This is a genomic window from Haloarcula montana, from assembly GCF_035666295.1.
Classification (GTDB): Archaea; Halobacteriota; Halobacteria; order Halobacteriales; family Haloarculaceae; genus Haloarcula; species Haloarcula montana.
On record NZ_CP142027.1, the window covers coordinates 1,829,371 to 1,884,847 of the forward strand.

At 66.1% G+C, this 55,477-nt stretch carries 58 protein-coding genes and 1 tRNA gene (2 of these 59 running past the window's edge); 30 read left to right on the forward strand and 29 right to left on the reverse strand.

Translation table 11 applies throughout. The features are described 5' to 3' along the window. Positions 1-718, forward strand: partial view of an MATE family efflux transporter gene (locus tag VJ109_RS09565; RefSeq protein WP_324756302.1) — the 3' portion only. It extends 722 nt beyond the left edge of the window; 718 of the gene's 1,440 nt are visible here — the last part of the coding sequence; its start codon lies off the left edge, out of view; it ends in the stop codon at positions 716-718. A 10-nt stretch (positions 719-728) separates the two neighbouring features. On the opposite strand, the gene VJ109_RS09570 is transcribed toward VJ109_RS09565, so the two are convergent. Beyond that, entirely contained in the window at positions 729-1,130 is a 402-nt protein-coding gene (locus VJ109_RS09570; protein WP_324756304.1) for a hypothetical protein, read from the reverse strand. 235 nt (positions 1,131-1,365) lie between these two features. Between VJ109_RS09570 and VJ109_RS09575 the strand changes: the two genes are divergently transcribed. Beyond that, positions 1,366-2,613 carry a YihY/virulence factor BrkB family protein gene (locus tag VJ109_RS09575; RefSeq protein WP_324756306.1) on the forward strand — a complete coding sequence of 416 codons (1,248 nt, stop codon included), beginning with the start codon at positions 1,366-1,368 and terminating at the stop codon, positions 2,611-2,613. After that, positions 2,610-3,500: a phosphatase PAP2 family protein gene (locus tag VJ109_RS09580; protein ID WP_324756308.1), complete on the forward strand. Its 891-nt coding sequence runs from the start codon at positions 2,610-2,612 to the stop codon at positions 3,498-3,500. The genes VJ109_RS09575 and VJ109_RS09580 overlap by 4 nt, the downstream gene beginning before the upstream one ends. 13 nt (positions 3,501-3,513) lie before the next feature. On the opposite strand, the gene glnA is transcribed toward VJ109_RS09580, so the two are convergent. Beyond that, on the reverse strand, positions 3,514-4,872 hold the full coding sequence (gene glnA / locus VJ109_RS09585; RefSeq protein ID WP_324756311.1) for a type I glutamate--ammonia ligase: 1,359 nt from the start codon (positions 4,870-4,872) through the stop codon (positions 3,514-3,516). Between the two features lie 126 nt (positions 4,873-4,998). On the opposite strand from glnA, the gene lrp reads away from it, so the two are divergent. The 4 genes from lrp (at position 4,999) to VJ109_RS09605 (ending at position 9,135) form a co-directional block, all read left to right on the forward strand. Further along, positions 4,999-5,460: an HTH-type transcriptional regulator Lrp gene (gene lrp / locus VJ109_RS09590; protein ID WP_276178035.1), complete on the forward strand. Its 462-nt coding sequence runs from the start codon at positions 4,999-5,001 to the stop codon at positions 5,458-5,460. A gap of 114 nt (positions 5,461-5,574) precedes the next feature. Beyond that, on the forward strand, positions 5,575-6,171 hold the full coding sequence (locus tag VJ109_RS09595; RefSeq protein ID WP_324756314.1) for a TetR/AcrR family transcriptional regulator: 597 nt from the start codon (positions 5,575-5,577) through the stop codon (positions 6,169-6,171). After that, positions 6,168-7,655 carry an MATE family efflux transporter gene (locus VJ109_RS09600; protein ID WP_324756316.1) on the forward strand — a complete coding sequence of 496 codons (1,488 nt, stop codon included), beginning with the start codon at positions 6,168-6,170 and terminating at the stop codon, positions 7,653-7,655. Before VJ109_RS09595 ends, VJ109_RS09600 begins: the two co-directional genes overlap by 4 nt. Before the next feature lie 88 nt (positions 7,656-7,743). Then, positions 7,744-9,135 (forward strand): protein kinase domain-containing protein, encoded by a 1,392-nt coding sequence (locus VJ109_RS09605; RefSeq protein ID WP_324756318.1) that lies wholly within the window; start codon positions 7,744-7,746, stop codon positions 9,133-9,135. On the opposite strand, the gene VJ109_RS09610 is transcribed toward VJ109_RS09605, so the two are convergent. The 7 genes from VJ109_RS09610 to eif1A form a co-directional block, all read right to left on the reverse strand. After that, entirely contained in the window at positions 9,124-10,086 is a 963-nt protein-coding gene (locus VJ109_RS09610) for an AEC family transporter (protein WP_324756320.1), read from the reverse strand. The genes VJ109_RS09605 and VJ109_RS09610 overlap by 12 nt on opposite strands. Positions 10,087-10,342: 256 nt before the next feature. Next, the gene (gene thsA, locus VJ109_RS09615; protein ID WP_324760325.1) at positions 10,343-12,025 is read right to left on the reverse strand and encodes a thermosome subunit alpha; all 1,683 of its coding nucleotides are present in this window, start codon (positions 12,023-12,025) and stop codon (positions 10,343-10,345) included. A 232-nt stretch (positions 12,026-12,257) separates the two neighbouring features. Then, complete coding sequence (locus tag VJ109_RS09620) at positions 12,258-13,229, reverse strand: ATP-binding protein (RefSeq protein ID WP_324760328.1); 972 nt, start codon at positions 13,227-13,229, stop codon at positions 12,258-12,260. A gap of 166 nt (positions 13,230-13,395) precedes the next feature. Further along, entirely contained in the window at positions 13,396-13,944 is a 549-nt protein-coding gene (locus tag VJ109_RS09625) for a KH domain-containing protein (protein ID WP_324756322.1), read from the reverse strand. 70 nt (positions 13,945-14,014) lie between these two features. Next, entirely contained in the window at positions 14,015-15,517 is a 1,503-nt protein-coding gene (locus tag VJ109_RS09630; RefSeq protein ID WP_324756324.1) for an HTTM domain-containing protein, read from the reverse strand. Between the two features lie 58 nt (positions 15,518-15,575). Next, entirely contained in the window at positions 15,576-16,526 is a 951-nt protein-coding gene (gene rio1 / locus VJ109_RS09635; RefSeq protein WP_324756326.1) for a serine/threonine-protein kinase Rio1, read from the reverse strand. 33 nt (positions 16,527-16,559) lie between these two features. Next, positions 16,560-16,847 carry a translation initiation factor eIF-1A gene (eif1A, locus tag VJ109_RS09640; RefSeq protein ID WP_276178015.1) on the reverse strand — a complete coding sequence of 96 codons (288 nt, stop codon included), beginning with the start codon at positions 16,845-16,847 and terminating at the stop codon, positions 16,560-16,562. A 98-nt stretch (positions 16,848-16,945) separates the two neighbouring features. Between eif1A and VJ109_RS09645 the strand changes: the two genes are divergently transcribed. The 3 genes from VJ109_RS09645 to VJ109_RS09655 are packed head-to-tail and all read left to right on the forward strand — an operon-like array spanning position 16,946 to position 18,101. After that, positions 16,946-17,440, forward strand: a complete 495-nt coding sequence (locus tag VJ109_RS09645; RefSeq protein ID WP_324756329.1) for a twin-arginine translocation signal domain-containing protein — start codon at positions 16,946-16,948, stop codon at positions 17,438-17,440. Positions 17,441-17,455: 15 nt separating this feature from the next. Beyond that, the gene (locus VJ109_RS09650; protein WP_324756331.1) at positions 17,456-17,866 is read left to right on the forward strand and encodes an SCP2 sterol-binding domain-containing protein; all 411 of its coding nucleotides are present in this window, start codon (positions 17,456-17,458) and stop codon (positions 17,864-17,866) included. A gap of 37 nt (positions 17,867-17,903) precedes the next feature. After that, the gene (locus tag VJ109_RS09655) at positions 17,904-18,101 is read left to right on the forward strand and encodes a DUF7470 family protein (protein WP_324756333.1); all 198 of its coding nucleotides are present in this window, start codon (positions 17,904-17,906) and stop codon (positions 18,099-18,101) included. 79 nt (positions 18,102-18,180) lie between these two features. Here VJ109_RS09655 and VJ109_RS09660 read toward each other — a convergent pair whose 3' ends face one another. Next, the gene (locus tag VJ109_RS09660) at positions 18,181-20,154 is read right to left on the reverse strand and encodes a DUF460 domain-containing protein (RefSeq protein ID WP_324756335.1); all 1,974 of its coding nucleotides are present in this window, start codon (positions 20,152-20,154) and stop codon (positions 18,181-18,183) included. A 111-nt stretch (positions 20,155-20,265) separates the two neighbouring features. On the opposite strand from VJ109_RS09660, the gene VJ109_RS09665 reads away from it, so the two are divergent. The 3 genes from VJ109_RS09665 (at position 20,266) to VJ109_RS09675 (ending at position 23,684) form a co-directional block, all read left to right on the forward strand. Continuing rightward, the gene (locus VJ109_RS09665) at positions 20,266-20,655 is read left to right on the forward strand and encodes a DUF7383 domain-containing protein (RefSeq protein ID WP_324756337.1); all 390 of its coding nucleotides are present in this window, start codon (positions 20,266-20,268) and stop codon (positions 20,653-20,655) included. A 173-nt stretch (positions 20,656-20,828) separates the two neighbouring features. Further along, positions 20,829-22,505 carry a thermosome subunit beta gene (thsB, locus tag VJ109_RS09670; RefSeq protein WP_434737253.1) on the forward strand — a complete coding sequence of 559 codons (1,677 nt, stop codon included), beginning with the start codon at positions 20,829-20,831 and terminating at the stop codon, positions 22,503-22,505. A 315-nt stretch (positions 22,506-22,820) separates the two neighbouring features. Further along, on the forward strand, positions 22,821-23,684 hold the full coding sequence (locus tag VJ109_RS09675; RefSeq protein WP_324756338.1) for an ATP-grasp domain-containing protein: 864 nt from the start codon (positions 22,821-22,823) through the stop codon (positions 23,682-23,684). Between the two features lie 160 nt (positions 23,685-23,844). On the opposite strand, the gene VJ109_RS09680 is transcribed toward VJ109_RS09675, so the two are convergent. Then, on the reverse strand, positions 23,845-24,228 hold the full coding sequence (locus VJ109_RS09680; protein WP_324756340.1) for an Hsp20/alpha crystallin family protein: 384 nt from the start codon (positions 24,226-24,228) through the stop codon (positions 23,845-23,847). Between the two features lie 211 nt (positions 24,229-24,439). On the opposite strand from VJ109_RS09680, the gene gap reads away from it, so the two are divergent. After that, positions 24,440-25,447, forward strand: a complete 1,008-nt coding sequence (gene gap / locus VJ109_RS09685) for a type I glyceraldehyde-3-phosphate dehydrogenase (protein ID WP_324756342.1) — start codon at positions 24,440-24,442, stop codon at positions 25,445-25,447. A 247-nt stretch (positions 25,448-25,694) separates the two neighbouring features. Then, positions 25,695-26,897, forward strand: a complete 1,203-nt coding sequence (locus VJ109_RS09690) for a phosphoglycerate kinase (protein WP_324756344.1) — start codon at positions 25,695-25,697, stop codon at positions 26,895-26,897. Between the two features lie 10 nt (positions 26,898-26,907). On the opposite strand, the gene VJ109_RS09695 is transcribed toward VJ109_RS09690, so the two are convergent. Beyond that, on the reverse strand, positions 26,908-27,069 hold the full coding sequence (locus VJ109_RS09695) for a hypothetical protein (RefSeq protein ID WP_276177995.1): 162 nt from the start codon (positions 27,067-27,069) through the stop codon (positions 26,908-26,910). 156 nt (positions 27,070-27,225) lie between these two features. Here VJ109_RS09695 and VJ109_RS09700 point away from each other — a divergent pair, with 156 nt between their 5' ends. Next, complete coding sequence (locus VJ109_RS09700) at positions 27,226-27,801, forward strand: riboflavin synthase (protein ID WP_324756346.1); 576 nt, start codon at positions 27,226-27,228, stop codon at positions 27,799-27,801. On the opposite strand, the gene VJ109_RS09705 is transcribed toward VJ109_RS09700, so the two are convergent. Further along, complete coding sequence (locus VJ109_RS09705) at positions 27,798-28,832, reverse strand: PrsW family intramembrane metalloprotease (RefSeq protein ID WP_324756348.1); 1,035 nt, start codon at positions 28,830-28,832, stop codon at positions 27,798-27,800. The genes VJ109_RS09700 and VJ109_RS09705 overlap by 4 nt on opposite strands. 88 nt (positions 28,833-28,920) lie before the next feature. Here VJ109_RS09705 and pdxT point away from each other — a divergent pair, with 88 nt between their 5' ends. After that, complete coding sequence (gene pdxT / locus VJ109_RS09710; RefSeq protein ID WP_324756349.1) at positions 28,921-29,505, forward strand: pyridoxal 5'-phosphate synthase glutaminase subunit PdxT; 585 nt, start codon at positions 28,921-28,923, stop codon at positions 29,503-29,505. 36 nt (positions 29,506-29,541) lie between these two features. Continuing rightward, positions 29,542-29,838 carry a phosphoribosyl-ATP diphosphatase gene (gene hisE, locus VJ109_RS09715; protein ID WP_276223241.1) on the forward strand — a complete coding sequence of 99 codons (297 nt, stop codon included), beginning with the start codon at positions 29,542-29,544 and terminating at the stop codon, positions 29,836-29,838. Between the two features lie 2 nt (positions 29,839-29,840). On the opposite strand, the gene VJ109_RS09720 is transcribed toward hisE, so the two are convergent. After that, positions 29,841-30,161, reverse strand: a complete 321-nt coding sequence (locus tag VJ109_RS09720; protein WP_324756354.1) for an ASCH domain-containing protein — start codon at positions 30,159-30,161, stop codon at positions 29,841-29,843. Positions 30,162-30,282: 121 nt separating this feature from the next. On the opposite strand from VJ109_RS09720, the gene VJ109_RS09725 reads away from it, so the two are divergent. Then, on the forward strand, positions 30,283-31,284 hold the full coding sequence (locus tag VJ109_RS09725) for an NOG1 family protein (protein ID WP_324756356.1): 1,002 nt from the start codon (positions 30,283-30,285) through the stop codon (positions 31,282-31,284). Here the strand turns inward: VJ109_RS09725 and VJ109_RS09730 are convergent. Continuing rightward, complete coding sequence (locus VJ109_RS09730; RefSeq protein WP_324756358.1) at positions 31,281-31,991, reverse strand: SIMPL domain-containing protein; 711 nt, start codon at positions 31,989-31,991, stop codon at positions 31,281-31,283. The genes VJ109_RS09725 and VJ109_RS09730 overlap by 4 nt on opposite strands. A gap of 61 nt (positions 31,992-32,052) precedes the next feature. Then, the gene (locus VJ109_RS09735; RefSeq protein ID WP_324756361.1) at positions 32,053-33,339 is read right to left on the reverse strand and encodes a TIGR00341 family protein; all 1,287 of its coding nucleotides are present in this window, start codon (positions 33,337-33,339) and stop codon (positions 32,053-32,055) included. 91 nt (positions 33,340-33,430) lie between these two features. On the opposite strand from VJ109_RS09735, the gene engB reads away from it, so the two are divergent. Together engB and VJ109_RS09745 are read left to right on the forward strand one after the other, a co-directional pair. Beyond that, entirely contained in the window at positions 33,431-34,048 is a 618-nt protein-coding gene (gene engB / locus VJ109_RS09740) for a GTP-binding protein EngB (protein WP_324756364.1), read from the forward strand. A gap of 82 nt (positions 34,049-34,130) precedes the next feature. After that, positions 34,131-34,571, forward strand: a complete 441-nt coding sequence (locus tag VJ109_RS09745) for a hypothetical protein (protein ID WP_324756366.1) — start codon at positions 34,131-34,133, stop codon at positions 34,569-34,571. Positions 34,572-34,589: 18 nt separating this feature from the next. Here VJ109_RS09745 and VJ109_RS09750 read toward each other — a convergent pair whose 3' ends face one another. The 6 genes from VJ109_RS09750 to VJ109_RS09775 form a co-directional block, all read right to left on the reverse strand. Next, entirely contained in the window at positions 34,590-35,669 is a 1,080-nt protein-coding gene (locus tag VJ109_RS09750; RefSeq protein ID WP_324756368.1) for an ATP-binding protein, read from the reverse strand. Between the two features lie 93 nt (positions 35,670-35,762). Beyond that, positions 35,763-36,056, reverse strand: a complete 294-nt coding sequence (gene yciH, locus VJ109_RS09755; RefSeq protein WP_004516073.1) for a stress response translation initiation inhibitor YciH — start codon at positions 36,054-36,056, stop codon at positions 35,763-35,765. Positions 36,057-36,110: 54 nt separating this feature from the next. Continuing rightward, entirely contained in the window at positions 36,111-38,309 is a 2,199-nt protein-coding gene (locus VJ109_RS09760; protein WP_324756371.1) for a transglutaminase TgpA family protein, read from the reverse strand. Next, entirely contained in the window at positions 38,306-39,277 is a 972-nt protein-coding gene (locus VJ109_RS09765) for a DUF58 domain-containing protein (protein ID WP_324756373.1), read from the reverse strand. The genes VJ109_RS09760 and VJ109_RS09765 overlap by 4 nt, the downstream gene beginning before the upstream one ends. Continuing rightward, positions 39,274-40,233: an AAA family ATPase gene (locus VJ109_RS09770; protein ID WP_324756375.1), complete on the reverse strand. Its 960-nt coding sequence runs from the start codon at positions 40,231-40,233 to the stop codon at positions 39,274-39,276. The genes VJ109_RS09765 and VJ109_RS09770 overlap by 4 nt, the downstream gene beginning before the upstream one ends. A 153-nt stretch (positions 40,234-40,386) precedes the next feature. After that, positions 40,387-40,647, reverse strand: coding sequence for a DUF7573 domain-containing protein (locus VJ109_RS09775; protein ID WP_324756376.1), 261 nt, complete (start codon positions 40,645-40,647; stop codon positions 40,387-40,389). Positions 40,648-40,730: 83 nt separating this feature from the next. Here VJ109_RS09775 and VJ109_RS09780 point away from each other — a divergent pair, with 83 nt between their 5' ends. After that, positions 40,731-40,949 carry a DUF8024 family protein gene (locus VJ109_RS09780; protein ID WP_324756378.1) on the forward strand — a complete coding sequence of 73 codons (219 nt, stop codon included), beginning with the start codon at positions 40,731-40,733 and terminating at the stop codon, positions 40,947-40,949. Here VJ109_RS09780 and VJ109_RS09785 read toward each other — a convergent pair. Both VJ109_RS09785 and VJ109_RS09790 read right to left on the reverse strand, forming a co-directional pair. Continuing rightward, positions 40,906-41,880 (reverse strand): 5,10-methylenetetrahydromethanopterin reductase, encoded by a 975-nt coding sequence (locus tag VJ109_RS09785; protein WP_324756380.1) that lies wholly within the window; start codon positions 41,878-41,880, stop codon positions 40,906-40,908. The genes VJ109_RS09780 and VJ109_RS09785 overlap by 44 nt on opposite strands. 1 nt (position 41,881) lies before the next feature. After that, a complete protein-coding gene (locus VJ109_RS09790) occupies positions 41,882-42,646 on the reverse strand; it encodes a coenzyme F420-0:L-glutamate ligase (RefSeq protein ID WP_324756382.1) in 765 nt (254 codons plus the stop codon). A 114-nt stretch (positions 42,647-42,760) separates the two neighbouring features. Here VJ109_RS09790 and VJ109_RS09795 point away from each other — a divergent pair, with 114 nt between their 5' ends. Both VJ109_RS09795 and VJ109_RS09800 read left to right on the forward strand, forming a co-directional pair. Next, the gene (locus tag VJ109_RS09795) at positions 42,761-43,084 is read left to right on the forward strand and encodes a hypothetical protein (RefSeq protein WP_324756384.1); all 324 of its coding nucleotides are present in this window, start codon (positions 42,761-42,763) and stop codon (positions 43,082-43,084) included. A 22-nt stretch (positions 43,085-43,106) separates the two neighbouring features. Continuing rightward, complete coding sequence (locus VJ109_RS09800; protein WP_324756386.1) at positions 43,107-43,898, forward strand: inositol monophosphatase family protein; 792 nt, start codon at positions 43,107-43,109, stop codon at positions 43,896-43,898. Here the strand turns inward: VJ109_RS09800 and VJ109_RS09805 are convergent. From VJ109_RS09805 to VJ109_RS09820, 4 genes are all read right to left on the reverse strand, one after another. Next, positions 43,873-44,361 carry a metallophosphoesterase family protein gene (locus VJ109_RS09805; RefSeq protein WP_324756388.1) on the reverse strand — a complete coding sequence of 163 codons (489 nt, stop codon included), beginning with the start codon at positions 44,359-44,361 and terminating at the stop codon, positions 43,873-43,875. The two genes, VJ109_RS09800 and VJ109_RS09805, sit on opposite strands and share 26 nt — an antisense overlap. A 30-nt stretch (positions 44,362-44,391) precedes the next feature. Next, positions 44,392-44,712: a winged helix-turn-helix transcriptional regulator gene (locus tag VJ109_RS09810; protein ID WP_324756390.1), complete on the reverse strand. Its 321-nt coding sequence runs from the start codon at positions 44,710-44,712 to the stop codon at positions 44,392-44,394. Between the two features lie 102 nt (positions 44,713-44,814). Further along, positions 44,815-45,468 (reverse strand): hypothetical protein, encoded by a 654-nt coding sequence (locus tag VJ109_RS09815; protein WP_324756392.1) that lies wholly within the window; start codon positions 45,466-45,468, stop codon positions 44,815-44,817. Between the two features lie 106 nt (positions 45,469-45,574). Continuing rightward, positions 45,575-45,647 (reverse strand) — tRNA-Asp (locus VJ109_RS09820). A gap of 282 nt (positions 45,648-45,929) precedes the next feature. On the opposite strand from VJ109_RS09820, the gene VJ109_RS09825 reads away from it, so the two are divergent. From VJ109_RS09825 to VJ109_RS09850, 6 genes are read left to right on the forward strand one after another with little or no spacing between them, the layout of a single operon-like run. Next, positions 45,930-46,157, forward strand: coding sequence for a DNA-directed RNA polymerase subunit H (locus VJ109_RS09825; protein ID WP_276223166.1), 228 nt, complete (start codon positions 45,930-45,932; stop codon positions 46,155-46,157). After that, positions 46,157-47,722 carry a DNA-directed RNA polymerase subunit B'' gene (locus tag VJ109_RS09830; RefSeq protein WP_324756396.1) on the forward strand — a complete coding sequence of 522 codons (1,566 nt, stop codon included), beginning with the start codon at positions 46,157-46,159 and terminating at the stop codon, positions 47,720-47,722. Before VJ109_RS09825 ends, VJ109_RS09830 begins: the two co-directional genes overlap by 1 nt. Before the next feature lie 3 nt (positions 47,723-47,725). Further along, positions 47,726-49,552, forward strand: a complete 1,827-nt coding sequence (gene rpoB, locus VJ109_RS09835; RefSeq protein WP_324756398.1) for a DNA-directed RNA polymerase subunit B — start codon at positions 47,726-47,728, stop codon at positions 49,550-49,552. 1 nt (position 49,553) lies between these two features. Next, a complete protein-coding gene (locus tag VJ109_RS09840; protein WP_324756400.1) occupies positions 49,554-52,463 on the forward strand; it encodes a DNA-directed RNA polymerase subunit A' in 2,910 nt (969 codons plus the stop codon). A gap of 1 nt (position 52,464) precedes the next feature. Next, entirely contained in the window at positions 52,465-53,640 is a 1,176-nt protein-coding gene (gene rpoA2 / locus VJ109_RS09845; RefSeq protein ID WP_324756401.1) for a DNA-directed RNA polymerase subunit A'', read from the forward strand. Continuing rightward, positions 53,640-54,065 carry a NusA-like transcription termination signal-binding factor gene (locus VJ109_RS09850; RefSeq protein ID WP_324756402.1) on the forward strand — a complete coding sequence of 142 codons (426 nt, stop codon included), beginning with the start codon at positions 53,640-53,642 and terminating at the stop codon, positions 54,063-54,065. Before rpoA2 ends, VJ109_RS09850 begins: the two co-directional genes overlap by 1 nt. Positions 54,066-54,113: 48 nt before the next feature. Here VJ109_RS09850 and VJ109_RS09855 read toward each other — a convergent pair whose 3' ends face one another. Further along, positions 54,114-55,477 carry the 3' portion of a methyl-accepting chemotaxis protein gene (locus tag VJ109_RS09855; protein ID WP_324756403.1) on the reverse strand. Its footprint extends 1,027 nt past the window's final position, so 1,364 of the gene's 2,391 nt are visible here — the last part of the coding sequence; its start codon lies off the right edge, out of view — the gene reads right to left on this strand; it ends in the stop codon at positions 54,114-54,116.

Genomic DNA, 55,477 nt, shown 5'->3' on the forward strand with positions numbered 1-55,477 from the left:
GTTTCCGGTACGGATTCCGGTCGCCCGGCCGTTTCTGGATCGCTCGCTGGCCCGTGACCTCGTCGAGATGGGTGCCCCGCTCGTGGGGACGAACCTCGCGCGGACGGGCGCGCAGTTCCCGCGGCTGTTCATCGTCGGGCTGTTCGGCCCCAACGTCGTCTCGGCGTACGTCGTCGCCCTGCGGGTCCGTGCCCTGCTCGATACGCCCAACTGGGGGCTGAGTCTCGCCTCCAGCAGTCTCGTCGGGCAGGCCCTCGGTGAGGACGACGAACTGGAAGCGACCGCCTGGGCCCGGACGGTCCTCCGGCTCGGGATCGGCGTCTATCTCCTCGTCGCCGTCGCGCTTGCGCCGTTCTCCCGCCAGATCGGCCGCCTGTTCGTCGAGGACACGACGCTGTTGCCGCTGGTGACCGTCTTCGTCGCTGTCGCGTGCGTGAGTGTCGTCTTCCGGGGTATCGACGGCGGTGCAACTGGGCCGCTCCGGGCCAGTGGCGACACCCGCTGGCCGCTGTACTCACAGCTCCTGGGGATGTACGGCTTCGCGCTCCCGGTCGCCTACGTCGGTGTGGTCGTCCCCGCGATCGGCGTCACCGCCCTGTACGCCTCGCTGCTCGTCGAGACGGCGGTGCCGGCGGCGATCACTTACTACCGGTTTCGGTCGGGGACTTGGCGGGTGGTCAGCCGCTCGTATCGCCCGGATGCGGCACTCGACGACTAGAAAAAGCGCGTTACTCCAGTTTCCGCTCTGCGGCCGCGATGGAGGTGGCGGTCTTGCCGTCGTAGCCGGCCTGGCGCGAGCGCCGCTGGAAGGCGTTCTCGGTGACCGTACTCGTCTCCTCGCCGACGACTCGGACGACGTCGCCGACGCCCAGCTCCGTGAGCTTCACCTGTGCCTCCTTGATCGGTTTCGCGGCCTCGGGCGACGGCGGCGTGAACGCCGAAACGTCGTTGATGACCGCAAAGCCCTCGCGGAGCTTCTCGGCGGCGGCAACCGTCTCCTCGGCGGCGACTTCCATCTCCTCGGCGGTGAGCGTCCCGCTGAACTCCAGGTACAGCGTGTTCGCGGCGGCGTCGGCTCGGATCTCGTAGCTCGCGTCCCGGTTCTCGCCGGATTCGGTCGTGGCGGACATTGTAACTATCCCTACAGTACGATGCGAGGTGGAATCATTCCCTTACTTGTTAGGTCAGACAACGGGTCTCGGCATTCGATGCGCGTGACAGCAGCTAGACAGCGAGGCCACCCAGGCGGGGATCCAGCGCCGACAGCGGGAGGAAGGTACTGGAAAAAGGCAGCGGGAACTACAGCAGGGTCGCGCCGATGACCGTCGGGCCAGTATATTTGTGTCCGCCGGCCGACCACTGGACGTGAACCGGAATCGCGCCATCGGTGTCGGCCGGGACCTCGTCGGGACGGTCCGGGGAGAGCAGATCTCGTTTCTGGCGGCGGGGATCGCCTACTACATGTTCGTCTCCGTGCTCCCGCTGTTGTTGCTGGCGCTGGTCATCGGATCGCTGCTCGGTGGCGAGGCCTTCGCCACGCAGGTCGTCGACGCCGTCGGGTCGGCGCTGTCGCCGGCCGCCTCCGAACTGCTAGAGGGCGCACTGACGAGTGCTGCCGGACGGGGCGGGGCGACCGTCCTCGGTCTGGCGGTGATGATCTGGGGCGCGCTGAAGGTGTTCCGCGGGCTCGATCTGGCCTTCTCCCGGGTGTACGGCGCCCACGATCCCAAGCCGATCGGCGAACAACTCGTCGACGCGCTGTCTGCGCTCGCGGGGATCGGGCTGGCGATCGTGGGGCTGGGTGTCGTCGGCGCGCTGGGGGCTGTTCTCGGGGTCCAGGTGGCGCTGGGCGGGCTCGCGCTCGTTCCGATCCTGACGGTCGCCTTTCTGCCGCTGTACTACGTCTTCCCGGACCAGCCGATGGAGATTCGGGAGGCGGTTCCCGGGGCGGCGCTTGCGGCCGTCGGTTGGACGCTGCTGGGAACGGCGTTCAACGTTTACGCCGCTCAGGCGGACGCGTATCAGCTCTACGGTGTCGTCGGGGGCGTCCTGTTGTTGGTGACCTGGTTCTACTTCGCCGGCCAGATCCTGCTGGTCGGGGCGGCGCTGAACGCGGCGCTGGCCGACGACTCGGACCGGCAACTACAACAGGACGCGCTTCGAGGGTCCGGCAAAGCGATGAGTGAGGACGCCGACGAACACACCGGCGAGACGCCGCCGCCCGGCGCCACCGGAGACGGGCGGGACGTCGAGGACCTGACCGACGAGGAACTCGAAGCGCTGCGCGAGGAGTTCGAGGAGTTCCGGGACGATGTCGAGTCCCGGACCCTCCACCGCGAGGACGTGGAGGACGACCTCAAACAGTACGTCCGCCGGCGGATGCGTCGCGGTCACGCCCGCGGGTGGGGACCGTACGTCGTCTTGCTGTACGGGACGGTGATGACCCTGGGCGCGTTCTACTACCTGAAAGGTCCCTGGGCGGTCGCCTCGATGCTCGTCATCTGGCTGTCGACGCTCGGGCTCTACGTCGTGATGCTCGTCGTCGGCGTCACGTTCCGGGTGACCGGTCTCCCGCGCCGGGCGGTCGACCGGGTCCGTGACTGGCGCCAGTGATCCGTAGCGTCGGCGTCACCGACCTCCTGTCGTCGCTGCCGGGGGTCGTCGTGGTCGTCTTCGCCCTGCTGACCCAACTCGGCGACTTCTGGTTTGCGTTCTCGTTGTCGGCGCTGTTGTACTGGTTCGGGGCACAGACGCCACGCGTCGGCGACAGAATCACCCGCGAACGCGCGGCGATGGTCGTCGCATTACTGGCCGCAGCGGTCGCCGTGGCCGTCTCGCTGAAGGGCGTCTTCGGCCTCCCGCGTCCGGCGGGTGCCGGCACCGCGGCACACGCAGACCTCGTCCCGGCGGCGTTCAGCGGTGCCTACAGCTCGATGGCGACCGGCGACGGCTATGGCTTCCCCAGCGGGCACGCGACCACTGCGGTGTTGGTCTGGGGGGGGCTGGCGTGGGCAGTCCGGATCGGGACACGCCGACAGCGGGCAGCGGTCGCCGGCGGTGTGGCGCTGCTGATCGGGCTCTCACGGCTCGTTCTCGGCGTCCATTTTCTCGTCGATATCCTGGTCGGGTTCGCTATCGCAGGCACAACGCTCTGGCTGTCGGTGACGCGACTCGGGACGCCGGATCGCGTGTTCGGGTTGGCCGCCGTCGTCGCGGCCGCCGGTGCCGTCGCCAGCGGACTAACCCAGGACATCGCCGCCGGACTGGGGATTGGTGTCGGCGGAGCGGTCGCGTGGCAACTCGTCGGGCAGCGGGTCCCGGAACCGACACGCCGGGGCGCTACCGCGACGGCGGCGTTGGGCGTCGGTGTCGTCCTCACCGCTGCCGGCGTGACGCTTGCGGTCCGGCCGGGGCCGCTGACGACTGGGCTCGCGGCCGCCGTCGGAACGGCGCTCCTGTTGGCGATGCCACTGGCCGGCGAGCGACTCGCGAAAAAATGAACGGTGTGGGCGCTTAGAAGGTTTCGAGGTACCGGTCGATCTCCCACTGGGAGACGTCGACCAGGTAGTCCTTGAACTCCTCGCGCTTGGCCTCGACGAACTTCTCGGAGACGTGCGGGCCGAGCGCGTCGAGGACGACCTCGTCCTCTTCGAGCGCGTCGACGGCTTCGCCGAGGTTCGTCGGCAGCGTCTCGATGCCGTACTCCTCGCGCTTCTCCTCGTCGAACTCGTAGATGTTCTCGCGGACCGGATCCGGACAGTCGAGGTCCTTCTCGACGCCGTCCAGGCCGGCGTGGATGAGCGCGGCGAAGGCGAGATACGGGTTACACGACGGGTCGGGGAAGCGGGCCTCGATACGCGAGGCGGCCGGGACACGTGCGGCCGGCTTGCGGATCAGTGCCGAGCGGTTGCGGTCCGACCAGGCGACGTAGACGGGTGCCTCGTAGCCGGGGACGAGCCGCTTGTAGCTGTTGACCGTCGGGTTGGTGACGGCGGCCAGGGCCGGGGCGTGTTCGAGGATGCCGGCGATGAAGCTGTGGGCCGTCTCCGAGAGGTCGAACTCGTCGTCACTGTCGTGGAACGCGTTCTCGCCGTCCTCGAACAGCGAGATGTGCGTGTGCATCCCCGAGCCGTTGATGCGCGGGATCGGCTTGGGCATGAACGTCGCGTGCAGGTCGTGTTCGGCCGCGATGGCGCGAACGACCGAGCGGAAGGTACCGACGTTGTCGGCCGTCGACAGGGCGTCGTCGTACTCGAAGTTGATCTCGTGTTGGCCCTGAGCGACCTCGTGGTGGGAAGCTTCGATGTCGAAGCCCATGTCTTCGAGGCCGTAGATGATGTCACGGCGAACGTCGCTGGCGAGGTCCTTCGGCGCGAGGTCGAAGTAGCCACCGGCGTCGTTGGTCTTCGTGGTCGCGCGACCGTCCTCGTCCTCCTCGAAGAGGAAGAACTCCGGTTCGGGGGCCGCGTTGACGGTGTAGCCCATCTCTTCGGCGCGGTCGAGTGCGTCCTGCAGGACGCCACGCGGGTCGCCGACGAACGGCGCGTCCGTCGAGGTGTCGTGGACGTCACAGATCAGACGCGCGCTGTTACCACCCTCGATGTCGTCGCGGTTCCGCCACGGGAGCAGGGCGAACGTCGACGGGTCCGGGACCAGGCGCATGTCCGATTCCTGGATGCGGACGAAGCCGTCGATGGACGACCCGTCGAAGTAGATACCTTCGGTGAACGCCTTCTCGGCCTGGTCGGCCGGGACGGAGACGTTCTTGACTGTGCCGAGGATGTCTGTGAACTGAAGTCGAAGGAAATCGACGTCCTTCTCTTCGATCTCGTCGAGCACTGCCTCTGCCTCGTCGGAGAGTTCGCTTGTCATCTTTGAACACCGGATAGGAACACTGGCACTACTAAAACCCTGCTGATTTGCGCAAAGATTCCGAACTCCGCCCAGCCATCTGGACGTTCGTAAAATTCTAATGCCCACGGGGTGTGATTGGATGGTATGACGTACGAAAATCTCGACCGCAAGCTAGTGAATGCCCTGTTGGGGGACGGACGAGCCAGTCTTCGAAGCCTCGGCGAGGACCTCGACGTTTCTGTAACGACGGTATCGAACCACCTCTCGACACTCGAAGACGAGGGGATCATCAACGGCTACACACCCAAGGTCGACTACGGGGCGCTCGGCTACGACGTCACAGCGATCGTCCAGTTGAAGGTCGAGGGATCGTCCCTGCCCGATGTCACCGAGGACCTCAAACAGCACAAACAGATGATCTCGGTCTACGAGGTCACCGGTGACTACGACATCATCGCCATCGGGAAGTTCACCGATACGGACGGGATGAACGCTCAGATCAAGGAGTTATTGACCGATCCCGACATCAAGGAATCGAACACATCAGTCGTCCTCAACGCCGCCAGCGAAAACGAACAGTTCGACCTCGACCTCGACGAGGAGTGACCGCGCCGTCGTTCTGCCGGCAACTGCCCGACCAGCGGCCGTGCCGTGTCGATACGTACCATCGTGTCGAGGGACCGACGGACTCTTGACTGACCAGTCAGTTAGTTATCGGTGATGAGCAACGGCGACACTGCAGACGACATCATGGGCGCGACCTATCGCGCGCTGTGTGCCCACGGGTACGCGGACCTCACGATGCAGGACATCGCCGACGAGTCCGAGCGGAGCAAAGCGGCCCTCCACTACCACTACGACAGCAAACACGAGTTGCTGTGTGCGTTCCTGGAGTATCTCTACGACGGGTTCGTCGAGCGGACCGGCGTCCCGGACGACGGCACGCCCCGCGAGCGGTTGCTAGATCTGATCGACGATGTCCTGGACAAGCCCGACGGTGACGACCAGGAGTTCGGGACGGCGATCCTGGAGATCCGCGCCCAGGCACCGTACGAACCGGGCTTCCGTGAACGACTGACGCGGTTCGACGACTACCTGATCGACGAACTCACCGCCATCATCGAGGCCGGGATCGAGGACGGAAGCTTCGATCCCGAGCTCGAACCGGACGATACGGCGCAGTTCATCGTGACGGTCCTGACGGGCGCGGCGACCGAACGGGTCACCACCGGACGGCCGGTCGCCTGTACCAAGCAGATGTTGACCGAGTACGTCGAGACACACCTGCTTGCCGACCCACAGGAGGTCGAGGCATGAGTCCCCGGAGCGTCGCCGAGCGGATCGTCGACCGCCTCGATACGCTGTTCAAGGGCCAGGAGCAACTCGATCTCACGAGCGGCGACATCGGAAAGCCGCTGCTGTATCTCTCTTTCCCCATCGTCATCACGAACCTGCTCCAGGTCGCGTACAACCTCGCCGATACGTTCTGGCTGGGCCAGTACTCGACGACGGCGCTCGCGGCGATCTCGTTTGCCTTCCCGATGATCTTCCTGTTGATCTCGCTGGGGATGGGGCTCTCGGTCGCCGGCAGCGTCCTGGTGGCCCAACACACCGGGGCCGACGAGCCGGAAAAAGCCGAATACGCCGCCTCGCAGACGCTGACCTTCGCGGTCGGCGCCTCGTTCGTCCTGGGCGCGATCGGCTACTTCTTCGTCGAGGACTTCCTGGCGCTGCTTGGGGCGTCCCAGCAGGTCCTGCCGGGCGCGACGGGCTACCTCCAGGTCGTCTCGCTTGGCCTGTCGACGATGTTCGGCTTCTTCGTGTTCATCTCGCTGATGCGGGGGGCCGGCGACACGATCACGCCGATGCTCGTGATGTTCGGCACCGTCGTCCTCAATATCGCCCTGGACCCGTTCCTCATCTTCGGGTGGGGACCGTTCCCGGAACTGGGCGTCGTCGGCGCGGCCGTCGCGACCATCTTCTCGCGCGGGCTGGCCTTCGCCGTCGGCGTCGCGATCATGCTCCGGGGGACCCGCGGCATCCAGGTCCACCTCCGCGACATGGTGCCGGACCCCTCGTATCTGGGGAAACTCCTCCGACTGGGCGTTCCGGCCTCCGTCGAGGGGACCGGCCGCGCGCTGTCGGTCAACGCCATGCTGTTCATCGTCGGGACGTTCTCGGTGACCGTCGTGGCCGCCTTCGGCGTCGGCATCCGCGTGTTCTCGCTGGTGTTCATGCCCGCGATCGCGATGGACCGGGGCGTCGAGACGATGACCGGCCAGAACCTCGGTGCGAACCGGCCCGACCGGGCGGCGAAGGCGAATCACTTCGCCGCGAAAGTCTCGTTCGTCATCCTCACTGCTTTGGGCGTGGTCACTATCTTCGCTGCACCGACGGTCGTCAGCGTCTTCAGTGACGACCCAGAGGTGGTCCGTATCGGCGCCGAATTCCTCCAGTGGGTTGCCCCTACCTTCGGATTCATCGGTATCGTCCGGGCGTACTCGGGCGGGTTCCGCGGAGCCGGGAAGACGCTCACCGCGGCCGCGATGGCCGTGACGATGCTGGGGATCATCCGTCTGCCCGTCGCGTGGGTCGCCTCCCGACCGGTGGCGATCCCGGCTTGGCTCGGGCCGACGCTGACGGACCTGTTCGCACAGTCGCTGGGCGAACAGGGGATCTGGCTGGCCTTCGGCGTCTCGAACGTCCTTGGGGCCGGTGTCGCGGTCGCCTGGTTCCTCCGTGGGACCTGGCGGGACGCCGATCCCCGCGCGTCTGGCGGTCCAACGACGGCCGACGACTGACGCGGTGGCCGTTCGGCCGTCGCCGTCGACCGGCCGTGTGACGGCCGTCTGACTGACATTCTTGTGAGCGCGTGCCAACCAGACGGATATGAGTTCGGGCGCCGGCCCCGAGGACAGTGCCGACAGCCTGCTGTCCGTCTTCGGGACGCCGCTGTTGTCGGCCCTGGAGAGCGACGCGGACCGGGCGGCGGCGCGTGCGCTCTGTCTCCTGGCCGACGCCGATCCGTCGGTCGTCCCGGCGCTGACCGAGCGACTCGTCGGTCGACTCCCCGAGGCGGACGACACGCAGGTCCTCGTCAGGACGCTCGCGACGCTTGCGGCCGACCACACCGACGCCGTCCGCCGGGTCGTCGCCGATCATCGTGACCGGAAACGTCTGTCGAGTGCGATCGCGGACGCGACGGTCTGGGAGTTCGACCGCGCCGCCGACGGCGGCAGCGTCGTCGGTGCCGTCAGACAGGCCGTCGACAGTCAACAGGCGGAGTCGGTCCGACCGGGTGTCGTCGAGCGAGAGACCGACACCAGCGGCCGGACCGCCGATCCCGAGCGAGCCGCAGACCGCGAACACCGGGGCGACCCCGCCGCCGTGACACGGCGTGAACGGCTCGCCCGTGCCGAACAGTCCGAGGCGTTCCAGGCGATCAGTCTCCTGGGGAACTTCGAGGAGATCGCCGTCGTCGAACCGGAACAGGCGGTCCGGTACGGCTCGGTGTTGCGGACCCGGGCGACCATTGACGGCGAGGACCACGGCGTTGCACTCCGGCTGTTTGACCCGCCGGACGACGAGGAGATCCGGCGGGCGTTCGGTGCCGGCGTCGCCGAGGCGCTGGCCCAGTGGGACGGGCTGGCCGTCCACGAGGGGATCGCGACCGTCCACGACTGGGGGGATTACCCCCGTCCGTGGGTCGCGACCCCGTACCTCGACGGGACACTTGCCGACCGTGGCCGGGTCGGCGTCGAGCGTGCGCTACGGGAGACCGCTCACCTCGCGGGCGCGCTCGCCCACTGTCACAACAACGGCGTCGTCCACGGCGGACTCGACCCGAAGACGGTCGTCTATCCGTCGAGCGAACTCTCGGGACTGCCGGCCCCCCGACTGGACAACGTCGGGATACTCACGATGGTCCGGGAGCACGTCCAGCCGGCGAACTACCTCGACCCGCGCTACGCCGCCCCGGAGTATTTCGACCGATCGTACGGCACCGTCGACGCGGCGACCGACGTCTACGCGCTCGGGGCCGTCTGCTACCGGCTCCTGACCGGCCGACCGCCGGTCACCGGCCAGTACGACGCTGTCCGGAAGACAATACTGAACGAGGGCGTTCCGGCACCGAGCGAACGAGAACCACAGCTTCCCGGGGGCGTCGACGCCATCGTCAGGAAGGCGACTGCGGGACGGAAGCTGAGTCGCTACGAGACGGCTGCGGAGGTTCGCCGGGACTGCTGGCGGCTGGTTCGCTCGCTCCCCTCAGACGAGTAATCCCGACTGCAATGCGGCGACCAGCAGTGTCACCGTAAGCACGCTCGCGACTGTCGTCACGAACACCGTCGCGCTCACGAACTCGCCGGGTTCGACGCCCGCCTCGTCGACGCTGAACGCGCCGACGAGGATGAGCGTCGTCACGCCGGTCGGGGTCGCAAGCAGGAGCACGACCACGCGAGCCGCGGTCCCGTTCCCGAAACCGACGAGTCCGTCGGTCGCGAGCACCGCCCCGGTGGCGACCAGGGGAGCCAACAGCAGTTTCAACGCGCTCGCGACCCCGACCGGGCGGAGGGTCCCCGCCACGTCGACCGAGGACAGTTGGATCCCGAGGATGAGCAACATCACGGGGATCGAGGCGTTGCCCAGCAACGCCAGCGTCTGCATGAGCGTCGACTCGGTCGGTGGAACGACGCCCAGCCACCGCACCGCCAGCGCGAGGACGACGGCGTACACCAGCGGGACGCCGAACACCCGGCGCATGTCCGCCAGCGGACTGCTCCCGCTGCCACGGGCGGCGACGTAGATACCCACCGTGTACAACAACACGCCCTGGAGGGCCGTCACGAGGACGGCGACGCTCCGTCCGGTCGGGCCGAAAGCGAAGTCGGCCAGGGGGATGCCGTAGTTGCCGGTGTTGGGGAAGACGCTCACGAGGACGAACGCGCCCAGGAGCGGTTCGGTGTGGCCCCAGAGCCGACCGATCCCCTCCGCGACCGCGAGCATCGCGGCCGTAAAGAGACCGACGGCGGCGACGACCGAGAGGATCGTCCCGCCGGCCAACTCCGAGGTCGTCAGGCTGTGGACGACCAGTGCCGGCGCGAGGACGTAGACGGTGATCGTGTTGAGCGGGTCGGCGTCGACGTTCTCGAACCGACCCAGGAGGAACCCCAGCACCGCCACACCGACGACCGGGAGGATAGCCGACGCGAAGATACCGAGCAGCGACACTGGTCGGGACTCACGCGGCGACGGTGAGAACCCTTTCGACTCGGCTCACCGCTCGTCGGGAGAGTCGGGCCTACAGTCCTCATCCACTCGAACGGGGCACGTACTACGAACGCGAAAACGGAGCGAAATCAGTTAGCGAGCAGTGCGGGCTGGGAAGCATCCGGCGCGCAGCGCGCCGCGACAAGCGGCCACCGCGCGCCAGGCGCGCGGCGGGAGGTCGCGAGGGACCGTCGGGCCCTCGCTGGTCGACCCTCGCTTACATCATGCCGCCCATGCCGCCGCCCATGCCGCCGCCCATGCCGCCCATGCCGCCGGGTGCGCCGCCGGGGCCGCCTGGGCCGCCTTCCTCGTCGTCGTCGTCGCCCTGGCCACCCTTGAGGTCGCCAGCGGCGATGACGTCGTCGATGCGCAGGATCATCACTGCGGCTTCGGTTGCGGATTCGATGGCCTGGGTCTTCACGCGCAGCGGCTCGACGACACCGTCTTCCTCCATGTCGACGATATCTCCGGAGTAGGCGTCGAGACCGGCGGTGACGGCACCGCCGTCGTGCTGGCTGCGGAGGTCGACCAGCGAGTCGATCGGGTCGTGACCCGCGTTCTCTGCGAGGGTGCGCGGGATGACGTCGATGGCGTCGGCGAAGGCCTCGACGGCGAGCTGTTCGCGGCCGCCGACCGAGTCAGCGTGGTCACGCAGACCGAGGGCGAGCTGGGTCTCGGGGGCACCGCCGCCGGGCAGGACCTTGCCGTCCTCCAGCGTGGCGGCGACGACGCCGAGCGAGTCCTCGATGGCGCGCTCGACCTCGTCGACGACGTGTTCGGTGCCACCACGGAGGATCATCGTGACGGCCTTTGCGTCCTCGACGTCCTCGACGAAGATCCGCTCGTCACCGGCGATGTCCTTCTGGGCGACAGAGCCGGCGAAGCCGAGGTCGTCCTCGGTGATGTCGTCGATGTTCGAGACGATGCGACCGCCTGTCGAGCGCGAGAGCGCGTCGATGTCGGATTTCTTGGCACGGCGGACCGCCAGGATGCCCTCCTGGGCGAGGTAGTGCTGGGCCATGTCGTCGATGCCCTTCTGGCAGAAGACGACGTCGGCGCCGACCTCGGCGAGCTTGTCGACCATTTCCTTGAGCTGCTTCTCCTCTTGGTCGAGGAACTGCTGGAGCTGGTCGGGATCGGTGACGTTGACCTCGGTGTCGAGTTCCGTTTCGGGAACCTCGATAGCCGTGTCCAGCAGCGCGATGTCGGCGTCCTCGACGGCGAAGGGCATGTTGTCGTGGACACGCTCCTTGTCGACGATGACGCCCTCGACGAGTTCGGACTCGTCGGTCGCGCCGCCGACGACGGTCTCGATCTGGATGTTGTCGGTGTCGACGGTGCCGTCCTCGTCAGCAACGGCCTGGACAGCACGGACGACGAGTTCGGCCAGCACGTCCTTCGAGGACTCGGCGCCCTTGCCGGTCATGGCCGTGCCGGCGACCTTCTCTAAGCTCTCGGTGTCGTCGGCGTCGACCTCGATGGCGTTCTCTTCGAGGATCTCCTTTGCCTTCTCGGCGGCCTGTCGGTACCCCTGGGCCAGGATGGTGGCGTGGATGTCCTGGTCCAGCAGTTCCTCGGCCTTCGAGAGGAGTTCACCGGCGATGACGACGGCCGTCGTCGTGCCGTCCCCGACCTCGTCCTCCTGGGTCTGGGCGACCTCGACGATCATGTTCGCGGCGGGGTGCTCGATGTCCATCTCGTCGAGGATGGTGACGCCGTCGTTCGTGACGACGACGGAGCCGGAGTTGTCGACGAGCATCTTGTCCATGCCCTTCGGACCGAGTGTGGTCCGAACGGACTCGGCGACGGCCTTGCCGGCCGTGATGTTCATGGACTGCGCGTCTTTCCCGGATGTCCGCTGGGACTCCTCGGAGAGTACGATAAGGGGCTGGTTGCCCATCTGCTGTTGAGCCATAGTCAAGACGATGATTGATTGTCCTTCTATATAAATCTACTGGAGGTAGTCCGGGAGGCGGTCATAGACGGCTCCAAAGTGGTATGAGAGGACGTACCGTGGTAAGTTTAAGTAGGCACCTGTCGTCACCCGGTAAAGCATCGGATCACGACATCGAATCACCAGTGCTCACGGCGTCAAGACCGTCGTAGCGTCGTTTTCCGCCGCAGTCCCGTGGTTATGTGCTCATGCCGAATCGGCGGTGGCGGAGTTCGGGGGTGATCTGGATACGGTCGATATCCTGGCCGGTGCGGTACCAGACGAACGCCGCCCGGGTGAACAGTTCACGACATTCGATCCGGACCTCCCGGGGGTTGCCCTCGGTCCGCTCGTGGATGTCCTCGATTGCAGCCTTGGTGAACAGGTCCGGGGGCTGTCCGTCGTACTCCTCGCCCCGGAAATAGGCCAGCGAACGGGCGATGTACTCGGCGACGTCGTTGGGCGAGAACGGATCGATCCCCTCGTAGTAGCGCAGTCGGGAGTCCAGCGTCCCGCGGATCTCGGCGACGCGGCGCTTGCCTTCGGGCGTGCCCGAGAGGAACAGACGGACGCCGGCGTCGCCCGCGACCTGCAGCGGCGACAGCAACTCGGCGTCGAGCACCTCGATCTCGTCGACGACGAGCAACAGCGTCCGGTCGTCCTCGCGGACCCGCCGGACCATCTCGCGGACGGCCTGCTTGGCGTCGGCGGTCGCCCACGGGATCCCGTTGCGGACCTGCGAGTACCGTCCGAAATCGACGGAGTAGCCCGCCGAGTAGCCGGCGACGAGGATCGTCTCGTAGAGCTTGCGGGCGGTGGTCTCGCCGGGGTTGTCCAGGTGTGTAACGACGAAGCGGTCGTGTTTGCCAAGGTCCCGGAGGACGATCTCGCGGAACGCGGACTTCCCGGAGCCGTAGGGGCTGACGAGCCCGATATGCTGGTCCTGAAGCAACCAGGAGGTGACCTGGTTCAGCATCTCCGTGTCGTGGCGGACGTACAGCGGTTCGGGCATGTGATCCAGGCCGGCCTCCTCGGTAAACGGGAGGTCGGTCACGTCCTCGGCAGGGCCACCCAGCGCCTCGCCGAACGACAACAGCCGCTGCTCGACCGCTTCGAGTTGGTCCAACAGGACACCGTCGGTAACCGAGTCGGCGTCGGCATCCGTCCGGATCTGTTCGAGTTTGTCGACGACATCCGAGACGGTCTGGCCGGAATCGCTGTCGGTGTCTGTCCCGCCGCCCGAACCAGTGCTATCGTTTCCCACAGTATTCTTTGAATATCTTTCGGGGCTGAATCAATATATGTTGCGCCTGTGAGCCGTGTCGAGCGGTTGGCGCTCAGCCCGTGAACTGATGATACTCCAGGCCCTTGTGTTTCATCTCGTTGTGTTTCCGTTCGAGGAACGAGTACACCGACCCGTGGGGAGCGCCGTCCAGCAGCATCTCCACCGCTTCGCGGACGGCGTCGACCTGTTCGGGGCCGCCGATGATCCCCAGCGTCGAGCCGTAGATGACGACCGCGGCACCCGTCAGCTCCTGCATGAGTTCGCGGGTCCGTCCACCCTCGCCGATGAGCCGGCCCTTCTGCCGGCGGAAGTCGTTCTTGTTGCGGGAGGCGGCCTCGATGTCGATGAGTTCGAACATCATCATGTCGTCTTCGAGCAGCGCCAGCGCGTCGTCCGGGGAGAACCCGCGGCCGATCGCCTTGACGATGTCCGGCCCCTTCAGCGCCGTCACGGGGTCGCCGACGGTCTCGATCTTGACCGATCCGTCCTCGGAGTCGATGTCGAGACGGACCTCCGCGCGGTCCTCGATCTCGCGCATCGTCTCACCACCGTCGCCGATGAGAACACCGATCCGGTCCTGCGGAATCTTCACGTGTTGCATAAGTATATCCGTTCGTAAGAGGGCCAGACCGTTTAAAACTTCGGCGTGCAAGCCGTCCTGCGACCGGTTCTCAGGGGTCGCAGCTGTGGCGCCCGAGGGAGTCGGTCCCCTGTCGGACGGTCCCGTCGTCGGTCACCCAGAGCGTGACGTACTCGAACTCGATCGTTTCGAGGTCGGCGTCGTGCTCGCGGTTCCACTGCTCGCAGTGGTACTGGAGGAATAGGTCCCGCTCGGCGGCGTATCCCGGTTGCCGGAGGTTGCTCAGGTACTTGCGCCAGCGCTGGTTGGGGTACTGGTGAGCGAGGTCGTCCAGTCCGGCCGGCCGGTCATCGGTGACGGGGCCGCCGTGGGCAACGCCGACCGTCGTCCCGTTCGCCAGGGTTCCGGGGAGGCGGTACCACCCCGTCTCCCGGAGCGGGTCCGGTGCGAACATGTTCCAGTACTGGGTCAGATACAGCGTCTCGCCGTAGGTCTCCAGCGGCTCGGGGGTCGTGTCCTGCGGGCCGATATCGGCCCGGTTGGTCAGCAACTGTGCGTTGAACCCCCCGACGAACAGCAGCGAGACGAGGATGACGACGACGGCGACGACACGGAGTTGAGCACGCAACCGGGCGAGCCTGTCGGGGGTCGACAGCGTCGGATAGAGCCCGTTAAGAAACGCCTCCAACGCGGGGCGGCGGAGTCGTTCGATCCGCTCGGGCGGGAGCAGGCGGTCCCAAACCGGCGTCGGGAGAAAGAGGAGCAACACCGTGACGACGACCGCCGGAAACAGGCCGAGATGCATCGAGAGGGCCATCCCGACGTGCATCGAGACGAACAGCGAGGCGAGGAGTGTGCGTTTCCACCCCGTCAGGAGCAGGAGGCCGGGCGAGAGCGTCCAGAGGACGAAGACGGTATACCCCAGGACAGTTGTCACGAGCGGGATGGTCCCGAGGAACTCCCCGAAGACGGTCGTGAAATGGCCCAGTCGGAGCGTGTAGGTCAGCCCGTCGCCGGCCGCCCAGACCGTCCCCATGTGTTTGAGCGTGGCGTTGGTGCCGTACATGAACACGACCTGGCCCAGCAACGCGGCGGTACCGAGCGAGGCGACCCGTGTCGGCGGAGCCTCGCGGTGGAGCGCGTCCACCGAGAACCGCGCGCCGAGCGGGACGAACAGCGACCAGAACAGCGTCAGCCGCAACAGCGTGTCCCCGCCGTTGAGTGCCATCGGGAACCGTGCGTGCAGCGAGAGCCACAGCAGCCAGGTCAACAGCGTCGCCAGCCGGGTCCGATAGCCAACGAGGAAGGCGAGTGCCACGATTCCCTGAAGCGCGAACAGTGCGGCCAACTCCGGCACGTCGCCGACCACCAGATGCACCGAAAGCGGGTCGTACAGCTCGATCGCCGCCGGTCGCGGGAAGACGCCGCTGTCGCTGTAGTGGGCGCGGAGATCCCGGGCGCGTAACAGGAGATCCGACAGCAGCAACAGCCCGAGCGAGATGCGAACGACCCCCAGCGACCGCGTGTCGACGGCGACGCGGTCGCGGACGGCGGCCCGGAGCCGCTGGGGAAGTCGTTCCTGCCAGGTGCCCATACGTCCAGTCGACAGGTGTCCCTCTTAGCGCTTTGCCTGACTGAAAGGGTGGTTTGGGCTACGCCGCCGGATCGTCGACATCGTCCGTCTCGCCGTCCTCTCGCTCGGCCGCGACCGCGTCGTCGTCGGCTCCCCGGTCGGTGTCGTCGTTGTCCCGCGGCGTCGCGTACTCCCGGACGTACGCGAGCAGGTCGTCGGGGGAAGTTTCGACACCCTGGCGGGCGAAGAAGTTCGCCACGTTCCGGCAGTCCCGTTCGAGGAACTCCTCGGCGTTGGGATGGTAGACGGTGACCGCCTGCCCGAGGTCGATGATGTACAGTTGCCCCTCGTGGAAGACGATGTTGTACTCCGAGAGGTCGCCGTGTACCAGGCCGGCGTCGTAGAGCCGCCGCATGTACTCTTTGACGACATCGAAGGCCATCTGGGGGTTCTCGATGTGGACCTCGCTGAGCCTGCGGGCTCGCCCCTCCTCGGTGCCCAGATACTCCATGACGAGGACGTTGCGCTCGACGGCGATGGGCTCGGGCGTCCGGACGCCGGCCCGTCTGGCCCGTTTCAGATTCGACGACTCCTTGCGAACCCAGGCGGTGACGACCTTCTTCTTGTCCGACCCGATCCCCTCGAAGCGCGGGTCGCCGTCGAGATACCCCCGCATGTCCTTGAAATCGGAGGCGTTGATACGGTAGACCTTGACCGCGACCTCTTTCTCGCCCGACAGTGCGGTGTAGACGTTGGCCTCTTTGCCTGTCGAGATCGGGCCACCGAAGGCGTCGATGTGGCCGTCCTGAACGAGTTTGTACAGCGCGCCGTAGGTGGCGTCGTCGAAGACGCTGGCCTCGACTTTGAACTGGTCCGCGTCCTTGATGCGCTCGCGAAACTGGCTGAACTCGCGGTCCCGCTTGCGGGCGATACGATCGGCTTCGGTGTCGGAAACGTCGACTTCCTCCCACTCGTCACCCGGTGTCTCGACCTCGTCGGTGTCGAGGAGCCCGAACTCCGCCTCTGTCACGTCTCGGCCCTCACTTGTCGGGTCATGCGGTGGCTACTCCTGGATGTGTCCCTCCTCGCGGAGCTGGTCCGCGTCCTGTTTCTCGTAGCGCCAGGTGATGTCGGCCTTCTCGTCTTGCCAGTCCCAGGGCTCGACGAGCACCACGTCGTCTTCCCGAATCCAGATGCGTTTCTGCATCTTGCCCGGGATCCGGGCGGTTCGTTCGACCCCGTCCATACAGCGGACCGTCACCCGGTTCGCACCGAGCATGTCTGTGACGATCGCGAACACCTCGTCCTCCTCGGGCATCCTGAGGTCCTTCCGGCTGTCGTTGTCGCTCATGCGCGGACGTTCGTTCCCGGGAGGTTTAACTTCTGTCGACTAGGTTGGGGCCACCAACCACAATCCTTATTCGGCGGACTCCGAACTGTTTTGACAGTATGAGCGACGAGCACGACCGCAGACACTTTCTGAAGTTCGCGGCCTCCGGGACGGCCGCCTCCCTGGCCGGCTGTGTCTCCTCCGACGGCGACGAGGAGTCGATCGACCCCACCGAGACGGACCTCGACGGGACACCGACCGAGACCTCCGTTCAGACGACCGCGGGGAGCGACACGGCGACGGTGACGGCCGCTATCCGGCCCGACCCCGCCAAACTCCAATCGATACGAACCGAGATTACCGAACGCGTCCAGAACGGCTCGATCAACCAGACGCAAGCCCAGACGGAGTTCCAGCGCCGACGGGCGGAACTGCTCACCGAGGGCGCCGAGTCCTTCCGGAGTTACCTCTCGGAGACGCCGATGACGCTGGAGGACGCGAAAGCCGACAGCGGCGCCTTCCTCGTCAGCGGCCCGTCGAACGCGATCGTCGGGATGCTCACGGACAACCAGGTCGAGGCACTGATCCCGGCAGCGAACTTCGAGAACATCTGATCGGGACTGCCGACAATGAGTGTGACACTACCCGGAGACGCCGACGAGTGGGCCACGCAGTGGCGCGACCGGCTCAACGACCGGACCGAGTTCCGGACGGCCGCCGAGGAGTTCGTCGCGACCTTCGAGTTCGAGATCCAGGCCGACGACACGTACGAGGGTGATTCGGTCACGATCGTCGTTGATGTCGACGACGGCACCTGTACCGGTGCCGCCATCAGCGCAGACGGCGACTACGACTTCGCCCTTCGGGGGCCATACGCCGCCTGGAAGGCCCTGCTGCAGGGCGAGTTGGACGTCTCGGAGTCGGTGATGAGCGGGACCTTCGATGTCGAGGGGAACACCATGACGCTGTTGCGCCGGCAGGACGCTATCGCCGAGATGGTCGCCGCCGCGCAGGGGATCGACACCGGCTTCGAGTACTGACCGACGGGCTTTTTTCGCCGACCGGAGGAATCGGGGTATGCTCGACAAACTCGGCGCGGTCGGTATCGTCGGTATCGTCGTCGCAGTCGGTGGGATCGGACTCGTCGCGTCACAGGCACCGCTGATCGCGGCCGGGATCGCGTTCGTCGTCGCCGGTCTCGCGCTCGTCGTCTACGGACTCGTCTCCACGCTCATGGCCGCGTTCGGCATGGGCGGGGCGGGCGGACTCCCCTGAACCGTCCCGGCAATCGAACGCGGAGGGGGGACTCCGAGCGACCTCGCACAGACACGCCGACAGATCGTGACACTCGTCGTCAGTCCTCGACCGGGCGGTCAGCGCGGTGTTCGCTGATGATCTGGTCGACCATCTCGGCGTTGCGCTCGCGTTTGCGGTCCTCGGCGCGGTCCTCCCAGTCGGCGACCGCCGCCTCCACCTCGCGTTCGCGGGCCACGGCCAGTTCGTCGACCTCCTGGACGGTGACTAGCTCCGCGGGTGCGACCGGGACACGGTGGTCGAACAGCACCTCGTCGGCGGCGTCCGAGAGGTTCCCCGACCGGAGGACGATACGGGGGTCGATTTCCGCGAGCAGTTCGGCCGTCGACCGGCCGGCCCCGGAGGCGTCCCGGAACATGACGATGTCGTCCTCGGCCAGGCCGAACCGCTCGTCGGCGGTCTCGATGTCGCTCCGGGTGAACTGCTCGACGACCTTGACCGGGACCAGCCCCTCCTGTTTCTCGGAGACGTCCGCGAAGTTCGAGTGGTCGAGCTTCCAGAGGGATTTCAACCGCTCTAACTTATCCGACAGTTCTTCGCGTTTCTCGCGTTCGGCCTCCAGGTCCCGTTCCAGCGCGTCGTTGCGCCGCTGGAGCCGGGTGACCTCCCGGTCTTTGCGGACCTCGCGCCGGCCCTCGCTTCGGGCCTTCTCTAGCTGTTTGTCCTTCTCTTCGAGTTGGTCGTCCTTGCGCTGGATGGTCGATTTGAGGTCCTCGACGTGGGATTCGAGTCGGTCGATCCGCGATTCGAGCCGCCGGATTTCCTCCTCCTCCTCGGTCAGTTCCCGCGGTTCGTGGTCGGTCGTCTCCTCTTCGTCGTCGTCCTCGCCGGTGATGTCCGAAAGGACCGCTTCGACGGACTCCTCGCCGGCGACGACGCGGGCGACGACCGGGCCGACTTCCTCCTGTGGCGGGACCTTGCTGGCGATGCGGTCGAACTGGTCCTCGTGGTCCTCGTAGGCGTAGAGCGCGGCCGCCATCGCGTCCCGTTCGTGGTCGTTGTCGTACCCCTCCTCGCGGGTCCGGTGTTTCTTCTCGTCGACCGGGAGGTCCCGGTCGGGCGTCCAGCCGGCGGCGTTGAACGATCGACGGAGTTTCTCGACGGTGTTTGGCATCGGCGTCACGTCGGCGGCGACGACGACCGGGCGGCCCCGTTCGATGATCCACTCCGTCGTCGCGGCCGCGTCGTCGGTCCGCGAGGAGTAGACGTCCAGTACCTCGCCGTCGAGGCCGACGATGGCGACGGCCGTCGTCGTCCCCGGGTCGACGCCGACGACGACGTGGTCCCGGCGTTTGGCCAGCGGGTGGAACTCGATGCCGTCCCGGCGGACCCGCTCGATCTCGACGCGGGTGTCGCCCGAGCGGTTCCGGGAGACCGGAATGTCCTGTGGACGCGCCTGGACGCGGAAGACGGCGTTCGAGAAGCCGCCGTACTTCTCGGTGACCTCGCGGTCGTATTCCAGGCCGGCCTCCTCCAGGGCGGACTCGACTTCCCGAGCGTGGGTCTTGACAGAGCCGTGGATGCGGCGGGTGTACCGGTCCTCGGACCAGCCGCCCTTTCCGGTCGAGCGCCCGCGGGCGACTTTGACCTCGGTCGTGTCGGTAAAGGCCGACACCTCCTGGCCGACGTTTGCCGCCGCCAGGCGCGCGGCGGCCTCGGCCTCCTGCATCGGCTTCTTGCCGTACGGGACGCCGTGTCGCTTGGCGACCCGGGAGAGCGGTTCCGGCCGCTCGTCGCCGGTCACCTGGACTAACCGTGTTTCGTCCGGGAGTTGCCCGAGGAAGTGGACGAGTTGGTCCTTGTCGGCGGCCAGTTCGTACATGTTGTCCGTGGCGACCATCGCCGGCTCCTCGGCCTCGATCCGTCGACGGAGTTTCCGCCGTGAGACCACGTCGCGCTCGATGGACTCCCCGTCGAAGACTACAAGCGCGTAGGAGGGAGCGTCCCCGCGCACGTCGCCGCTCTGGATGTCGACCCCGAAGACAACCGCGTCCAGGGCTGCCGTGCGATTCACGCACGGGCGTAGGCGGCCAGTGACAATAAATCCGTTCCGAGCCCCACCGGCGTCGGTCGGTCGACGGCGCACCGGTGCGCCTTTTTGAGGGTGGCGGCCCACGTCACCAGTATGGCTCACCGTGCCAACTACGCGCGCTGTACGTTCCAGCAACACCTCGGTCCGTCGGCGGATTCCCTCGATGTTCCCTGGGCGGAGTTCGTCGGCGACCGGACCGATCGGCTCGACTTCGAGGTTCCGGTCGCCGACCCCGCCGACCCCTACGTCGAGATGCAGGTCTACGACGTGGGCGACTACGACCACGAACTGCTCGTCAACGGGGAAGCCCTCTCCGGGTTCGACATCGCGATCGGCGACGGCTGGCAGTACTGGATGGACACCGTCGCTCCCGACCGTCTCGACGAGGGGGAGAACACGCTCCAGTTCCGCCGCAACGCCGACGGGACGGACGCGTTCGTCGTCGGATCGGTAAACGTCCACTGGAAGGAACCCATCGCGTAGTATATAAAACCGCTTCTCGACCGATACTGGCCCGTGTGACCGAGTGTCACAATATCCGGTAGATAGCCCCGTAGTGTTGCGGTTTCACCGATTCGAACCGGGATACCCTCGTGGCGACCGAGCGGAACTAACCCATACTTTTATATAGAACCACATACAATCTTCGCCTGATTATGAGTCAACGTCAGATGCAGGGACAGCCGATGATCATCCTGGGAGAGGATTCCCAGCGGATGAAGGACAAATCTGCACAGGAACACAACATCTCCGCGGCTCGCGCGGTCGCCGAGTCGGTCCGGTCGACACTCGGGCCGAAAGGGATGGACAAGATGCTCGTCTCCTCGATGGGCGATGTCACCGTAACGAACGACGGGGTGACGATCCTCCAGGAGATGGACATCGACAACCCGACGGCCTCGATGATCGTCGAGGTCGCCGAGACCCAGGAGGACGAGGCCGGTGACGGCACCACCTCCGCCGTCGCCATCGCGGGCGAGCTGTTGAAGAACGCGCAGGATCTCCTGGAGCAGGACATCCACCCGACGGCGATCATCAAAGGGTTCGACATGGCCGCAAGCGAGTCCAAGGAGATCGTCGCAGACATCGCGACCGATGTCGACCCCGACGACGAGGAGCTGCTCCGGAAGGTCGCCGAGACCTCGATGACCGGCAAGGGCGCCGAGCTCAACAAGGAACTGCTCGCCCAGCTCATCGTCGACGCCGTCAACGCCGTCACCGTCGAGGCCGAGGACGGCTCGGTCGTCGCGGACCTGGAGTATCTCAACATCGAGACCCAGACCGGTAGCTCCGCCGGCAACTCCGAACTGCTGGAAGGCGCCGTCATCGACAAGGACGCCGTCCACGAGGAGATGGCGGAGAACGTCGACGACGCGAAGGTCCTGTTGATCGATACGGCGATCGAACTGGACGAGACCGATGTCGACGCCCAGCTCTCGGTCGACGACCCGAGCCAGCTCCAGACGTTCCTCGACAAGGAAGAGGAACAGCTCAAGCAGATGGTCGATCAGATCGCCGCGACCGGCGCCAACGTCGTCTTCTGCCAGAAGGGCATCGACGACATGGCCCAGCACTACCTCGCACAGCAGGGTATCCTCGCGGTCGAACGAGCCAAGAAATCCGACATCGAGTTCCTGAAGGAGGTTCTGGGCGCTCGCGTCGTCTCCGACCTGGACTCCGCCACCGAAGACGACATCGGGCACGGCTCCGTCGAGCGCGACGCTGCCGAGGGCCTGTTCTACGTCGAGGGGACCGGAGCGGACGCCCACGGCGTCACGCTGCTCCTGCGCGGTTCGACCGACCACGTCGTCGACGAACTCGAACGCGGCGTCACGGACGCACTCGACGTCGTCGCCAGCACCGTCGCCAACGGCACGGTCCTGGGCGGCGGCGGCGCACCGGAAATCGAGGTCGCTGCCCGTCTGCGGGACTACGCCGACTCCGTCGAGGGCCGCGAACAGCTAGCCGTCGAGGCCTTCGCCGACGCGCTGGAGATCATCCCCCGGACGCTCGCCGAGAACGCCGGGCTGGACTCCATCGACACGCTGGTCGACCTGCGGGCCGCCCACGAGGACGGCGAGGTCAGCGCCGGCCTGAACGTCTTCACCGGTGACGTCGAAGATACCCTGGAGACCGGCGTCGTCGAACCGGCTCACGCCAAGCGACAGGCACTCTCCTCGGCTGTCGAGGCCGCGAACCTGGTGCTCAAGATCGACGACATCATCGCTGCGGGCGACCTCTCGACCTCCGGTGACGGGGACGAGGGCGGCGCGCCCGGTGGCGCCCCCGGCGGTATGGGCGGCATGGGCGGCGGTATGGGCGGCATGATGTAAACCCACTTTTTGCACCTCACTCGCGCCGCTTCGCGGCGCTCGTTCGGGCAAAAACATGGGGAAAAATCGCGGCTCGCTCCTGTCGCGCGCCGGAGGCGCGCGGTAGTCCGCTCGCCGCGGTCGAACCGGCGCGCTGCGCGCGCCGGATACGTATCCCTGCTACCGCTCCGCACCGTTCGCTAATCGATCGCGGTTTCTTCGACTTCTATCCCTTAACCACGGCGCTCGCGGTGAACCCCGACTGCGACGGCTCGCCTGCCCCGGGCACGCGCAACTGAGACAGGTCTTTGTAGCGACCGCTCCTTGCTCTACCAGATGCTCCGACTCGCCGTCGCCACCCGCGCCGAGACCTTCGAGCGGATGCGCGAGCCACTCGCCCAGCGTGGCATCGAGATCGGCCACGTCGAGACCGCCGAACGGGCGATTCCCCTCGGCGGGTCGCCGTTCGAAGCATACGACGTGGGCCTCGTTTACCCGTCGCGCATCATGGAGGGAGCCGTCGCCGACGCCATGCTCGACGTCCCGTGGGTCAACGATCGCGAGGCGATCCTCCGATCGCGGAACAAGGGCGACGTGCTGACCCGTCTCGGCCGCGCGGACGTCCAAGTCCCCGAGACAGTCATGCTCTCGAACCCGGCCGACGAGGCCGACCTCGTTGCCGCCTTCGAGCGGATCGGCCCGCCCGTCGTCGTCAAACCGAACTCCACGACCCGCGGCGTCGGCGTCGCGGTCGCCCACGACCTCGATTCCTTCCTGGGTATCGCGGACTACCTCGATCTGGTCCACGACTACCGTGCGACGGGGGACCGGTCGTTCCTGGTCCAGGAGTACCTCCCCGACGCCCGCGACTACCGGGCGATGGTTCTGGGCGGTGAGTACGTCGGTGCGGTCGAGCGTCGCCTGCCGGCGGACGCACGCGACAGCGGCCGCTGGAAGCACAACGTCCACCGCGGCGCCGAGGCGACCGGCGTCGACCTCCCCGCGGAACACCGACGGCTGGCCGAACGAGCGGCCGCGGTGCTAGGGATCGACTATCTCGGCGTGGATCTGCTCGTGACCGACGACCGCGCGGTGGTCAACGAGACCAACGCCCGGCCGACGATCGACAGCGCGACGAAGTACGAAGCCGGGTTCTGGGACGATCTGGCGGGACTGATACGAGAAACTGCGGAGCGGTAAGTGCCGTACAGCCCGACCGACGGAACGCAGTTCCTGCGGCAAGCATCCGCCGAGCGAAACGGGGCTTCACCGGCCGCGAACGGAGTTAGCGTCCGGCCGTTTTCCCTATTTTTGGAAGGGGGGTCACCATCGGCGACCCTCTGCAGTACAAAGTGGGTCTCTATAGCTCGATGTCGGCCGAGTCCTCTTCGCGGTCGAAGGTGACTTCGAGGATACCGTTGTTGTACGTCGCCGAAGCGGAGTGCTCGTCGACGCGGCTCGGCAGGGTGAGCCGTTCGTGGTACTCCCGGTCGTGACTGCCGGCGTCGATGGTCAACACCGTGCCGTCACACTTCAGATCGATCGCCTCTTTCTCGACACCGGGGACGTCGGCGACGACCCGGACCTCGTCGTCGGTTTCGTGGACATCGACGTGGATGTTCCCGCCGTCCGCACTCGTGTCCCGATCGATGTGGACCTCCCCCTCGGCGCCCATCATCTCGTCCATCATCCGCTCTATCTCCCGGAAGAACTCGTCGAACGGATCGTCGTCGTCACGTCTCATTACTACTCGGTGATTGGGTCGTCCGTCTCAAAAGCCTTCTGTCGGGGTCCGTTCTTGACGGTGGATCGAACACATTCACTCACATCCGTCTCTCCCGTGTGAAACAGTCACGTCTATGCGGTCCTGTTCGGTACGGAACGCGCACAAACAAACAATAATCCGCGACAACTCCGAAAACTCTTTACTCTGAACCGAAGGTATTCTAAGCGGTATGAGCGACCCAGTTCGTGTCGGCCTCAACGGCTTCGGCCGGATCGGCCGGAACGTATTCCGTGCTTCGCTGGAGAACGACGATGTCGAGATCGTCGGGATCAACGACGTGATGGACGACGACGAGATCGATTACTTCGCACAGTACGACACCGTCATGGGAACACTCGACGGTGCAGGCGTCGAAGACGGCGTTCTCTCCGTCGAGGGTACCGATTTCGAGGCGGGCGTCTTCCACGAGACCGACCCGACCCAGCTCCCCTGGGACGACCTCGACGTCGATGTCGCCTTCGAGGCGACCGGCATCTTCCGCACCAAGGAAGACGCCAGTCAGCATCTCGAAGCGGGTGCCGACAAGGTCCTGATCTCGGCGCCGCCGAAAGGTGACGACCCCGTCAAACAGATCGTCTACGGCGTCAACGAGGACGAGTACGACGGCGAGGATGTCGTCTCGAACGCCTCCTGTACGACCAACTCCATCACCCCCGTCGCGAAGGTGCTCGACGAGGAGTTCGGCATCAACGTCGGCCAGCTAACGACCGTCCACGCCTACACCGGCTCCCAGAACCTGATGGACGGTCCCAACGGTAAGCCCCGGCGCCGCCGCGCGGCCGCCGAGAACATCATCCCGACCTCGACGGGCGCCGCACAGGCGACTACCGAGGTCCTGCCCGAACTCGAAGGCAAACTCGACGGGATGGCCATCCGCGTCCCGGTCCCCAACGGTTCGATCACGGAGTTCGTCGTCGACCTCGACGACGACGTGACCGAGGCTGATGTCAACGCCGCATTCGAGGCGGCCGCTACCGGCGAACTGGAGGGTGTCCTGGGTGTCACCGACGAGGATGTCGTCTCCTCTGATATCCTCGGCGACCCCTACTCGACGCAGGTCGACCTGGAGTCGACGAACGTCGTCAACGGACAGACGAAGATCCTGACCTGGTACGACAACGAGTACGGCTTCTCGTGCCGGATGCTCGACATGGCGCAGTACATCACCGAGGCGTAACCGGCCGTCGCTGCTCCGACGGTTCGTCTGAGTACCGTATTCTACCCGTTTTCGTCGGTCCTGACGTGCTCCGAAGAACCTGCCACGAGGGGACGGCTGCGTTGGCGTCGGGAGTTCACCGGCGGTCGAGACCGATTCCGTCGCCCGCTTGCCCGGTTGCAGGTCGGCTCTCCCCGTTCGGCTCTGGTTCGCCAAGCGCCGGCCCGACTCGGAAACGACTAAACACACGGCCGGCGTCCCCTCGGACATGACGTTCCAGACGCTCGATGACCTCGAGGACGGCCAGCGCGTCCTCGTTCGCCTCGACCTCAACTCGCCGGTCGAGGACGGCGAGGTACAGGACAACCGCCGGTTCGACCGCCACGCCGAGACGATCCGCGAACTGGTCGACCGGGAGTTCGAGATCGCGGTCATGGCTCACCAGGGCCGACCCGGCCGTGACGATTTCGTCTCGCTCGAACAGCACGCCGACATCCTCGCGGACCACATCGACCAGGAGGTCGCCTTCGTCGACGAGACCTACGGTCCGCAGGCGATCCACGACATCGCCGACCTGGACAGTGGCGACGTGCTCGTCCTGGAGAACACCCGGATGTGTGACGACGAACTCCCCGAGGAAGACCCCGAGGTCAAGTCCCAGACGGAGTTCGTCCAGACGCTGAAAGGGGAGTTCGACGCCTACATCAACGACGCCTACTCGGCGGCCCACCGCTCACACGCTTCCCTCGTGGGGTTCCCGCTGGTGATGGACGCCTACGCCGGCCGGGTCATGGAGACCGAGTACGAGGCCAACACCGCCATCGCCGAGAAGGAGTTCGACGGCCAGGTGACGATGGTCGTCGGCGGCACCAAGGCCACCGACGTCATCGACGTGATGACACACTTAGACGAGAAGGTCGACGACTTCCTGCTGGGCGGGATCGCCGGCGAACTGTTCCTCCGTGCGGCCGGCCACCCCGTCGGTTACGATGTCGACGACGCGAACCTCTACGACGAGCAGTGGGAGGCAAACAGCGAGAAGATCGAGTCGATGCTGGCGGACCACGGCGACCAGATCACGCTAGCCGTGGATCTGGCCTACGAGGACGACGGTGATCGCGCCGAACAGGCCGTCGACGACATCGAGGAGAAGACGGTCTCGTATCTCGACGTGGGTTCGGAGACGGTCATGGAGTACTCGCCGATCATCCGTGACTCCGAGGCGGTCTTCGTGAAGGGTGCGCTCGGGATGTTCGAGGACGAACGGTTCTCTGTCGGCACGGCCGGCGTGCTGGAAGCCATCGCCGACACCAACTGCTTCTCCGTGGTCGGGGGCGGCGACACCTCCCGTGCCATCGAGATGTACGGGATGTCGGAAGACGAGTTCGGACACGTCTCGATCGCGGGCGGGGCCTACATCCGCGCGCTCACCGGCGCGAAACTCGTCGGTGTCGAAGCCCTCAAGCGCTGAGAACGGCTTTTCAGGCGTTGCGTTTCGTCTCCGCGTGGCGCAGTTCCCACGCGTCCTCGTCCTCGTCGGCGTCGGCGACGGAGGGGCGTCGCTCCCGGGATCGGAGCCGTGCGTGCCGCGCTGTCCAGTCGCTGTCGTCGTCGCGGGCGTCGGCCGTACCCTTCGGTGACATATCCACTGGTATCACCGTCTCGATTATATCTTTTGTGATCAATCATGAATAAAACTAACTCGGATGCGAGTACACGTTCGCCGGACCGCAGGGAGTAGCGGGCGCTCGCGGGCACGGAAGCGAAGGGCTTTCCGCACACTCGGACCTACTGGGAGTATGTTCACCGGTATCGTCGAGGCGACCGGCGAAGTACTCGCAGTCGAAGACGACGAGGGCGGCCGTCGGCTCCGGATCGACGCCCCGTTCTCGGAACTGGACCACGGCCAGTCGATCAGCGTCAGCGGCGCCTGTCTCACCGTCGAGGCGTTCGGCGACGGCTGGTTCGAGGTGTTCCTCGCCCGGGAGACGCTCGCCCGGACGTTCCTCGACGAGATCCGGGCGGGCGACCGGCTCAACCTCGAACGGGCGATGCCCGCCGACGGCCGGTTCGACGGCCACATCGTCCAGGGCCACGTCGACGCCACCGCCGGGGTCGTCGGCATCGACCAGGAGGGCGAGGACTGGACGTTCTCCTTCTCGCTGCCCGACGCCCAGCGGGACTACCTCGTCGAGAAGGGGTCGATCACCGTCGACGGCATCAGCCTCACCGTCGCCGCCCGCAACGACGAGCACTTCGATGTCGCGATCATCCCGACGACCTACGACGAGACGACGCTCTCGGAGAAGTCAGTCGGCGACCCGGTCCACTTAGAGGTCGACGTTGTCGCCAAGTACGTCGAACAGCTCTGCTAGGGCTCGAATTCGGTCTCTTCGGTTCGATGCTGTGGCCCGTCGTCGGTCTCGTGAGCCCGCGAGTACGCCTGTCGGTACGCCCGCAGTTTCCGGACCAGAACGAATCCGAACACCGAGTCGTAGACGACGACGAACCCGAAGAAGGCGACGAGATAGTCGACGTTGTACACCTCCGAGATGATGAACGTCACCGGACTGGCCAGCGTGTTGTACATCGCGTGGATAATCGAGGCGATGAGCAACCCCTTGAGGACGATCGGGCCGGCGTCCTCGGGGTTGAACTTCGCTAGACCGAGGTAGTAGCCGGCGAACGCCGAGTAGATGACGTGGCCCGGGCCGGCCAGTGCCCGGATCGCGGTGATTCCGCTGCTCTCCCCGATCGCCCGGAACGTCCCGCCGACGATCTCGGTGTTCTGGGTGATATACAAGGCGTTCTCGATGGTCGCAAAGCCCAGCCCCGCCGCGGCGCCGTAGACCGCCCCGTCGATCACCGCGTCGAACCGGTCGTCACGGAACGCATAGAGGCGCACGGCCAGCAGTTTCACGCTCTCCTCGACGGGACCGACGACCAAGAAGAAGAAAAAGAACTGTCCGGCCGGGGGAAACAGCCCGAACCCCGACCCGATCGCCTGGACCGGGACGCCGATGAAGACGTTGAGGAAGCCCGCAAACCCCGCGAACAGCACACCCAACAGGAAGGTCCCGACGAGCAGTGTCAGCGGTTCCTGGGTCGTCACGTCCGCGTACCAGATGTAGGCGGCAAGCGCCAGCGCAGGAACTGCCGACAGCAGCGCCATCCCGGCGACGACCGGCTGATCGCCGATCGCGCCCAGGCTCCCGAACAGGATCTGGAGGCCGAGGATGAGGATCGCGAGCAGGACCGTCAGCCACCGGATCGCCCGCAGGGAGACGTAGTAGAGCCAGTGGGCGAACCGGTCCAGCACAGAGCGGGGCTCCCAGTCCGCGATCTCGTAGAGGTCTTCGGATGGGTCCGCGTTCGCTTCGACCGGGTCCCGCCGTCGCCGTGCCATATCACGGGTAGGGGCCGCCCGCTACCTAACGGTTTGGCACTGTCACCGAGGCGAGGGGGTTTTGACTCCCGCCCCCGTACCGTGTCATATGACTCTTCGGGCGGGTGTACTCGCTGTCCAGGGCGATGTCTCGGAACACGCGGCGGCAATCGAACGGGCCGCCGCGGCCCACGACGAGACCGCCGAGGTCGTCGAGATCCGCGAGGCCGGGCTCGTCCCCGACTGTGACGTTCTCCTCATGCCGGGTGGCGAATCCACGACGATCTCACGACACATCCACCGTATCGGTCTCGACGAGGAGATTCAGGCCCACGTCGCGGCCGGAAAACCCGTGCTCGCGACCTGTGCCGGGCTCATCGTCGCCGCCAGCGACGCCCACGACGACCGCGTGGACACGCTGAACCTCGTCGATGTCACCGTCGAGCGCAACGCCTTTGGCCGACAGAAAGACAGTTTCGAGGCCGCCCTCGATGTCTCGGGGCTGGACGAACCGTTCCCGGCGGTGTTCATCCGGGCACCGCTGATCGACTACGTCGGCGACGACGTGGAGGTCCTGGCGACCTGGGACGACCAGGCGGTTGCGGTCCGGGACGGTCCCGTCGTCGGGACCTCCTTCCACCCGGAGCTGACCGCGGACTCCCGGCTCCACGATCTGGCCTTCTTCGAGGCGTAGCGACGGGTTGAAACGCTCGCCCGTCGACGAGCCGGTATGCGCGACAGCGACGCCGACATCGTCCGGGAGCTGTTCGAGGTCATCGAGGACCGCAAGGAGACTCTGCCCGAGGACTCCTACACTGCCTCGCTGTTCACCCACGAGAAAGGAGAAAACGCCGTCTTAGAGAAACTCGGCGAGGAGACGACGGAACTCGTTTTGGCAGCCAAAGACGACGACCGCGAGGAGATCGCCCACGAAGCCGCGGATATCGTCTATCACATGCTCGTCCTGCTGTCGATGAAGGAGATGGACGTCGAGGACCTGCTGGACGAACTGGAAACGCGACGGTAGCCTCACTCGCCGTCGACGGCTTCGAACCGGTGGCGGACGACCTCGCTGTCGTCGTCCCACTCGAACGAGTCGTGGACGCGTTCGAGTCGCTGGCGGTAGGCCGCTAGGTCCTCGGACCCTTCGCGGCGGGCGTCCTCGTCGGTCAGATCGCCGAGCGTTCGCCGGGTCACGTCGGTCACCTCGAACCGTTGCCCGTCGATCTCGAAGGTATCGCCCGCCTCTGCGTAGGCGTGTCCGCGGTGTAGTTGTGTGACTCGGCCCGCGGCGGCCATCTGCTGGACGTGCTCGTTGGGCAGGAGTTCGCCGGCGTCGATGTGTGCCATACCGGTAGTCACGGCGCGAGCGACAAAAGCGGTCGGCCGAAAGCGGGCCGCTGTGGCGACTGTACACACGCCAATCGCCGATTGGACGCCCTTTTACCCCGTCGCCGTCTATACCGTGTCAATGAGCCATCCCTTCGAGAATCTACCGACGACGCCGACATCCGAGGAGATACTGGACAAGGCGTTCTCGCGAGCGACCCGAGCCGGCGGCGCCAAGGAGGGCGTCGAGGCCCAGCAGTCGATGCTGATGACCGCCTCGAACATCGTCTCGGACAACCTCCAGAACGTCGCCCAGTCCTGGCCGACCATCGACGATCTGGAGCCGTTCTACGTGGAACTGGCCGACGCCGTGATCGACGATTCCGCCGAGAGCGACCAGCAACAGGGCATCGACGATCTGAAACAGCACCTCTCGCGCGTCTCCTGGGCCGGCCGGAAAGCAAAGGAGATCCGCCAGGAGTACGAGAGCCGTCTCGTCCGCGGCGACAAGGAGACCGCCCGCAAACTCCGCAAGCAGGCGTTTGCCCGCATGGCCGACGTCGTCGAACAGGTCGAGGAGGATCTCGCGGCCGTCTCGACGGCCCGTGACGCCCTGAAAGTGCTCCCCGACATCCGGCCCGACGAGCCGACAATCGTCGTCGCCGGTTACCCGAACGTCGGCAAGTCTTCCTTCGTCAACACCGTCACCCGCGCGGACAACGAGATCGCCGCTTACCCCTTCACGACGACCCAGATCCGCGTCGGTCACTTCGAGGACGGGCGCATCCGGTACCAACTGGTCGACACGCCGGGACTGTTGGACCGACCGCCGGAGGAGCGAAACGAGATCGAGTCACAGGCGGTCAGCGCGCTGGAACACGCCGCCGACGCCGTCCTGGTCCTGCTGGACCCGACGGGCAACTGTGGCTACCCCCTCTCCCAGCAACTCGAACTCCGGGACGCCATCGCCGAGCGCTTCGACGTGCCGGTCCTGACTATCGCCAACAAGAGCGACCTCTCGACGGATGTCGAGGCCGACCACTACATGAGCGTCACCGAAGCCGACAACGTCGAGGGCGTCCTCGACGCCGCCGTCGAGGCCGTCGACTACGAACTCGAACTCCCCTTCGACGAGGAGTCCTAGTCCAGCCGGTAGGTCACCTGGACGGACGCGTCGACGGTGATCGTCGTCGGTTGGATGGTCGTCCGTCCGCCGGCGTCGGCGGCCGCGGTCTCCGCGTAGACGACGTAGTTGTTGCTCTGGCTCGTCTGGATCGTGGCCACGTCACCGACCGAGCGGTCGGCAGCGTCGGCGACCGTGTCCGCGTCGGCACGGGCGCGATCCATCGCCGTCCGCAGGGCGTCCTCGCGGGCGTCCTGTCGGGTCTGTTCGTTCAGTTCGTAGCGGATGCCCTCGACACGGTCGGCGCCGGCGTCGACGGCGGTGTCGACGAGCGTCCCGGTCGTGTTCACGTCGCCGGTCTCGGCCTCGATGGTGTGGACGGCGATGTAGCCGACCTGTTCACGGCCGGTCTCGGTCCGCTCGTACTCCGGCTCGATCCGGAACCGCGAGGAGGTCACTGTCGCGTCTTCGTCGCCGAGTGCCTGCTGGATCGACTCTGCGTCGCCGCTGAGGGCGTTGCGGGCTGCTTCGGCGGTCTCACCGCGACCGACGGCGGCGACGGTGACGACCGCCCGATCGGGCGTCCGTTCCACATCTGCGTCCGCGCTGACGCTGACCGTCGCGTTGTCCGGTGTCGCTGCCTGTCCCGTATTCCCGACTGTTAGGCCGACAGCGCCGACTGCCAACAGTACGACTGCGCCACTGATCGCAAGTAGTTTCGCGTCCATAGCTGGGGGAACGCGGCCGGCGCTATTTATATAATCGTACGCTCAAAGCCGACCTTGACCGTTAGGCGGTGCTTTCGACGGTGACGTAGTGGACCTCGGTTTCCACGTCCCGCCCGGCGGCCCGGTCGGCGATGGCGTCGAACTCGTTGGCTAGTCCCGGCGGTTCGCCGTTCGCGCTGGGTGGGAGGCCGACGGTGACGATCACGCGCTGGGGTCGCTGGAAGATGGCCGTGTTGGTGTACTCGACCTCCACGCCGAGTATCCGTACCTGCTCGTCGGCGCCGTCTTCGATTCCCGTTCGGATATCCTCCTCGGTCGTCGCGCGGTTGAACGAATCGAGTGTCACGCCCCCCAGAAACGCCGAGAGGACCAGAATCGAGACCACGAGGACGCCGATCCGCTGGATGGTCGCCGAACGGGCGTCACCCTCCCGGAACCAGTGTTCGGGCCGGTACCCCTGGTACCACAACCCCACGAGGACCGCGAGGTTGATCGAGAGGACGTTCACCAGCACCAACACGCCCGATCCGAGGCTCACGAGCGGTTGGCCCCAGGCGATCCCGATGCCGACCGTCGCCGCCGGCGGGATGAGCGCGACGGCGATCATCACGCCGACCAGTGCCGTCGAGACGCCGCTGGTGAGACTGAGTACGCCCGCCGCGCCGGCACCGATCGCGACCACGAGCGAGAGGAAATCGGGCGCGACCCGTTCCCGAATCTGTCCGACAGCGGTAACGTCGGCCAGCGGTGGGATGACGTGGGCGTAGCGGACGAGCGCCGAGAAGACTGTCGCGCTCGCGATGGCTACTAGCAAGCCGATCGCCTGGAGCTTGACCCCGCGGACGAACAACTCGTGGTCGTCGACGACGGTCCCGACGTTCGCGGTCATCGCTGGCCCGATCAACGGTGCGATGACCATCGAGCCGACGACGACCGCCGGCGAGTCCAGCAGGAGTCCGGCGGTGGCGATGACCGCACTGATGACCGTCATGATGACGTAGGTCGACAGCGTTGGCGCCAAGTCCCGGGCCTTCGCCGTCAGTTCCTCGCGGGCGATACGGTCCTCGTCTTCCTCCTCGGCGTACCGGTCTTCGAGTTCCTCGAAGCGCTTCGAGATGACTGTGTTGGCCTCCAGGACGACGGTGTACGCGTCGTCGTCGATCCCGACCGAACGGAGTTCCTCCAACACCGGCTCGACGGCGTTGGTCGGCAGCGGGAACGAGACGACGGCGGTGAACTCCCGGCCGCTCGTCTCGTCGTTCAGGACGTAGTCGATCTCCTCGGTTTCGAGGACGTCCAACACCGCGTCTCGCTTGCCTGTCGGAATCGTGATCTGGACCAGCCGCACGGCTGTCGGTCCGATCCCTGGGGACAAAAAGGCCCTGTCGGGGCCAGGCGGAAACTGACGTGCTTTTCCCGCTCGGCGGAGTAGACGGGGTATGTTCGAGTCACGCCCCAACCGCGGCAGCGAGGTGGTCCTCGTCGGCCGATCCAACGTCGGCAAGTCGACGCTGATGCGGGAGCTGACCGGCCACACCTTCGACACTGGCCAGAACCCCGGGGTCACCCGCAGCCCGAACCACTACGACTGGGCCGGCCCCGATTTCGTGCTGACGGACCTGCCCGGCTTCGGGTTCATGAAGGGCGTCCCCGACGACGTGCGCGAGCGGATCAAGGCCGATGTCGTCCGCTACGTCGAGACCAACGCCGAGAAGATCCTGGTCGGCGTCCTCGTCGTCGACGGGAAGGCCGTCGTCGACATCATCGATCGCCACTCTGGCCCCGACGAGATCCCCCACGACGTGGAGATGTTCCACTTCCTCCGGGAGGTCGGCGTCGAACCGGTCGTCGCGGTCAACAAGATGGACAAGGTCGACGACGAGGACGAACGGCTGAACGAACTCTGTGATCGGCTGGGGCTGCACCCGCCCTGGCAGCAGTGGCAGGAGACGATCGCACCGATCAGCGCCAAACGCGGCGATATCGACGCCCTGAACGAAGCGGTCAGGACCCACCTCCACGACGCACAGCGTGACGATCTGTTTCAGTTCTTCTGAGGTGCTGTCACCGTCCCGCGTCGACCGGGCTGCCGACACGTCTCCCGATTGACTTTTTGTGGTCGGCGCCGGAACCTCTGATATGGTCCGGCTGCCCTCCCGCCACAGTGCCGGTGTCGTCTCGACGGCCTGTGGCGTCGGCTACGCAGTAGTCGTCCTCGCCTGGATCTTCTCGTCGGGTGTGTCCTTCGGGGAGAGCTCGCTTCCGACTGTCGCCGTCGGCTTCCTCTATGCCGGTGGCGGGATGTTCCTGACCGGTGCCGGGATGTTCCTGACCGGTGCCGTCCCGCTGTATCTGTTGCTCAGGCTGTCGTTGCTCACACCGACGCTGATGACGCTGTGGATACTGGGCGATACGGTCTGGCAGTCCCTTTACGGCAGTCACCTCCACCCGCTCTCGTCGTATCTGACCGTCTGGCCGCTCCTGTTGGGTGTCGCAGTCGCCGTCGGGATCGTCGAAGCGTTGCTTCGGACCGGGGTCGACCACTGGTTCGATCAGTTCGGACTCCGGACGTTGCGGTGACTCTGGACCCGCACTCGCTCAGGCCGCCGGGAGGTTCACGACGAACACTGTCCCGCCGTCCTCGTCCCACTCGGGTGCCCCGAGTCCGTCGTACCTGCTGCGGGGGGTCGCCCACACGGTACCGTCGTAGGCCGCGACGAGGCGGTCGACGATGCTCAGCCCGCTCGCGTCGCCCGAGGCGTCGTCGAACAGTGTGCGTGCGGTCGCCTGGTCGATGCCCGGGCCGTCGTCGGCGACGGTCAGCCGGACCGTCCCGGTGGTCCGGCTGACGGCGACGTGGGTGCGCGGCTCGGCTCCCTCCGCGTGTTCGACGGCGTTCTCGACGAGGTTGTCGACGATCGATTCGAGTCCGTCGTTGGCCCGGACCATCGCCGTCTCGGGACAGTCGGTCGTCACTGTCGCCAGTGTCGTCTCCCTCGTCTGTGCGGTCACCGCCTCGACCCCCGCAACTAGATCGACCGGCTCGAAGCTCCCGTTACCGGTCACCGTCTCGACGATCGACCGACTGGTCTCGATACGCTCGGTCGCCTCGTCGGCCTTCCGACTGATGACGTCGACGCTTTCCGGCCGGTACTCCTCGGCGAGGATATCTGCATGCCCGCGGATCGCCGTCAGATCGTTCAACAGATCGTGTCTGATGACGGTGTTGACGAAGGACAAGGCGTCGGTCAGGATCGCGGCGCGGCGCGCGTCCTGCTTCGCTCGCGCGTTGAAGTAGCCGGCGACTGCGCCGGCGACCCCGCCCATCCCGAGCCCGGTCAACAGCGGAAACACCGGTTCTACCAGGGGTCGCCCTTCGTAGAGTCGGACGCCGATGGTCCCACCGATGACGAGCCCGCCGGCGAGGCTCCCGGCGACTGTCCAGGTCGACACCGTCCACCGCCCTTTGGGATCGAAGGGCGAGTACCAGAGCCAATACCCGACGACGACGAGCGCCAGCGCCGGTGTGCCATCGAGCAGGAGCGCCAGGGCTGGACCCACCGGGTCGTCCAGCAAGAGCAACTCGTCGATGTGATAGAACACGGCGGCAAAGAGCAACAGCCCGCCGAACAGAATCACGCCGATCGGCGACTTTTCGGCGATCCGGTGGCGGTCCATACCGGTTTCGAGAGATCAGGAGGGAAAAACGTTGTACCCCCAGTGTCGCCACTGATAACGTCGGTGACGGACCACAGAAGGGAACTCAGGTGATCAGGCGACGTTGAAACCTTTGTCGCGGAGGAAGTCCTCGACGCGACCGGTGTGGTTGCCCTGGAGTTCGATCTGGCCGTCTTCGACCGTCCCGCCGCAGGCGAACTTTGACTTCAGATCCGAAGACAGGGAGTCCATGTCGACGTCTTTCGGGTCGAACCCCTCGATGATCGTTACCTCTTTCCCGTAACGGCGCTCGTCGATGCGGATGTTGATCTCCTGGGACTCTTTGGCCACGTCTTCGCAGACGCAGAGCTCCTCAGGCAACCCGCACGTCGAGCAGACTTCCGACATTACATCGGGCAGTACGAAACCTTCCTATTAAACACTGTCGGGGGAACCCGACGCTCACTGCTCGGAGACCACTTCGTCGGCGAGTTCGACGGCTGTGTCGGCGGTCGCCTCGTCGACCCGGCCGCCGTATCGCGCCCGTTCGCGTAGCTGTGCCAGCCGACGAATCCGTCGGTCCGCATCGACTGCATCGAGGTAGGCCCGGACCGTCTCACCGTCCCGACGTGGTCGTTCCCGGCGACTGAGGACGTACATCACACGCTGGAACGCCCGCTCGACATCCGTCTCGGGGTCGACCCGTCGCTGGTACCGGACCCACACCGCCCTGTAAAGGCGTTCCGAGAGTCCGCTTCGGCGGGCGCCCGCGGCGACTCCCAGGAGGGCGACGACTCCCAGTGTGGCCTCCTCCCGGGACGGGAGATCGATGTCGCTGCCGATCCCGTCGGCGGCCGCCCCGGGATTCCCTGGTCCGGACGGCGTGTCGGGATTGTTTTGTCGCGGCGTCGGCGTCGCGCCCGTGTCGGTTGTCGCGTTCGTGTCGGTTTCGGTCAGCGGTGGCGGCGTCGGCGTCGGTGTCGCACTGAACCCCTGGCTGCCGGTCTGCCCGGTATCGACGTTGGGGACCGCGGCACCGCGGGCGTCTTCGAGTTCACTCTGCTCGGCCTGTTCGCGCGGGCCGGTGGGGGTCGGGTCGAACCGCACCCACCCCTGCTCGGGGAAGTACACCTCGACCCAGGCGTGGGAGTTCAGCCCGCGGACGACCCACTGCTCCTCGTCGACACGCTCGCCCGGCGTGTAGCCGACTGTCATCCGTGCCGGGATACCCTGGGTCCGTAACATCACGACCATCGTCGTCGCGAAGTAGACGCAGTACCCTCGATCCATCTCGAACAGGAAGCGATCGGCGACGTTCCGGTCGGGTCTGTCGACCTCGAGGGAGTATTCACGGTTGTTTTCGAGCCACTGCTCGACGACCAGCGCCGTCTCGTAGGGGTTCTCGGCGTTGCTGGTCAGCGTCGTGGTCCGCTCGCGGACCCGATCGGGTGTGCTGTCGGGCAACTGGAGGTACCGCTGGCGGACTTGGTCGGGATAGTCGGTTCCCGCGTCCCGGAGCTGCTGGGGTGTCGCGAGCAGGACCTCGGAGGTGACCTCGTAGCTGTCGCCGGCCGACAGCTCCCCCGCCGGCTGGAACCCGTCGTGGGCGGTCACCTCGAAGTCAGGATCGCCGCGGTACCGGACCGCTTTCCAGGCACCGGGGGCCGTCGCGATCGCCGATTCGACCTCGAAGGACTGTCGTAGCGTCCGGCTGTCGCCGTCCGGGCCTGAGAGCCGGCGTCCACCGTAGGAGCGCGCACTCCCGGTTCGGACCCAGCCGTCACCGGTGTAGCGGTCGTAGGCCGCGACCCGCCAGTAGCGGGGTTCGTCGCTCTCGACGGTGAACCGCACGGTCGGCGTCAGCGAGATGTCGCCCTGGATAGAGAGCGTCTCGTCGGCGTTGATCAGACTCGTCTCGATGGTCGGACCGTCGGTGTCGTCGGTAAACGACAACGAACTCCCCGTGACCGAGGGGATCGTCGAGACGACCGACGGGACGATGATGACTGCCGCGAGCTGTTCCAGTACCGCCCGCCGGCTGGCGTCGACACCGTCGCCGGCGCCGTCCACGTCGGGGTCGGGGGCGGGCTCCGTCCCTTCGTCGATCACGTCCAGGTTCCCGAAACCGAGCGTCGCGACCGCACCGACCACGCCGAGCAGCGTCGTCACCAGCCCGGCGTCCGTCGTCAGCACGAAGAAGGCGAGCGTCGTCCCCGCGCTGACTGTCGCGGTGACGTACCACCGTCGCAGGGCGAAATACCACGTCAGGAACACCGGTGCGGGCGCGAACGATAGCACCCACAGCCGGACGTTGGCGATCTGGAGCAACGATCGCCCGGTCACGAGTGCGATCGTGTCACGCACCAGCGCAGCCAGTTCGGGATCGGTCGAGAGGTTCGTCACGTACCAGGCGATCCCGGCGGTAAACAGGACGGCGCCGATCGCGATGGCGAAACCGGGCCGTAGCACCCGGGCGATCAGGGTCGCACCGGCCAGTGCTAGCGCCACCAACACGAGAAACAGCGTCGGCGATCCGACCACGTCGGTGAGGTGGTACATCGTCCGCAGCGGCGCTCCGAGTACCAGCGCGACCGACAGCAGCGCGAACAGGCGGGGATCGTCGGGCAACCGGTCCCGAAGCCAGACGGTCGGACCGCTCATGCCTCACCCCCGACCAGCGGGTTCTCGCGGCTGGTCGTCACGTCCCCGAAGCGGTGCCGGCGCCCCTCGATGGTGACGGTCACGCCCGTTTCGCGGGCCGTCACGAGGATGTCGGCCGCGTCGGCCCGCCCGGTCTCGCCGGCGCCGGTCCGTGCGAGCGTCTCCAGCAGTCGGGTCCGGTGGGTGTCGCCGTATCCCTTCGAGACGGTCCCACCCGGAACGGTCAACTCGACGGTCAGTCCCGCCTCCAGTGCGGCCATCGCGACCGTCGCGGTGGCGGCCGCCATCTCGTCGGCGGCCCCCTCGTCGGCCTCGCCGACGACGAGCAACCCCTGGTCGCTGTGGTGGTCGGCGAACTCCTTGACGAGCATCTCGTCGCGTTTGGCGCTTGACTTCCAGTGGACGTCCCGCAGCGAGTCGCTGGGAACGTATTCGCGCAGGCGGTCGAACGCTTGCCGGTCCTCGGCGTCGGGCGCAAGCGTCCGGGAGAACGTCTCCGGGCCGCCGATCCGGTACACCGGCGGGTACACCAGTGTCTCGGTCGTCGCCTCGATCGTGTACTGTCGGCGGACGAGTCCCAGCGGATCGGTGACGACGGCTTCGACCGGGCCGAACTGCTGGGGACCGCGGTCGGTGTAGGTCACGTCGTACCGGACTGTCGCGGGCAGCGAGCGGGTGACCTGCCCGCCGCCGTCGACGCCGTCGGGCACGCTGTCGGTCAGTCGAGCGACACCACTCCCGTCGGCGTCGAACGCGACGGTTCGCTCGTCGCCGGGATACCCCCGGCGGGGCTGTTCCCGGTCGATCGTCGGTGGGCCGGCCCACAGCACCTGGACCGTCGCTGCCAGGAACAGCACGATTGCGGGGCCGGCGACGGCGTTCAGACCGGCCTGTCCGTACCGTGTCCCCATGGCGAACGCGCCCGCCGCCACGAGCAGGACGGCCAGACCCCGGCGTGTCGGTCTCATTCGACTGAAACGGTGTCCAGGGCGTCCCGGACGAGATCGGCTGCCGACTGGTCGCTGCTGTCGGTCCTGATCCGGTGGGGGAGTACGACTGGCGCTTCGGTCTGTACGTCGTCGGGGACGACGTACTCACGGCCGTCCAGGACCGCCCGGGCCTGTGCGGCCCGGAGCAGGGAGATACTCCCCCGCGGGCTCACGCCCAGTTCGGCGTGCTCGCGGGTGAACCGAGCCAGCCGCGTCGCGTAGGTCCGGATCGGCTCCTCAACGGTCACGTCGGCGACGGTGTTCTGGGCGGCCGAGAGCTGTTCTAAGGTCGCCACCGAGGTCAGTTCCTCGATGGGATGGTGGCCGACGACCTCGCCCAGCATCGCCGACTCCTCGTCGGCCGCCGGATAGCCCAGGTGGAGCTTCGTCATGAACCGGTCGAGTTCGGCCATCGGCAGGTCGTAGGCCCGGTTGCGCTCGACGGTGTTCTGCGTGGCGATGACGGTGAAGGGGCTGGGGACGGCGTGGGTCGTCCCGTCGACGGAGACTTGCCCTTCCTCCATCGCTTCCAGCAGCGCCGACTGGGTCTTGGGCGGGGCGCGGTTGATCTCGTCGCCCAGAACGACGTTGGCGAAGATCGGACCGGGCCGGAACTCGAACTCCTGGGTCTTCTGGTTGAAGACGTTGACGCCGGTGACGTCGGTGGGGAGCAGATCCGGGGTGAACTGCACCCGCTTGAACTCCCCGTCGAAGGAGGCGGCGACCGACCGGGCGAGCATGGTCTTGCCGACGCCGGGGACGTCCTCCAGGAGGACGTGGCCGCGACCCAGCAGGGCGATGACGATGTGTTCGATCTCGTCGTGGTGGCCGACGATGACTTCCTCGACGTTCTCGATGACGCGCGTCGCGACCCGTGTCGCGTCACGTACGGGACTGTCCGACTGCTGTCCGCGTGATGTATCCGTGTCAGTCATGGGTTGTGGCCCGCGCGACGAACACCGGCGACGGGAGGGTGACAATCGGGTCGTCACGGGTGTTCGCCCACTCCATGCGCGGTTCCAGTGTGGCGGCTCCTTAGGTGTGAGGACACGTAACTCTGGTGGATGGGCACCCGACACACACTCGCGTTACCACTCCTTGCACGCCGGACAGACGAGGGAGCCGTCTTGCTGCCAGCGGCGCTCGACGACCGTGCCACAGGCTGCACAGGCCGCCCCGTCGTCGGACCAGGCGTAGGTCGTCGTCGCGGGTTCGATGGCGTCGGACTCGCCACGGTCGGTCGCTGTACCGTCGTCGCTCGTCGGGTCCGATCCCGTTGCGTCCTCAGCCGGGGACTCAGCGGACTCGTCGTCGTGCAGAAATTCGTCGAGCGAAACGTCTTCGGCCATACGTGGTAGCTACCGCGCCAGCGGGAAATACCTGACTCGCCACGAACGGAAACACAAAGTGGGGCCACAGCTAACGGCCGGGTATGCAAGGCCTCCTCTCACAACTCGTCCAGAGCGTCATTGACATGCCCGGCAAGTTCATCGACATCGCACTGGGTGACCCCATCTCCGCGATCCTGATCCTCATCGGTGCGACGTTCGTCGGGCTCTCTTCGGCCGTCTTTGGCTACCTCTCGATCGGTGCCGTGCTCTCGCTGTTCAGCGGTGCTGGCGGTCGACAACCGCCCCAAGCAGGTCGATAGCCGTCTCGATGTCGGGACCGAGTGGCGACGCGAACACCACGCTGTCGGCGTGGGAAAGCAGTTCTTCGGTCCGCTCGGCTACTTCGTCCGGCGTGCCGGCGACACAGAACGCGTCCAGCATCGGCTCGGTCACCATCCCGAAGGCCTCCTCGAACTCGCCGGCGGAGATGGCGTCACCGATCTCGCCCGCGGTGTCGTGGTCGATGCCGTGGCGGTCCAGCACGGGTGGGGGTGAGCCACCGGCCACGAACGCGACCGGCGGGCGCGCGGCTTCGCGGGCGGCGTCGGCGTCCTCGGCGACCGAGACGCTGGCGTAGGCTGCCAGGTCGAACTCGCTGTCGGCGACGCGGTCGTCGGCCATCTCCGTGACTTGTTCGCGAGCCCAGGCCAGGTCCTTCGGGTGTGAGCCGTTGTACAGCGCGCCGTCGGCGTGTTTCGCCGCCATCCGTGTCATGTGTGGCCCCTGTGCGCCCACGTAGACCGGGATCTCACCGGCGTCGTAGTTGAGGCCGGCGTCGACGGCCTCGAAGGTCCCGTCGTGGTCGACGCGCTCGCCGTCCCAGAGTTGCTGGGCGACTTTGAACGTCTCTAAGACCCGCCGGAGCGCGTCGTCGTGGTCGAACCCGAGGTTCCTGATCGTCGACTTGTCGCCCGGTCCGACGCCGAAGACGGCCCGCCCGTCGCTCTGCTCGGAGAGCGTGGCGACTCGCGAGGCCAGCGTCACCGGGTGGGTCTCGTAGGGGTTGGCGATGCCCGGCCCCAACAGGAGTTCGTCGGTGCGAGCGGCCATCTGGGACAGCGCCATGAACTGGTCGCGGTTGTTGTAGTGATGGCTGGCGAAGACGGCGTCGAAGCCCTCCTGTTCGGCCTGGGTGGCGAAGTCTGCGAGCTGTGCGACCGGGTGTTCCGGGGTGAGTTCGATAGCGTACATGTTACAGTGACCATTCCCTGAGCGCCTCGCGGACGACATCGCTGTCCTCCTCGCGATAGAGGGCGTCGCTGTCGTCGTGATCGCCGAAGGCGAACTCACGGACGACCGCGACGGGGGTTCCGCCGGCACCCTCGCCGGTGACCAGGTTGGCGGCAGCGGCGAGTTCGTCGACGACCGCTTGGACGGTGGCGCTCAGTTCCCGTCCCTCGCGGTCGTGTTCGCCGCGCCAATCGCGTGCGGCCGGGACGCCGGCCCAGCCCAGCGCGACGCCACGCTGGCCCAGGCGGAACGGCCGTCCCGAGGTGTCCGTGACGATCACCGCCACGTCGACGCCCGCCCGCTCGCGGATGTCGGCCCGCAACTGCGTCGCGCTCGCAGTCGGATCTTCGGGAAGCAAGAGCAGGTCCGCGTCCGGGACGTTCGAGCGGTCGATGCCGGCGTTGACCGTGATGTGACCGAACCGGGTGACTGCAAGGACGAACGGGGCCTCCGTGAGGATCTCCTCGCTCTCCTCGACGACGGCCTGTGCGAACCGGGGGTCCTTGCGCTCGCCGGTGACCGACCCGATAGCGTCGGCGATCCGGCGGGCCTGTTCGCCGGGGGTGTAGTCGTCGAGATCGGCCTGCCGGCCCGCCGCCTTCGAGACGACCGTACTGGCGACACAGACCACGTCGCCGTCCCGGAGATCCGTCTGCTCGACGACGAGGCGGGCGATGTCGTCGCCGGGTCGCACTTCGGGTAGCCCCTCGACCGCGAAGACCTCCATACCCCCGCTGGGGTCGCTGTCGGAAAAAGGACCCCGATAGATGCAAGCCCGGCCGACGGCGGCAACCGATGCCGGTACCGCGGCGGGTGTCACCGGGAGTCCCCCAGGGGCGGTATGGACACCCGGCTCGCGGCGTTCGTGCTGTTGCACGCGATGGGGTCGACCGCGGGGTTGCTCCTGGCGTTTCACGCCGTCAGGACCGTCACTGGCGGCACCGCGACCACTGACGTGCGCCGGGACTACGGCGTCGGCGGCCTGCTCGTCGTCGTCGGGCTCGGGCTCCGCTTTCTGCTCGTCCCGACGACGCAGGCTCCCGCGGCGATCACACGACTGCCGGGTGGGGTACTCCGGCCGGTCGGGGCCGCCCTGGCGGCCGTCGGCGGCGTCGTCTGTCTGTGGGCGCTGGCCCGCCTCGGTCGGAACCGAAAGAGCCGATAGCGTCCTGGCCGACGATGCCGTCGTGTCGACCGATCTCGCACCTGTCGCACGGACTGCTGCCGAGGACGCCGGCGACTACCTCCGTGAGCGGTTCGTCGACGGAACGACCGACGCCGAGTACGGGACCACCGACGTGAAGGCCCACGCCGACCGCGAGGCCGAGCGACGGATCGTCGACCACCTCCGGGCCGAGTTCCCGGACCACGCCATCACGGCCGAGGAGTCCGGGCACCACGAGGGCGACGGCGACTACCGCTGGGTCGTCGACGGCCTCGACGGGACGAACAACTTCGCCGCCGGCATCCCGACCTTCGGGGTCTCCGTCGCGGCCGTCGACGCCGACACCGACGCTCCCGCTGCCGCGGCGGTCTCCCTCCCGGCGCTCGACGACACCTACGTCGCCGTCCGGGACGGTGGCGTGACCCACAACGGCGAGTCGGTCTCGGTCACCGACGGCGAGACGCCACCCGTCGAGGCCGGGACCGTCGCCTTCGTCATCGGACATCCCGTCGTCTACGACGGTCCCGGGCGCGAGAACGCCGACGAGATCCGCTGGGAACTTGGACAGACCGCCAAGCGATGTATCCAGACCTGGGCGCCCGTCGTCCACTGGGCGCTGCTGTCCCGCGGTGGGCTAGACGGGTTCGTCTGTCTCCATCCCGACGAGCGCGAGCAGGTCCCCGGGGAGTTGCTGGCGACCGAAGCCGGCTGTCGCCGCCGTTCCGAGGGGCCACTGTCTGCGTTCGCACCGACCGGCGAAGCGGCCGAAGAACTGCTGGCGACGGCCGTCAGCGTTCGTGAACCGTTAGACTGAGGTCGCCGTCGCTCACGTCGGCGGTCAGCATCGTCGTCCGGTCGGCCGGCGGCGCTCCGGTCGCGCTGCCCGGGTTCAGGAGCCGAACGCCGTCGTGGACCGTGTCCAGCAGTTCGTGAGTATGCCCCGCGACACCGACGGCGTCGGCCCCGGCTTCGCGCCGTACCGTGTCGGCGACACGGTCTTCGTACCCCCGCCGTGAGCCGGTCCCGTGGGTGACGACGAAGGTCACGCCGCCGAGTTCGACCGTCGCCGTCTCCGGAAGCCCGATCCGTGGGTCCATGTTCCCCGCGGCGGCGGTGAGCCGGGCCGACATCGCTCGGACGTTCGACAGCGCCCCGTCACTGTCGAAATCGCCCGCGTGGATCACGTGGTCGGCCGCTTCGATACGCTCCTGGAACGGGGCCGGAATCTCGCTGGCCCGTGACGGAATATGCGTGTCGCTGACGATGGCGATCTCCATACCGACAGTTGACAACCGTCCCAGAAATGACTACTGCCCGCTCTCTGCGGGTTCGACGCTTGGCGTGAGTCCGCGAAGCTCCGTGAGCTGTGCGACGAGGTCGTCGATCCCCTCGTTGATGGCGGCGATTCGCTCGTCGATGTTGTCAGCCGGAACCGCGCCCTGTGGCGTCGGCTCGACCAGTTCGTCGTCTTCGAGCATCCGCAGCGAGTACCGCACCTTGTGCTCGGCGATACCGGTCTCCTCTGCGAGCCGGACGATCCCGATCGGCCCCGCCTCGATGACGGCTTCGAGGATGGCAAGGTCGCGACTTTCCTTGTCGACCTGATCTGTCAGTCGGTCCAGTCCCATTGAGAATCTTGTTCCCACGTATTGGACGACGATACATAAACGCCACAGTTCCACTGTCTTCCTTCACGAAATCCAACAATAACGGTCGGAGACGCCGCTGACTCACTCGTCGTTGACAGGCGTCCGACGGAGTTCGTCCAGTTGATCCCGGAGCTTCGATAGCTCGGTCTCTAGTTCCTCGCGCCTGTCGATGAGCGCGCTCAACTCCTCGGTGTTGACCGAGTAGTCGTTCTCCAGGGCGACATCGAGAGCGTCGGTCGTCGCCGCCGCCAGATCCGTCGAGACACCCAGGAGTTCGCTCGGGGTACCGCTTGACTCGTACAGATCTACGTCTCCCGAACGGGGTCGGTACGTCACCATCGGCGACTCGACGCCGTGGTGGTAGGTCACCGTGTAGCTCGTGTCGGTCACGGGGTTGTGCCGGTCCTCGGCGATCTCCGTGCGAACGATGTTGAACGGTTCGGCCAGCGAGGGGAACGTCTCTGCGATGTCCCGGAGCCGGTCGGCGGCGGTGACATCCAGTTGGGCCTCCACGTCGCCGAAGAACTGCCGGGAGTTCGTGAAGCTGAACGCGACCGTATAGAAGACGGATTCGTTGTTCTCCGCGAGGTCCCTGACTCGCTCGCGGACCTCCTCGTGGCGTCCCTCGACGGCGAGTCGTTCGAGCTCTCGCAACAACGCTCTGGCTCCTTCCTCCCGTTCGAGGAACGGCTCGACGATCGCCCCTGGCATCTCCTCGCCGTCCACGTCGTCCATGCCTACTTGTTCTGGTCGGCACCTAAACAGTCTATCGGCGTGTACGGCGATTCGAGACGTGCTTCGGCGACGAGACGCGTCGCTTGTCGAGTTAAATTCAGAGAAACGCCCGGAGCGGGATTTGAACCCGCGTCACAACCGTGACAGGGTTGTATGATGGGCCACTACACCATCCGGGCACGCTGCCTTGCTGCACTCATTCGTATCCCGGTGGGAGTATTAAGACTTTCCAAACGGTGGCGCCCTGGGATGGTGACCCGTGACGGGACCCAAACTTCTATATCTGCGCTGGCCGAACCGCTCTGTACGCAAGCGCTTCTCACGGTCCGTGTGTGGGGCCGGGGTCAGATAGCTGCTGCCGGCCAAGTTGGCAAGCGTTATATGCGTCCCGACGATAAGTGCCTGTAGTATCTCGTGACAGCAACCTTCTCCAGCCACAGGCCCCACGCACACGCACACACATGGTAGATGTAAGTCAACACGACCTCGTCCCCGACCACAGCGTCGTCGACGAGGACGACCTCGAGGCAGTGCTCGACGAGTACGATATCAAGAAGACCGACCTCCCGAAGATCAAACGCGCCGATCCGGGACTCCCGGACGACGCCGAGGTCGGTGACGTCATCCGTATCGTCCGCGACTCGCGAACCACCGACGAAGCAGTCGTATACCGACTGGTGGTGGAATAATGGACACACAGGACCGCCGCAAGATCTCACGCGAATATTTCGGCAAGGAACGGCTCGCAGAACACCACTTCCGCTCGTTCAACGCCTTCCTCGATCGAGGGATGCAACAGGTCGTCGACGAGAAAGAGACAATCGATACCGACATCGGCGACAAGGAAGGCCAGGAGCCGGTGTGGGTCGAACTCGGCGACGTCCGCGTCGTCACCCCTCGCGTCCGCGAGGCCGACGGCAGCGAGGAACTGCTCTATCCCCAGGAGGCCCGGCTACGCAACATCACGTACTCCGCGCCGGTGTTCATGGAGATGGCCATCGTCCGCGGTGGCGAGGAGGAACCGGAGGAGGTCGTCGACCGGACCGAGACGAAGATCGGTCGCATGCCGATCATGGTCGGCTCGAACAAGTGTAACATCGTCGGCTTCTCCGACGAGGAACTGATCGACATCGGCGAGGACCCCGCCGACCCCGGTGGCTACTTCTGTGTCAACGGCTCCGAGCGGGTGCTGATGACCAGCGAGGACCTCGCGCCCAACAAGATCCTCGCGGAGTACGACACCAAGTACGGCGACGAGGTCCAGGTCGCGAAGACCTTCTCCCAGCGCCGTGGCTACCGCGCGCTCGTGCTCTGTGAACGGACCCGTGATGGATTGCTCGAAGTATCCTTCCCGTCCGTCTCGGGCAGCATCGACTTCGTGACGCTCGTGCGCGCGCTCGGGCTGGAATCCGACGAGGAGATCGTCCACCGGGTGAGCGAGGACCCCGAGATCGTGAAGTTCATGCTGGAAAACCTGGAGGAAGCGGAAGTCCAGACGACCGAGGAGGCCATCGAGACGCTGGGCCAGCGCGTCGCCTCCGGCCAGGGCAAGAACTACCAACTCAAACGCGCCAACTACGTCATCGATCGGTACCTGCTCCCGCATCTCCACGAGGAGGGCGTCGACGAGGAGGAGGTCCGGATCAACAAGGCCTACTACCTCTGCCGGATGGCCGAGGCGTGTTTCGAACTCGCGCTGAATCGTCGGGAGTCCGACGACAAGGACCACTACGCCAACAAGCGGCTGAAGGTCAGCGGCGACCTGATGACCGACCTGTTCCGGACCGCGCTGAACAAGCTCGCCCGGGACGTGAAGTATCAGCTCGAACGCGCGAACATGCGGAACCGCCAACTCTCTGTCTCGACGGTGGTCCGCTCGGACGTGCTGACCGAACGGCTCGAACACCCCATCGCGACGGGGAACTGGGTCGGGGGCCGCTCCGGCGTGAGCCAACTGGTCGACCGGACGGACTTCATGGGCGTGCTCTCACACCTCCGGCGCCTCCGCTCGCCGCTATCGCGCAGCCAGCCCCACTTCGAGGCGCGTGACCTCCACGCGACCCAGTGGGGTCGTATCTGCCCCTCGGAGACGCCCGAGGGTCCCAACTGTGGCCTGGTGAAGAACTTCGCACAAGCCATGGAGCTCTCACAGGACGTTGCGGAGCCACAGGAACTGAAACAGGAACTCGCCGAGATGGGGGTCCAGGGTATCCCCGGCATCGAATCGATCGAACAGACGCCCGCGGACGACTAAACAATGAGTCAGGGACGAGAAGCCAAAGTATACGTCAACGGTAGTTTGGTCGGGACACACCCCGACCCCGAACAGCTCGCACAACAGGTCCGACAGGCCCGCCGACGGGGGGACGTCTCCCAGATGGTCAACGTGTCGATCAAGGACCGCACGGACGAGGTCATCATCAACGCCGACGCCGGCCGTGCTCGGCGTCCGCTGCTGATCGTCGAGAACGGTGAATCGCTCATCTCCGAGGAGGAGGTCGAGCAGCTCAAAGCGGGCGAACTCGGCTTCGACGATCTGGTCGACCGCGGACTCGTCGAGTTTATCGACGCCGAGGAAGAGGAGGACATCCTGGTCGGGGTCGACGAGGACGAACTCACCGAGAACCACACGCACCTCGAAATCGACCCGCAGTTGATGTTCGGGATCGGCGCGGGGATGATCCCCTACCCCGAGCACAACGCCAGCCCGCGGATCACGATGGGTTCGGGGATGATCAAACAGTCCCTGGGCCTGCCAAGCGCGAACTACCGCATCCGACCGGACACGCGCCAGCACCTCCTGCATTACCCGCAGCTCTCGATGGTCAAGACCCAGACCACCGAGCAGATCGGCTACGACGACCGCCCGGCGGCACAGAACTTCGTCGTCGCGGTCATGTCCTACGAGGGGTTCAACATCGAGGACGCTCTGGTCATGAACCAGGGCTCGGTCGATCGTGGGCTCTCCCGGTCGCACTTCTTCCGGACCTACGAGGGCGAGGAACGGCGCTATCCGGGCGGTCAGGAGGACCGCTTCGAGATTCCCGACGACGAGGTCCGTGGGTCACGCGGCGAGGAAGCTTACACCCACCTCGACGACGACGGGCTCGTCAACCCCGAGACCCAGGTCGGCGAGAACGCCGTCCTGCTGGGCAAGACCAGCCCGCCCCGGTTCCTCGAAGAACCGGACGACATGGGTGGCCTCTCGCCCCAGAAACGCCGCGAGACCAGCGTCACGATGCGCTCGGGCGAATCCGGGGTCGTCGACACGGTCACACTGATGGAGGGCGAGGACGGCTCGAAGCTCTCGAAGGTCTCCGTGCGTGACGAACGCATCCCGGAACTGGGCGACAAGTTCGCCTCCCGACACGGGCAGAAGGGTGTCGTCGGTCACATCGCACCCCAGGAGGACATGCCCTTTACCGAGGAGGGTGTCGTGCCGGACCTCATCATCAACCCCCACGCGCTTCCCTCCCGGATGACCGTCGGACACATCCTGGAGATGATCGGCGGCAAGGTCGGCGCACTCGAAGGCCGGCGCGTCGACGGGACCGCCTTCACCGGCGAGGACGAGGAGGAACTCCGCGGGTCCCTGGAGGACCACGGGTTCTCCTCGTCGGGCAAGGAGACGATGTACTCCGGCGTTACCGGCGAGAAGATCGAGGCCGAGATCTTCGTCGGGGATATCTTCTACCAGAAGCTGTATCACATGGTCTCGAACAAACTGCACGCCCGTTCACGCGGGCCGGTGCAGGTCCTCACCCGCCAGCCCACCGAAGGTCGCGCCCGCGAAGGTGGCCTGCGCGTCGGGGAGATGGAACGGGACGTGCTCATCGGACACGGCGCGGCGATGGCGCTCAAAGAGCGCCTGCTCGACGAGTCCGACCGCGAGTGGATCAACGTCTGTGGCCAGTGCGGGATGACCGCCGTCGAGAACGTCGAACAGCGGCGGATCTACTGTCCCAACTGCGAGGAGGAGACCGACATCCACGAGGTCGAGATGTCCTACGCGTTCAAGCTCCTGTTAGACGAGATGAAGGCACTGGGTATCGCTCCGCGAATCGAACTGGAGGACGCAGTCTAAGATGAGTTCACAGCAGACACCCAAAGAGATCGGGCAACTCAGCTTCGGGCTGATGGACCCCGAGGAGTACCGAGACATGTCGGCCACGAAGGTAATCACGGCCGATACGTACGACGACGACGGTTTCCCCATCGACATGGGGCTGATGGACCCCCGACTCGGGGTCATCGATCCCGGCCTGGAGTGTAAGACCTGCGGGAAACACTCCGGCTCGTGTAACGGCCACTTCGGGCACATCGAGCTGGCCGCGCCGGTGATCCACGTCGGCTTCGCGAAGCTCATCCGACGGCTCCTTCGTGGGACCTGCCGGGACTGTTCGCGGCTCTGTCTCGACGAGAGCGAACGCGAGGAGTTCGGCGAACAGCTCCAGCGGACGCGTGACCTCGGTCGGGACCTCAACGACGTCACCAAGTCGGCGATCCGCCAGGCACGCAAGAAGGACCGCTGTCCGTTCTGTGGCGAGAAGCAGTACGACATCAAACACGAGAAGCCAACGACCTACTACGAGGTCCAGCAGGTGTTGTCCTCGGAGTACCCCGAGCGAATCGCCGCGGCCATGGAGGAGGCCGACGATCCGATCGCGCCGACGGACCTCGCCGAGGAGACGGGCATCGACGCCGAGCGCGTCCAGCAGATCCTCAGCGGCGAGTTCCGCCCCCGACAGGAGGACCGACGAGCACTGGAGAAGGCGCTCAACGTCGACCTGACCGAAGAGGACATGAACAAGCTGATGCCCAGCGACATCCGGGACTGGTTCGAGGACATCCCGGACGGGGACATCGAAGTCCTGGGGATGAACCCCGAGCGGTCCCGGCCCGAGTGGATGATCCTCACCGTGCTTCCGGTGCCGCCGGTGACGGCCCGTCCCTCGATCACGCTGGACAACGGCCAGCGGTCCGAGGACGACCTCACCCACAAACTGGTCGACATCATCCGCATCAACCAGCGGTTCATGGAGAACCGCGAGGCCGGTGCGCCCCAGCTGATCATCGAGGACCTCTGGGAACTGCTGCAGTACCACGTCACCACGTTCATGGACAACGAGATCAGCGGGACGCCGCCGGCGCGACACCGCTCCGGCCGGCCACTGAAGACTCTCTCCCAGCGTCTCAAGGGGAAGGAAGGACGGTTCCGCGGTTCGCTGTCCGGGAAGCGCGTCAACTTCTCCGCCCGGACCGTGATCTCGCCGGACCCGACCCTCTCGCTCAACGAGGTCGGCGTTCCCGACCGGGTCGCAAAGGAGATGACCCAGACGATGAACGTCAACGAGCGCAATCTCGACGAGGCCCGCCACTACGTCGCAAACGGGCCAGAGGCCCACCCCGGCGCCAACTACGTCCAGCGGCCGGACGGCCGTCGGCTCAAGGTCACCGAGAAGAACTGCGAGGAACTCGCCGAGAAGGTCGATGCCGGCTGGGAGGTCAGCCGCCACCTCGTCGACGGCGACATCATCGTGTTCAACCGCCAGCCGTCGCTGCACCGGATGTCGATCATGGCTCACGAGGTCGTCGTGATGCCGTACAAGACGTTCCGGCTGAACACGACGGTCTGTCCGCCGTACAACGCCGACTTCGACGGCGACGAGATGAACATGCACGCGCTGCAGAACGAGGAGGCCCGTGCGGAGGCCCGGGTCCTCATGCGTGTGCAGGAACAGATGCTCTCGCCCCGGTTCGGCGAGAACATCATCGGCGCGATTCAGGACCACATCAGCGGGACCTACCTGCTGACTCACACCAACCCGCAGTTCAACGAGACTCAGGCTCTGGACATGCTCCGGGCGACACGTATCGACGAACTGCCCGCCCCCGACGGCGAGGACGAGGCCGGCGAACCCTACTGGACCGGCCGCTCGCTGTTCTCGGAACTCCTGCCCGACGATCTCAACCTGGACTTCACCTCCTCGGCCGGCGACAACGTCGTCATCGAGGACGGACAGATGGTCTCGGGCACTATCGACGAGGACGCTGTCGGTGCCTTCGGCGGCGAAGTCGTCGACACCATCGCGAAGGACTACTCGAAGACCCGCGCGCGGATCCTGGTCAACGAGATCTCCGCGCTGGCGATGCGGTCGATCATGCACTTCGGGTTCTCTATCAGTATCGACGACGAGTCCATCCCCGCCGAGGCAGAAGAACAGATCAACGACGCGATCGACAACGCCTACAACCGCGTCGAGGAACTCATCGAGACCTACGAGCGGGGCGATCTCGAATCGCTGCCCGGTCGAACGGTCGACGAGACCCTCGAAATGAAGATCATGCAGACGCTGGGCAAGGCACGTGACTCCGCCGGTGACATCGCCGAAGACCACTTCAGCGACGACAACCCGGCGGTCGTGATGGCCGAGTCCGGCGCGCGTGGGTCGATGCTGAACCTCACGCAGATGGCTGGCTGTGTCGGCCAGCAGGCAGTCCGTGGTGAGCGGATCAACCGCGGCTACGAGAACCGCACACTCTCTCACTTCGAGGAGGACGATCTCTCCTCGGACGCCCACGGCTTCGTGGAGTCCTCCTATCGGTCCGGGCTCGGCCCGAAGGAGTTCTTCTTCCACGCGATGGGTGGCCGCGAGGGGCTGGTCGATACGGCAGTCCGGACCTCCAAGTCCGGCTACCTCCAGCGCCGGCTCATCAACGCCCTCTCAGAACTCGAAACGCAGTATGACGGCACCGTCCGGGACACCTCGGACACCATCGTCCAGTTCGAGTTCGGCGAAGACGGGACCTCGCCGGTCAACGTCTCCTCCAGTCAGGAGGGGGCCGCCGTCGACGTCGAAGAGATCGCCGACAACGTCCTGAACGAGGAGTTCGACAGCGAGGACGAGAAACAGAGCTTCCTCGGGCAACGTACCGAACGCACCAACCTCTCGGAACACGCCGACGACTGGTGGATGGCCGAGGGGGACGACTAACATGGTATCCGAAGACATCGAGGCCGTCGTCGAGGACACGGACCTTCCCCGGCGGCTCAAAAACGACGTGTACAGCACGATCGAAGAGCGAGAGGTCGACGTCGAGGAGGCCGACCGCATCGCCAAGGCCGTCGAGTCGAAGTACCAGAACACCCGCGTCGACCCGCTCGATCCGGTCGGGACCGTCTCGGCCCAATCGATCGGGGAACCCGGCACGCAGATGACGATGAACACGTTCCACTACGCCGGTGTCGCCGAGATCGACGTGACCCAGGGACTCCCGCGGCTCATCGAACTGGTCGACGCCCGGAAAACGCCGGACACGCCGATGATGACGGTCCATCTGGACGACGAGTACGCGACAGACCGCGAGCGGGCTCACGAGGTCGTCTGGAAGATCGAGGCCACGAAGATTCTCGCGCTGGGTGACATCTCGACGAACGTCGCCGACATGCTCGTCGAGATCGACCTCAACGAACAGACGCTGTTAGAACGGTGGCCGACCGTCAACGATGTCGACGCGATCGCCGAGGAGATCGCCGACACCATCGAATCCAACCTCGGTGTCACGGCCCGGCAGGTCGGGACCGTCATCGAGTTCGGCCCGGAGGAGCCCAGCTACCGGGACCTCCTCCAGCTCGTCGAGGAGCTGCGCGACATCGTCTTCAAAGGGATCGAGGACATCTCCCGGGTCGTCATCCGCAAGGAGGAGACCGACAACGGCGAGGAGTTCGTCCTCTACACCGAGGGGTCGGACTTCGGGGAAGTGCTCGGTATCGACGGTGTCGACGCGTCGCGGACGACGTGTAACAACATCCACGAAATCAACCAGGAACTGGGCATCGAGGCGGCCCGCGAGACGCTGATCAACGAGACGATGAACACCCTCGAAGAGCAGGGGCTCGACGACGTGAACGTCCGCCATCTGATGCTGGTCGCGGACATCATGACAAACGAGGGGACAATCGAATCGATCGGCCGCCACGGCATCTCGGGGTCGAAAGACTCCGTGCTCGCCCGAGCAGCCTTCGAGGTGACGGTCAATCACCTGCTCGACGCCGCCATCCACGGCGAAGTCGACGAACTCGACGGGGTCACCGAGAACGTCATCGTCGGGAAGCCGATCAAGCTCGGGACAGGTGACGTCGACCTCCGGATGGGCGCGAGTCAGGACTGATGCGCGTCGAGCTCTCGGACGACGCGCGACAGCTGGTCGCCCTCTTCGAGGACGAGGCAGCCGTCACCGTCCGAGACTGCGTGATCGACGAGACCCACGATCAGGTCGTCTACCTGGTGAAACGCGGCGAAATAGCTGACGCCATTGGACCTGGCGGCGAGACTGTCACGACCGTCGAGGAACGGATCGGCCGACCCGTGAAACTGGTCGAGGACGCCGACACCGCCGAGGACTTCGTCGCGAACGCGCTGGCTCCGGCGGCGGTGTACAACGTCACCATCTCGGAGAACGACGACACGATCGCGTACGTCGAGGTCGCACAGGAGGATCGTGGTGCCGCGATCGGCCGCGAGGGCCGGAACATCGACGCGGCGCGACACCTCGCACGACGGCACTACGGGATCGACGGCATCGAATTGACCTGAGGCCGTCCGGCAGTTCTTTCGCGTCTGGACCCACCAGCGATGACCCCATCAGTCGTCGTCGGCCGCCGCTTCGTCGTCGGGATCGTAGCCCCCGGTGCTGCCGTGTTGGGCTGTCTCGACGTCGAACTGCCCCAGTAGTTCCCGGAGGTCGGTCGCCTGGCCGGCCAGCGAGTCGATGCTGTCGCTCACTTCGTTGATCGTCGCCGTCTGCTCTTCTGCCGAGGCAGCGACGTCCTCTGCCTGACCGGCGGTCTCCTCGCTGATCGAACCGATCTCGTCGACCATCGAGACGGTCTGCTCGGTCGCGGTGGCCTGTTCGTCGGTGGCGGCGTTGATCGACTGTATCCCCTCGTTGACCGCTTCGACCCGGTCGACGATGGCTTCCAGTGATTCGATCGCCCCGTCGACGGTCTCGATTCCCTCGGAGACGCTGTCGCCCATCTCCCTGATGTCGGTCACGGCCTCGCCCGTCGAGGACTGGACCTCCGCGATGACCGTCGAGATCTCCTCGGTGGCCTCGCCGGTCTCCTCGGCCAACTGCTTGATCTCGTCGGCGACGACGGCAAAGCCCTCGCCGGCCTCGCCGGCCCGGGCGGCCTCGATCGAGGCGTTCAGCGCGAGCATGTTGGTCTGCTCGGCGATGTCGTCGATGAGGTCGACGATCTCGCCGATCCGGGCCATCTCCTCGTCGAGTGCCTCGACGCGGTCGATCGTCGTCTCGGCCCGGCGCTCGATGTCGTTCATTACGTCGACGGCGTCAGTCGCGCGAGTGCGTCCGGTCTCACCGATCTCGGCAGCCTCCCGGGAGGTGGTGGCGACCTCGTCGGCCTGGGAGGCGACTTCCTCGATAGTTGCGGAGAGATTCGACATCTCGTCGGAGGCCCGCTGGATGTGTTCGTGTTGGTCGTCGGCACCGGCGGCGATCTCCTGGACGGACCGGCTGACCCCCTCGCTCGCGTTCTGGACTTCGGTCGCACTGGCGCTGATCTGCTCTGCGGAGTCCTCGACGTCGGCGGCGAACTCCCGGATGTGGACGACGGTCTGTCCCAACTGGGCGACCATCTCGTTGAACGCCGTCGCGATCTCGGACATCGCCTCGTTGTCGGTGTCGGTGTCGAGTCGCTGTGAGAGGTCGCCGTCCGCGGCGGCACGCATCACCGTCGAGAACTCCTCGGCCTGGCGTTCCAGCGACTCGGCCAGTTGTTCGGCCTCCCGCTGGGCCTGCTCGGCCTCGGTCTTTGCCCGTTCGATGTCGTCGATGAACCCTTCGAGGTCGACCCGCATCGCGTCCAGGGACTCGCCGAGTCGGCCGGGGACCTCCCGGTCGAGGGCGGGGTCGTCGAACTCCTGTCTGGCCAGCGCGTCGGCCTGGTCGGCGACCGTCTGGAGATACGACGCGATGTCACCGAAGG

Excerpts from the sequence above, each read along its gene's own strand:
- VJ109_RS09570 (WP_324756304.1), bottom strand. The coding sequence starts at position 1,130 with ATGTCCGCCACGACCGAATCCGGCGAGAACCGGGACGCGAGCTACGAG.
- glnA (WP_324756311.1), bottom strand. The coding sequence starts at position 4,872 with ATGACAAGCGAACTCTCCGACGAGGCAGAGGCAGTGCTCGACGAGATC.
- lrp (WP_276178035.1), top strand. The coding sequence starts at position 4,999 with ATGACGTACGAAAATCTCGACCGCAAGCTAGTGAATGCCCTGTTGGGG.
- VJ109_RS09595 (WP_324756314.1), top strand. The coding sequence starts at position 5,575 with ATGAGCAACGGCGACACTGCAGACGACATCATGGGCGCGACCTATCGC.
- VJ109_RS09600 (WP_324756316.1), top strand. The coding sequence starts at position 6,168 with ATGAGTCCCCGGAGCGTCGCCGAGCGGATCGTCGACCGCCTCGATACG.
- VJ109_RS09605 (WP_324756318.1), top strand. The coding sequence starts at position 7,744 with ATGAGTTCGGGCGCCGGCCCCGAGGACAGTGCCGACAGCCTGCTGTCC.
- thsA (WP_324760325.1), bottom strand. The coding sequence starts at position 12,025 with ATGGGCAACCAGCCCCTTATCGTACTCTCCGAGGAGTCCCAGCGGACA.
- VJ109_RS09625 (WP_324756322.1), bottom strand. The coding sequence starts at position 13,944 with ATGCAACACGTGAAGATTCCGCAGGACCGGATCGGTGTTCTCATCGGC.
- VJ109_RS09630 (WP_324756324.1), bottom strand. The coding sequence starts at position 15,517 with ATGGGCACCTGGCAGGAACGACTTCCCCAGCGGCTCCGGGCCGCCGTC.
- eif1A (WP_276178015.1), bottom strand. The coding sequence starts at position 16,847 with ATGAGCGACAACGACAGCCGGAAGGACCTCAGGATGCCCGAGGAGGAC.
- VJ109_RS09645 (WP_324756329.1), top strand. The coding sequence starts at position 16,946 with ATGAGCGACGAGCACGACCGCAGACACTTTCTGAAGTTCGCGGCCTCC.
- VJ109_RS09650 (WP_324756331.1), top strand. The coding sequence starts at position 17,456 with ATGAGTGTGACACTACCCGGAGACGCCGACGAGTGGGCCACGCAGTGG.
- VJ109_RS09655 (WP_324756333.1), top strand. The coding sequence starts at position 17,904 with ATGCTCGACAAACTCGGCGCGGTCGGTATCGTCGGTATCGTCGTCGCA.
- VJ109_RS09665 (WP_324756337.1), top strand. The coding sequence starts at position 20,266 with ATGGCTCACCGTGCCAACTACGCGCGCTGTACGTTCCAGCAACACCTC.
- thsB (WP_434737253.1), top strand. The coding sequence starts at position 20,829 with ATGAGTCAACGTCAGATGCAGGGACAGCCGATGATCATCCTGGGAGAG.
- VJ109_RS09675 (WP_324756338.1), top strand. The coding sequence starts at position 22,821 with ATGCTCCGACTCGCCGTCGCCACCCGCGCCGAGACCTTCGAGCGGATG.
- VJ109_RS09680 (WP_324756340.1), bottom strand. The coding sequence starts at position 24,228 with ATGAGACGTGACGACGACGATCCGTTCGACGAGTTCTTCCGGGAGATA.
- gap (WP_324756342.1), top strand. The coding sequence starts at position 24,440 with ATGAGCGACCCAGTTCGTGTCGGCCTCAACGGCTTCGGCCGGATCGGC.
- VJ109_RS09690 (WP_324756344.1), top strand. The coding sequence starts at position 25,695 with ATGACGTTCCAGACGCTCGATGACCTCGAGGACGGCCAGCGCGTCCTC.
- VJ109_RS09695 (WP_276177995.1), bottom strand. The coding sequence starts at position 27,069 with ATGTCACCGAAGGGTACGGCCGACGCCCGCGACGACGACAGCGACTGG.
- VJ109_RS09700 (WP_324756346.1), top strand. The coding sequence starts at position 27,226 with ATGTTCACCGGTATCGTCGAGGCGACCGGCGAAGTACTCGCAGTCGAA.
- VJ109_RS09705 (WP_324756348.1), bottom strand. The coding sequence starts at position 28,832 with ATGGCACGGCGACGGCGGGACCCGGTCGAAGCGAACGCGGACCCATCC.
- pdxT (WP_324756349.1), top strand. The coding sequence starts at position 28,921 with ATGACTCTTCGGGCGGGTGTACTCGCTGTCCAGGGCGATGTCTCGGAA.
- hisE (WP_276223241.1), top strand. The coding sequence starts at position 29,542 with ATGCGCGACAGCGACGCCGACATCGTCCGGGAGCTGTTCGAGGTCATC.
- VJ109_RS09720 (WP_324756354.1), bottom strand. The coding sequence starts at position 30,161 with ATGGCACACATCGACGCCGGCGAACTCCTGCCCAACGAGCACGTCCAG.
- VJ109_RS09725 (WP_324756356.1), top strand. The coding sequence starts at position 30,283 with ATGAGCCATCCCTTCGAGAATCTACCGACGACGCCGACATCCGAGGAG.
- VJ109_RS09730 (WP_324756358.1), bottom strand. The coding sequence starts at position 31,991 with ATGGACGCGAAACTACTTGCGATCAGTGGCGCAGTCGTACTGTTGGCA.
- engB (WP_324756364.1), top strand. The coding sequence starts at position 33,431 with ATGTTCGAGTCACGCCCCAACCGCGGCAGCGAGGTGGTCCTCGTCGGC.
- VJ109_RS09745 (WP_324756366.1), top strand. The coding sequence starts at position 34,131 with ATGGTCCGGCTGCCCTCCCGCCACAGTGCCGGTGTCGTCTCGACGGCC.
- VJ109_RS09750 (WP_324756368.1), bottom strand. The coding sequence starts at position 35,669 with ATGGACCGCCACCGGATCGCCGAAAAGTCGCCGATCGGCGTGATTCTG.
- yciH (WP_004516073.1), bottom strand. The coding sequence starts at position 36,056 with ATGTCGGAAGTCTGCTCGACGTGCGGGTTGCCTGAGGAGCTCTGCGTC.
- VJ109_RS09760 (WP_324756371.1), bottom strand. The coding sequence starts at position 38,309 with ATGAGCGGTCCGACCGTCTGGCTTCGGGACCGGTTGCCCGACGATCCC.
- VJ109_RS09765 (WP_324756373.1), bottom strand. The coding sequence starts at position 39,277 with ATGAGACCGACACGCCGGGGTCTGGCCGTCCTGCTCGTGGCGGCGGGC.
- VJ109_RS09770 (WP_324756375.1), bottom strand. The coding sequence starts at position 40,233 with ATGACTGACACGGATACATCACGCGGACAGCAGTCGGACAGTCCCGTA.
- VJ109_RS09775 (WP_324756376.1), bottom strand. The coding sequence starts at position 40,647 with ATGGCCGAAGACGTTTCGCTCGACGAATTTCTGCACGACGACGAGTCC.
- VJ109_RS09780 (WP_324756378.1), top strand. The coding sequence starts at position 40,731 with ATGCAAGGCCTCCTCTCACAACTCGTCCAGAGCGTCATTGACATGCCC.
- VJ109_RS09785 (WP_324756380.1), bottom strand. The coding sequence starts at position 41,880 with ATGTACGCTATCGAACTCACCCCGGAACACCCGGTCGCACAGCTCGCA.
- VJ109_RS09790 (WP_324756382.1), bottom strand. The coding sequence starts at position 42,646 with ATGGAGGTCTTCGCGGTCGAGGGGCTACCCGAAGTGCGACCCGGCGAC.
- VJ109_RS09795 (WP_324756384.1), top strand. The coding sequence starts at position 42,761 with ATGGACACCCGGCTCGCGGCGTTCGTGCTGTTGCACGCGATGGGGTCG.
- VJ109_RS09805 (WP_324756388.1), bottom strand. The coding sequence starts at position 44,361 with ATGGAGATCGCCATCGTCAGCGACACGCATATTCCGTCACGGGCCAGC.
- VJ109_RS09810 (WP_324756390.1), bottom strand. The coding sequence starts at position 44,712 with ATGGGACTGGACCGACTGACAGATCAGGTCGACAAGGAAAGTCGCGAC.
- VJ109_RS09815 (WP_324756392.1), bottom strand. The coding sequence starts at position 45,468 with ATGGACGACGTGGACGGCGAGGAGATGCCAGGGGCGATCGTCGAGCCG.
- VJ109_RS09825 (WP_276223166.1), top strand. The coding sequence starts at position 45,930 with ATGGTAGATGTAAGTCAACACGACCTCGTCCCCGACCACAGCGTCGTC.
- VJ109_RS09830 (WP_324756396.1), top strand. The coding sequence starts at position 46,157 with ATGGACACACAGGACCGCCGCAAGATCTCACGCGAATATTTCGGCAAG.
- rpoB (WP_324756398.1), top strand. The coding sequence starts at position 47,726 with ATGAGTCAGGGACGAGAAGCCAAAGTATACGTCAACGGTAGTTTGGTC.
- VJ109_RS09840 (WP_324756400.1), top strand. The coding sequence starts at position 49,554 with ATGAGTTCACAGCAGACACCCAAAGAGATCGGGCAACTCAGCTTCGGG.
- rpoA2 (WP_324756401.1), top strand. The coding sequence starts at position 52,465 with ATGGTATCCGAAGACATCGAGGCCGTCGTCGAGGACACGGACCTTCCC.
- VJ109_RS09850 (WP_324756402.1), top strand. The coding sequence starts at position 53,640 with ATGCGCGTCGAGCTCTCGGACGACGCGCGACAGCTGGTCGCCCTCTTC.